The following is a 55,787-nucleotide window of genomic DNA, read 5'->3' as shown; positions in this document are numbered from 1 at the left end:
GTTTTGCGCCGCCGAAACCAGCGCTACCTTCGGGTTCTTGCTTAGTTTGGGTAGATCGACCGTTGGAATTCCCGCGGCAACGTCAATATCACCTGTCAAAAGCGCAGCAATACGCGCAGCGTTGTTGGTAATCGGCAAGATCGTCACCTTCTCCCAAGCGGATGGCCCGCCCCAATAATCGTCGTTACGCGCCAGAACGACTTCCCGGCTCGGCACGTAATCGACAAACTTGAAGGGCCCGGTCCCGATAGCGGCAATGCCTTTGTTGAAATCATCGGTTGTCTTGCCTTGCGCAGCCTTCTTCGACTGGATGAAGACAAACGACAAATTCCGAGGAAGAGCGGGATCCGGTTCAGTGGTCTTAATTTGGATGGTTAGGTCGTCAACCGCAATTACGCGCTCGATTGATCTCACATAGGGATCAAAGGAAGACGGGCTATTTGGTACGTTTGGTGCCCGCTCAATCGAGAACTGGATATCCGCCGTAGTCAGCGATGTTCCGTCGTGAAATTTCACGCCTGGCCTGAGCTTGAACTCCCAAAGGTCATCCTCAATCAAGCGCCACGACTGTGCCAGCCCTGGTATGAGTTCATCCTTTTCGTTCTTATTTACCAACGCATCGAATATGTGCGCCGAAACCATCAGATTATTGCTGTTGTTGTGATAGAGCGGATCAATGGAGCTGATCGCCCCCCCCATCCCTATCCGAAGCTCCGCTGCCTGCAGGCCTGCGGAGATAGTCGATCCTAGGCCCGCGATCACGATCACGGCCGCTAGCGATTTCAAGAAGGCTGTTCTCAACATTCCTACCCCCACTGCTCAACTTAGTTCGTGAATTCTGTGCCCTGAATACGGTATACAATACAGACTCCTCGAACGCATGCAAGGGCTAACCGGAGCCACTGCTGGCCTGGTACTAGGCTTCGTTGTGCCCTACGGATAAAGGCACTTTTGCGTTGTGTAGGATAGGAGGACCGATTTGGTGTAGGGAGCTTAGGAGGCAATCGCTACTCCGCTCGCTGGTGGTCGCCATCCAGCAAAGCCAGGAAAGGTAGAATACTATAGGATGCCTACGATGGCCCTCGAATGGGGAACGATGGGCAAACGCACCGCCTTGGCAGAGTACTCTTGAGCCCCGAAGGCGAGCTCCTCGACGATGGCGGCCCTTCTCACCTTTGCTGAGGCGCCTTGGGGATGGCCATGCAGTTAATACGCGGCCGTTCACTCAGTCCCTGGGCACATAGACGAGGCCACGCATCAAACGCCGTGCAGTTCTAAAGACTGTCACCGACTCGACGTGCCAAGCATCCGTATGAGTTACGACCGCCTCTACCGAGCAGAGGCCTGCCGGATGGCCGATATTAATTGGGCACGCCGCTTCATCCTTCCCTAAAAGTGAATTGACGACCGTGCCCCTGATCTTCGCGGCAACAGCAACGCACATTGCAGTGGTGACTGGGATTGCTTTATGCGGCATGCCCATAACTACACTCTGGACAAATATGTCGGCTTGGCGGCCCTCCATTAAGCCCGACCTCCCTGGCGTCACCAGGGCAATCGATGGTTCTGACGAATCCTGCCGAACCATCTGAGAAGCCTCGCCGGCAGCATTCATATGTCGCACCGCGGCATTCCTTATTGCATCGAGGCAGGCCATCTCTATCGCGTTTTCCGCTCCCCCCTGCAGCCTCACCGCGTCGGCGAAGCCCAGCTCACTTTCTTCTACGAAAACAACCGCAGCGCCAGCATCGACAATTGTCACCTCTGTCGGGCCCAGCCCTTCGACCTCCAAGACATCAATTGGAGAGCCAGTCGGAAAGAGCTGCCCAGATAGCCCGCCGGCGGGATCGACGAACTGTAGTCGGATCGGCGCACCAGCCCCCGATACTCCATCGATAACGAGATCGCCTGTTACAACGGCTTCGCCTGCTTCGACCTGTAGGCTTGCGCTAACAACTTTTCCCGAATTGAGGTTCAGCATCGTCAACTTCAATATGCCATCATTGGCAAGCACCAATCCCTCATCGACGGCGAAGGCCGCCACTGCGGCGGTTAGATTTCCGCAATTTCCGACATAGTAGATGGCGGCCTCAGTCACCGAAACTTGGCCAAAGGAGTATTCGATATCAATGTCGGGTAGACTCGATCGAGCTACGATTACGACTTTCGACAAAGACGAGATTCCACCGCCCATTCCATCGAGCTGTCGACTATACGGATCCGGGCTACCCATAGCGCTTAGAATCATGCCATCACGCTCGGCTGGGTCTGCCGGCAGATCCGCGCGATGCATAATTAGTCCTTTGCTCGTACCTCCGCGCATGAATACCGCTTTGAAGGCATGTTGCTTCATTGTCGAAAGCCTTTACATAGCCGTGGGGAACGACCTGACACAAGGCGCCTGTTCGCAGACCACGCCGAGGCTTCTGGCCTTCTCTAAAGATGTACTCAATTAAGAAATCATCCATCCGTACCGATGCGCCGTGTCGAGAGCGCGAACAGCGCTGCTGCAACTATCACACCAAGGACTCCACAGGCCAACCAGAGGTCTGTCTGCCCAAATGCGCTCATTGTCCATAAACCGATGATCGGCGCTACAACCCGGCACACGGAAGTTATCGAGAAGTGGATTCCAATAACTTCGGCTGCACGTTCACGACCGCCACAGGCATACATTACCTCTGTAAACGTTGGGAGGAATAATATTCTCCCTGCAGTGATCACAAGTATCGTAACAAAGGCAAAGGAGATCGAGTGCCCCAATGGCAACATCGCATAACCTGCTCCCAGAACAATCGAACCGAGGGCAGCTGTTAGTTTATGGTCAATGCTCTTTAACCGGTCCGTTATAAGTATGAGAAAGCAGGTAAGGAAGGCGCTGCCGGCTGCAAGCACGCTTCCAATCTCTGCGCTATCCAGGCCGTAGTGCGAAGTCAAAAAGAGTGGATAGGTTGATAGCTGTTGGAATGCGATCATGTAGTGAGCGAGAGCGAGACAAATGAGAAGAAGAAATTTCGGATTCCTCGACAGCGACGGCACTTCAATTTTCCGCTCGGCGCGCGACTCCAGCGCCCGCGCTCTGTCGCTTCCAAGTGAGGTACAGGATCTCAAACAGAGCACAGCAGCAAAGCAGGTAAATCCGTCTATCCAGAAAATTAGCGAGAAATCGAAAAGTGCTATGCTCCCCCCAATAGCCGCACTCACCGCCAAGCCAACGTTCAACGCCACCTGATACAACGCATACCGGCGCGCCCGCTCGGACGATTCAGTTGTATCCATCATCAAAGCGACCAATGCTGGCCGGAAGGCACTCTCGAAGCAGGCTGCAACAAGAAGCATGCTCGTGAACATCACAATGTCGCTCAGAAAATAGAGAGCGGTGAAGCTCACACCGCCGCCGAACAAGCTTCCGGCCATGACGCGATATTGCGAGAAGCGGCGACAAAGTCGACCGCCTACAAAGGCGCCGATAACTGCGCCCATTCCATAGACGCCGACAATTAAACTGATCCATCCAGTCGTTAGCTGCAGATTGATTGAAAGGTATAGAACCAAGAAAATAGAGACCATTCGGCCCGTTGCATTCAGCAACACAATTCCAGCCAGCGCCCAAACAGTCCGCGGAAGTCCCCTGAAACTGCTGAGGTAACCGGTCGCCATGGACTGCAGCCACCTCGGGCTGCGACTTGCTGCGCTATGCAGCACTTTGCGGGAATTCAATACCAATGACATGGGAACGAGACCGGCGCCTTCCACAAAAACAGAACACTGTGGTAGTTGAGCGCGGCCAATCTCTTAATACAAACTGTATTAACGATTGTATTCAGCGGTAGTTAGAGAAAAATTCTGGCGCAAATATTATACACGTGCCTGCAGTTGGGGTGACTAGCTACAAAGACGCAGATCTCGTCGACGGCAATTTTGTGGCAATCGCTGCATTGCCCAACGTCGCACGACAGTTATGGCAGTCCCCCCGAGTATCACCGCACCTGCAACACATCCCGCCCGCTGGCCCCACTCCAACTCTTCGCCTGCGCCGCAAGTTGCTCCACTGAGGCTTGACCATTGAATGCAAGAACGGCGAAGAAGGCTCATGGTGTCTACCTCTTGCACTCCTTTCCCACTGATTGGCACCTCGCTTCGCATTCCCTAACGCGCTACCGCACTTATGCGACTCAGCGCGGCTCCCCGAATCCCTATCAAGTTCCTGCGCTGAAGCCAGCTCTGCCTCCGGCATTGAGATAGTGATCCAAGTGCACTCTATGCCGGTGAAAACGGCGCGCACAGCTCTTCGTCACCCGAATTGAGCTCGCCGGCCTCTTTGGAGTCTCGCTTCCGTCCGGCTCCGCATCGCAAATAGGCAGCGGAACACAAGCTCAAATCCAACGCGCGGGCCGCATGCTTCCAGAAGGAGTTGCCTCCCTCACTCGAACGCTGCCATTCGTTCATCGCCGGCTTTCCGTCGGACGTGCACCAAGATAGAGCCGCATCGCGCGCCGCAGGAACGGATCGCCCGTTTCATAGCCACAGCTTAAACACCGCCCCCTATCTGACTTGATAGTACCGCTGGCACCTCTAAATCGGCACTCTAGCACTGCCAAAAGCAACCACAGACAATGAACTGCGGGAGCAGACAATGCAGCAACCTTCGCTAGCTGGACACTCCGAAGCAGCCAGGCAACCCGGCAGAGAGGACTCTCTCGCCCCAGCTCCCTGCAATCGGGATCGCCGCCACCGCGGCTTCCTGATGATCGCGGGAAGGCTGCAAGGAACGCGCCCGCCCGAAGACCTTCAGTCTCTAATGATGCAGCACCTAGACAAAGGCATCTGGAGTGACGATCACTTCGCCTGCAAGTTCGCCGAGGGCACATACCTATCAGTAGCCGTCTCACCTATGCCCACACTCGCCATTTTCATTGAGCGCGCGGTACATCTACCTGAGACGCTTTCAGCGGATCCTCCTGAAAAGCAAGTTCCATTGGATCGCTACGTCTCCTCTCTCGACGCAGTTTACGCGGCAGTCCAGGATTGGCTTCAACAGCATATGTTTTACTTCGTTCCAAGGATGATCCGCACCGCGGCATTCAGGGCAGACGAGCTGGAGACCGGATAGCTGCACGTATTCTGCCGTCTCCTTTTCGAATAACGCAAAGCCCTGTCCCATTTCATACACAGATACCAACGAGGTCGGCCATGGACGACGCTGTGCGTGAGATCACAGAACAAGACATAGTCCCCAGAAAGACCATTCCTCTCTCAGAGGAGTGCCCTGATGCTCCCGCGGTTCCCGCGCCCATTCTAGGCGCTCTCTACGACCGCCTCGAGTCTTGCGTGCGCAGCTACAGTCGCTCATTTCCCACTGAGTTTTCCTCTGCGCAGAACACACGCTTGGTCGACTCAAACGGAACGGTCTTTCTGGATTTCTTTGCAGGCGCCGGCTCTTTGAACTACGGCCACAACCACCCTGCCCTGAAAAAGGCCCTCATCGACTATATTAAGAAAGACGGCGTCACCCAAGGTCTCGACATGGCCACCGGTGCCAAGTCTGCTTTTCTGGAGGCGTTCGATACCACGATCCTCCAACCTCGCGGTCTACAGTACAAGATTCAATTCACTGGGCCTACTGGGGCGAACTGCGTAGAGGCGGCCCTAAAGCTCGCTCGGAAGGTCACAGGGCGCGCCGGCATCATTTCCTTCACAAACGGCTTTCACGGGATGTCCCTAGGCGCGCTTTCTGTCACGGCAAATCCCTACTATCGAAACAGCCCCGGCTCGCTCCCCGGCCCGGTTACCTTCATGCCGTATGACGGCTTCCTGGGCCCCTCTACCGACACCATCGACTACATTCGCCGCTATCTTAGCGAGCCCGGTAGTGGCCTCGCCAAACCTGCGGCATTTATTGTTGAAACAGTTCAAGGCGAAGGTGGCGTTAACGTCGCGTCTCTCGACTGGCTGCGCCGTCTTAGCGCCCTCGCTCACGAGCAAGATATCCTCTTGATCATTGATGACATACAAATGGGCTGCGGAAGAACCTCGCCCTTCTTTAGTTTTGAGCCTGCCGAGATCAAGCCCGATATTGTCGTGCTTTCAAAATCGCTCAGCGGGTATGGACTGCCGCTTTCTGCCTTATTGATACGACCCGCTCTCGACATCTGGGCGCCGGGCGAGCACAACGGAACCTTTCGCGGGAACAATCTCGCCTTCGTGACAGCTACAGCTGCGATCAAGACCTTCTGGTCCTCGCGCGACCTGCAAGAGCATGCCAGCCACCTTGGTCGCACTCTAAACGCTGGTCTGTGCGAACTGATCGAAGTAGTGCGCCAATGCGGGCGCGGACGTGCGGCCTGGGCCAGGGGCCGCGGCCTCATTCAAGCAATCGATTTCGGCGATCCCCTCATGGCACGTCGAGTGGTCCAATTTGCCTTCGAGCGCGGCTTGCTCGTTGAGACCGCCGGCGTGGAGGGAAGCACCGTGAAGCTTCTACCACCACTCACAAGCACATCAGAAGACATCTCTGCGGGCCTTCGTATCCTGAGGAGCTCGGTGGAGGCTGTTCTTTCAACCTAGATCATGCACGCCAAGCCGGTTCGCGGCGCCACTCGGCGTCCGGGTTGCATGCCAGGAGCCATCCTATGATCGTTCGCTCATTCAAAGAAGCAAGAGAAACAAGCCGCCGCATCACAGCGGACAATTGGGAGAGCATTCGCCTCGCACTGGGCGACGACGAACTTGGTTTCTCTTTTCACATCACGACGATGTACGCCAAGACGACCACTTCGATGCACTACAAAAACCATATTGAATTGGTCTACTGCATCTCTGGTGAAGGTGAGCTCTTCGACGTTGTTGCCGGCCGGTCTTACCCTATCGCGCCTGGCACACTGTACATCCTCGACAAAAACGACCCCCATCGTGTGACAGCAGAGTCAGACCTCGTTATTGCTTGCGTGTTCCGGCCCGCACTACAGGGCCGCGAGGTGCACGATGCCGATGGCGCCTACCCTCTTTTATCAGCTGCCGAAGCGGCACACAGCGTGAGCAGATGAAAGCTTATCGGCTAGTTCCTTTAGTAGCCGTCCTTTGCACCTGTCGCTCCGGGCTGTCGCGTTCTTGAAAATGAAAGGTTGATGCAATGTCGCTCTTTGAAAGAATACCAAGCAGCGAGAAACAATGGCGGTTCTCCGGCATCGACTCTTCCAAACCGGCGGATCTGCGTTTCGCATTTCTAAATCTGCGCGACCATCCGCGCGGCCAGTTGATGCTGCTGGAACTGATTCGATACGGCTTTGTGCCGGAATTGGTCATCGAGGAAGACTCTCCTTTGGCCGAAGAGGGCCGCTTCGAGCAGCTCCAGGAGCTGCTCCAAACCGACCAGTTTGAATCAATGGAGCCAACCGCTTCACTTTGCGCTCGCCTGGGCATCACACACCTGTATACGACGAATCATAATAATGACGAATCAATAACCCGGCTGCGCGATGGACGATTTCCCCTCGTCATTCTTGGCGACACGCGGGTCCTCCGGCCGGCGGTTATTTCCACCGCGCTCGTCGGCATCATCAACGTGCACCCTGGTGTCTTACCCGACGTGCGTGGCAACACACCCTACGTCTGGTCGATCGTTCATGACCTCCCACAGGGCGCCACAGCTCACCTCGTTAACACTGAAGTTGATAGAGGCCCAATTCTAAACGGCCGCCGTCTAGAGCTACAACCGGGCATTAGTTACCCCCAACTCCTGCAAGAACTCAATCACCTCTGCGCAGACGTTTTGGTCGAGACGCTACAGGCCATTGTTGAGAAGCGTGCGGAACTAACTGCGCAACCCGACGATGACCGCCTCACCTTCCGCAAGGCGCCGCGCGCAATCAAGGAGGTTGCCGTGGACATGCTGCGCCCTCGACGGTTCCAGCAGACGGCCAGTCCGTCGCCGTCGCACAATGCGCCCCTTTAAGACAGGTCACAATATCCGGCGGGAGAAGCAAATGCCGAGCCACATCACGTTTGACCGTGTTGACGCTGTCATCGGAGCGGAGGTCTATGGCCTTGGCCTCGATCAGGTGCCCAATGAGAAATCGATCGCCGTCCTTGAGCAGGCCCTTGAGAAGTACGGCGTTCTAATATTTCGCAAGCAGGAGGTCACTCCGCGGCAACTCGTGGAGTTCAGCCGCCCCTTTGCCCCCCTCGCCTTAGCACCGCGAGAAGAAGACCGGCACAAGGACCACCCAGAAATTTTCGTGATCGGGAATCCGGAAGGTAAGCAGGTTGTTTTTGCGCCGGACGTCACCAATTCGGAAATAGATGACATGGAGTTGGAATGGCACACCGACCACTCCCAGTATAGCATTCCGGCCCGCGCGACCATTCTCCTAGGCGAGGAGGTACCCGCCAAAGGCGGTGATACCGCGTTTGCATGCACCTACACCGCCTATGACGCTCTCTCAGCCGCAGAGAAACGTCAATATGAAAACGTGACGCTGCTCCATTCCGTGCGTGGGCTCAATGACTATTTGCGACGACTTAACAAACTTGAAACGCTCAACAGCCATGAACTCGACCTGGAGAAGGAGCCACCTCAGAAGTGGCCCCTGGTCCGCAGACATCCTCTATCGGGTCGCCGGGCACTCTATTTCGGTTCTCATATGAGTATTGGCGTAGATGGTTTGCCTGAAGCGGAGGGCAGAGCACTGATCAAAAAGGTGACCGCGCATGCGACACGGCCTGAGTTTCAATACCGTCATCGCTGGCAAAAAGGCGACGTTCTCTTTTGGGATAATCGACGCCTAATTCACGCCGCGACCCCGTATGACACAACAATACACAGGAGGGTGATTTACCGGACGACGCTTGAGGAAGTAGCGCCAGTTGTTATGTGATACCTGTTTCCAGCTCATTTGAGGACCTCAGTATGTCGATACTCTTCATATCCGACGTCGATTCCTTCGATAACTGGGACGCGGTCTTTCGATCAAAGGATCCACGTGCACAGTTGGTGGAATGCGAAGACGTCGATGATCCGGCCTCGATTGAGTACGCTCTGGCGTGGAATCCGCCTGATGGGCTCCTTGCCCGCCTTCCCAGACTAAAAGCGATTTTCTCGCTGGGGGCTGGTGTGGACCACATCCTCAGGGACCATACTCTTCCCAAGGGGGTGCCTATTGTGAGGGCCGTCGACACGAATCTTGCCATGCGGATGGCAGAGTACGTCGTCCTTCATTGCTTAATCTTATCGCGTCAGCAGCGACGTCTGGATGCACAGCAGGTCAAGCGACTCTGGGTCTCGGAGTTACCTGTCTTTTCCAGCGATGTGCGCGTTGGGATAATGGGACTAGGTCACCTGGGACGGTATGTCGCGGAGCGTTTGCGAGACATCGGTTTTCAGGTTGCCGGCTGGAGCACAGGACACAAGGAAATTCCTGAGGTAGCTAGCTTTGCCGGAGAAGGCGAGCTCGCGTCTTTTCTTCAGCGCACCGATATTTTGGTCTCGCTACTGCCACACACTCCGAAGACACATGGGTTCATCGGCACAAGCATTCTGCGGCAGCTCTCACGTGATGGGGTCTTAGGAGGGCCCGCTTTTATTAGCGTTGGCCGCGGCACAGTCCACGTAGAAGACGATATTGTCGAGGCTCTAGACGACGGGTTCCTGAGTGCAGCGGTATTGGATGTCTTCGAGCGCGAACCCCTGCCGGAAGGCAGCCCGCTGTGGCGGCATCCGAGAGTTACGGTAACTCCTCATTGTGCTGCTGTGACCGATCCGCGATCCATTGTCTCCTCCGTGCTCGCAAATATTGCGAGGCTAGAGAGAGGTGATAGCTTGGAGAATGTCGTCAATGTCGAGCGCGGGTACTGACGATGCTACGCGAGAGTGGCGCCAGGCCCCATTTCCTGAGCGCGGCGCGCGTGGGACCTTGATGCATGTTCGCCTCGCTCATTGTTGATCGCCCCAAGCTCAAAGCGGCAGGACCGGTCGGCCGTGTCGGGCTCTTGGCTCTATCATCAGATCTCAATATCGAAGCGGAGTTTCATCGCATGCTTCCGCGGGGGGTTTCTCTGATCACCACGCGTATAGAAAACGTCGAGGAGATCACCCAAGAGTCCTTGCTCGACATAGAAGCTGCTCTCGTTCCCGCTGCTAGATCGCTAGCTCCCAACACTGAGTTGGATGTGCTGGTCTACGGCTGCACTTCCGGCTCTGTTGCTCTTGGGGAAAAACGGGTCGAAGAGTTGCTGGGCAAGGCAAGACCGACTGCTCGCTGCGTCACACCCTCGGGGGCCGTCGAAGCAGGATTGCGCTCCCTTGGCGCGAGGCGGATCTCACTCCTGGCTCCTTATAGCGAAGAACTGACGACAATGATTGCCGCTGATTTCGAAAAAAGGGGCTACGCAGTTGCGAACGCTAGTTGTTTTGGCTTCACTGCGGACTCCCAGATGACGGCAATAGCTAAGGAGTCTTGGATCGAGGCGGCACGAAGTTGCTACGATCATTCCGCAGACGCCCTCTTCATTTCCTGCACTTCCGTACGCGCCTCGGCTGTGATTGATGACATTGAGGCCGAAATCCAAGCTCCCGTCATCTGCAGCAATCAGGCGGTGGCATGGCAGATTGGAAATCATCTGGGCGTGCTGTCTGACCTATCGATCAGCGGCCGACTGTCCGCTACCAAGCTTGCTACTCCAGATAATGTTTGATAATAGAGTTCTACCTTAAGTATTTCCCCTGACATATCCCGGAGATGCACCGCCCTTCGCCGCGGTCACCCTAATCAGCCGAGATTCATATGATGAGACGGAGCCTTTCCACCACGATCTCTCAGAACCCATGGTGGGTAGTTTGGGTTCCGTGGGTTTTTGTTGTCCTCTGGTCCGGCGGTTTCGCTTTCGCAAAAATTGGGCTTTTGTACGCCGCTCCCCTCACATTTCTCGCGCTGAGGTATGTCGTACTGGTAGCTTTGCTGGGAGCAATCTACATCGTTCTGCGCCCCCCTCTTCCTTCTTCCGCTCGTCAGTGGTGGGATCAGATTGTGGTAGGCTTCTGCATCCAGGCGGTCTATTTCGTCCTGACGTACTTTGCTTTCATCCTAGGCGTTTCGGCCGGCGCATTCGGTGTCATCATTTCGTTCCAGCCCATTCTCGTCGCTCTCAGCGTTGGGCGATTTGCGGACGAGAACGTGTCCGCGGGGAGATGGCTGGGCATCGTTTGCGGGCTAGCTGGTGCTGTGATCGTGATCGTCGCGACTTCCGATTTCGACAGCACCTCGTTGCTGGGTGTCTTGGCATCTATCGGCGCCTTAGCTGGGATGACGACTGGCACACTTTACGAAAAGCGATTTGGATCCGCCCAGCACCCTGTGTCCGCCAACCTAATTCAATATGCCGTCGCTCTTATAGTCTGTGCCCCCTTTGCTCTTCTACTTGAGGACATTCGGATCGAGTGGAATACCGAGTTCATAGTGGCGTTGGGGTATCTGGTGATTGCCAACTCACTTATCTCCCTGACCCTGCTGTTGGCAATGATTCGGCAGGGAGAGGTGTCAAGAGTGTCGTCTCTGTTCTTTCTGGTTCCACCCACGGCCGCTCTCTTTGCCTGGGCCCTGATCGGTGAAACGATGCCACCGGCTGCTTGGTTGGGGATGGTGGCCGCTGTCTTTGGCGTCGCACTTGCCGGCGGCATGCAGTGGCGGGGGAAGGCAAGCGCCGACTCGAAGGCCGCCCGCTAGGAGCCATTTCTCGGCAGCAAACGATCAAGCCCCTTCTTCGTTGCGGTCGCTACCTTAGCTCTTGTTCTTCGCCCTCGATCAATCTTGGTGGATCTAGCAAACCAAGTTCTATGGCCTTGATCGCTGCGACGGTACGGCTGCCTGTCGATAGCTTCCTCATTGCATTCTTAATGTGGTAGGTCGCTGTCACGCTACTTATGCCAAGGATTGTCCCAATGTCCCATGAGGATTTGCCCTCTGCGACCAAGCGCAGACATTCAAGCTGGCGCTCCGTCAGGTCAGGAAGCGCATCTGTAGCGGCCTCGATCATGTCCAAATCGGCCGCGCGCCTATAGTATTGAATGGCGACCGCTTGAAACCAACCCAAGGCCTCTTTGGCCGGACCGTGGTCTTCCGAAGCAAAGCAGATTGCAGCAAGACGTCTGTTCGGTCCATGGATAGGTACAGTAACCCCGCGCTGCCCCTTCTCTCGAGCCGCTCTCGCGCATAGATGACTTGCCCCGTTGCCGGGATGGTGAGATCGCGTCAGCTCCTCCCAACGAAACGGATACTGATAGACCGCGACATATCGAAGAACTGGGTCTTCTTCATGCTCACGTCTAGCTGTGTAGCTTGTCAGCCAGTGTGCCGGAAAGTTCGTCTCTACGAATGGCCAGGGCAGCTTGCTGTGGCGCACTAGGGGGTGGTCACCACGCAGAGCCAAATATGCGACACGGCCAAAGCCGACGCTTCTTCCCGCGCGCACAAGCAGGTCAAAAAGTTCCCCCGGCGAAGTCGCGCCTTCTGATTGCTCGAGAAAATCCGAAAAGTCCATGCTTCCCTGATCCGCCCGCATGAACATCTGCATCCAGGCAGCACACCTCGCAAACGATGTAACTTCCTAGATGAGGCATGAAAGATGCGTATATTCAAAGGTATATTTCAGACTTCCCTTGGTCGGTGCTCCCAGGCAAATGGGGACACTGAGAACGTCGTCCCTTTAAATCAATCTGACGCAATCAAGATCGTTATGCCCCTTAGGGGCTTGTTGGTCACCTCACCAGATTGCGCCGGCATGAGAGTTCAACGCCCGCTTCTCTGTGTAATCTTCCCGCCGGCAAGAGATTACCTATGCCAGCGTTGGCTCCGCACGATCGCCACGTTGCAATCGGAATGCTCGAGTGCCCTAGCAGTCCTGAGAGGGATCAGACCTGGCGGTGTAAAGTAGCCGATGATCCGAAGGAGCGCCCGGCTGCGCTTGTCATGAGAATTGGGGTAGTGGGCAAGGCGCTGCTGGCTTGGTGGGAGCCAGTCAGAAAAGCCTATTCGCTTGGCGGGCCACAGTTGCAAGCACCTTTCAGCTTCGCCGCAAAGCGGATCTAGGTGCAGAGATCTAGACGATTCGAAATACATCACCACTGCCGGCGTCGCGATAGAGATCCACGCGGGTGCCATCCCAGTGGTAGTCGAGATGGCGGCCCTGGATCGGATTGGCCGCAAGGTCGGGATAGAACAGACCGACGCATTCGCCGCCCTTGCTGCGCACACTGGGATAGACGAGCCCGTTTGATTCTACGGCGCGCAGCCGCGTTCCAAAGGCCTGGCCGGCTTGATAGTCCTTGGGGTGGAGCAGTGCGGCATATCTTTTTTCGTTCCGGCGCAGGTCGTGCAGACGGCCTTCTACCTGGAGGCCGATTTCCCTGAACTGCGAGGTCCAGCCGGGTGCTTCCTGGGTGCGCGCCATGAAGCGCCCGTGATGGTGGACGGTCTCCAGGAGCGCGACCTTGAAGCGGTTGGCGGCATAGAGGACGCCGAAGGAGCCATCGCTGAAGCGGCTTGGCCGATCGGCGCTGGCATGGGTGAAGGGTGCCATGAGGTAGCTGGCCCCTGCCCCGCCGACCCAGCGCTTGGGGGGCACCAGGTCGAGGTTGCCGATGGTTTCCATGAGGCGGGGGTTGGTCTTTTGCTCGGCGGAGAGGAGGAGAGGCCAGTCCTCGGGATCGGCGATATCTTCAAAGAGATCAATGGGCGGATAGAGGCTGCGGATGATGCGCACGGCCTTTCGCCACCTGACCCGGTTGACCGGCACCTCAGCCGGGTCGGTCACCAGGCGCCCCGCTCGGCATCCAGGTAGCGGCGCACGCGCATCAGATCGGTGAGCTCGCCGCCCAGCATGACCTCCAGTGCCGAGCGGTTGCCGAAGGCTTCGTTGGGTGCCTTGATCCAGGCGTAGGCGCGCTGGGGCTCGCGGAAGATGATCCTGAGCGCTTTGTGGATCCCCATGAGGTTGGAGAGGCGCGCCTTGCCGTCACGGCTGATGCGCCCCGGCCCTTCGGCCTTCCAGCGCCTGTAGGTCCTCACCGTGAGGTCGAGCAGGGTTGCAGCCGCTTCGTCGGTGATATCCCAATGACGGAAGAGATTGACCGCGGCGCGGAACATCGCCGCCCCTTCTTCATCGCTAAGGGGCGTCGCTGAGAAGCCGCGCGGGGCGGTATCGACGGGCAAGAACTGAGGCATCACGATTATCCTATATGGCATTATATAGGCAATTTATTACTAAATGGCAACTCTTCTTGCCTCTTGTGACAGCGGGCGCTTATGGCCGATTCGGCCTTTTCTGGCGGCCATTTCAAGGTGCCGGAGCGCCGCTGAAGGCCCCCGGGAGAGGGCCCCAGGAGCCCGATTTCCCTGCCTCTTGCATGCGCAGGCAGGCCAGCCGCACTGTTTTCGCTTTCGCGCTTTGCGCAGCTTCTCGCATTCTGGCCTGATGTCCCCGCCCTGCCCTTCGGCGGGTTCACCCGGCCCTGGCCGAGTGGCGACTTCCATGCATAGGGATCTTCTTATGACAGAAGAAAGAAGTTGCGCGGGCCGGGAGGTTCCGCGCCACGGGGGATTGCGTGTTGTGCGGCGAAAGGGGTCCAGGAAGCTTTATCTTTGCGGCACGGTGCGTATTGGTGCCAAGTCGCAGCGCATTCGTGAGAGCACGGGATTGGATGCCGACCCGCCGGACGCGGCGGCGGCTAAGAGCTTGTGAATTAAGCGTGATTCTGAGATTCTGGAGCGCTTTGTCTACAAGCGCCTGCCTGATCCCTCCTTTGAAGACGTGGCCGAGGAGTTTTTGCGGGTGCGGATCCGGACGGTAGCAGCGTGCGCATGGTGCGCGAGACTATTGCGGCCTTCAGGCAGGTGCCGATCACCGGTCTCGAACTCCGCAAAACCTGCTCGCCCCGCTCCCGCTTCAGGCAGTCGTCGGATCCAAGCCTTGCTTGCGGGCGCACTATTCCGACGCTTCGGGTAGGTCGGTCAAGGCACAAAATTTACCCTGGATTGTAATCCGTTGCCAGGTTACCACTACCAAAAGCGAACTCAGCAGGAGCATTTGGCCCATGACACTCCAACTGGTCGTCCGATTTCTGTGCACCAGCGCCGTGCTCGGGATCCTCTTCTTTTTCGTGCCGGCCTCTTCGACCGCGGTAGCCCAATCTTCCGACGACTCCGTCGCCAGTGCCGAGGAGGATGTTGTTGAGACCTTCAAAAGCGATGCCGAACGAGTCGGGGAGAAGACCTCCGAACTCGGCGACAGCATCGGTGATGGCGCAGTCGGGGTCGCTGAGAACCTTTCGAAGGAGGCTGAGAACGCCTATCAGTGGTCCAAGAAGAAGACTGAGGCTGCCTATGAATGGTCTAAGAAGAAGCTCGATGAGCTTACCAACTAATCAGCCGCCGCTGCGCAGTATCTTAAGCCCAATTCTTGGCCTGTCTTTGTTGCTGATCGTCTCTGCCTGTGCACGGACACAGCCGGTCCTAAATATCACAGAGGAAGCGGTGGTGACAGCTTCAGGCGAAGCCCCCAGCTTGGCGGAGGTTGAGAACGCAATCGTTACCGCGTGCCACGACAAGAGCTGGTTGGTCGACCCCACGGATGAAGGGCATATCGTCGCCACCGCCCACGTGCGCCATCATACCGCCATCGTCGACATCGTTTACTCCACCGAGCGCTACTCCATTACCTATAAGGACAGCGACGTGCTGCTTTATGACGGAGAGAAGATCCACCGGAACTACAACAAGTGGGTTCAGCTCCTGTCCGAACGTATTAATCTCGAGCTGAACAAGCTCTAGTCCTTCTTCGTCAACCTCAGCGCCGCCAAGTTGACACCGTGACTGGCATATGGGTTGACCTTGCCCAACTAGGGAAGGAGGGTGGCTTACCATGCGTAATTGGATCCTGATGGCGCTCCTTGCCGCTTCCCTTTCAGCCTGCGAGCGCATGATCCCCGGTCTCAGCTTCGCCGGCACGCCCTACGCCTCAGGTCAGCAACAAGCCACACACCCGTGATCTGAAGGCTGCAGCCGCTCTGCGACACCGCAAGAATCCGCCTCCTTTCAAAGGCCCGCCATCGGCGTGATCTGCAGCTCTTCGCGATCCCGGGTCTGCTCATCCAGGCAGTGGAGCTCCCATCGCCATCCCTTGGCATACGAAGCCGGGTGCCAAAGCGCCGCGGCGAATCGGTGATCCTCACGGAATGCACCGAGCAGAAGGGTCCAATCGGCTTGCTCGCCTTCGGGCGGCGGGGCAAGCCAGGTCAGACTACCGCGCTCCACGCTCATGACGGCCTTGCCGATCGACTGCCAGATTGTACCCCCGATGGCTTTAGCGACGCTTTCCTTCAAGCTCCAGAGCGAAAGAGCGGCCTCCGCCGCCTCCCCGTCGTCCTGACCGTCAAACTGCTCGTGCTCGGCCGGCGGGAAAACGCTTCGCGCGATCTTCAGTACCTGCACCGCCCGATGCAGTTCCTCGATATCGACACCGACCCCCCTGGCGCGCGCCACCGCGACCAAGAAGTCGCTTCCGGAGTGGCTGAGAGAGAAATCAAAGAAGTACTCCTCAGGCCAGGTCAGCGAAAGTTTTCCGCTGCTCTGCTCTGAGAACCTGAGCTGGCCCGGATCGCAATCCAGATGATAGGCAAGCGCCCTGCGGAGCAGCACGCGCCCAAGAACAAACTGTCGGGCCCGATCAGCGCTCTTGATCGCCTTCAGCCGCGCCCTTTCGGCTTGCGACAGCAGCAAGGCCCCGGTCTCACAAAGACGCTCGGACCTCTCCCGGTTGCGCGGCAGGCACCAGAAGTGCAGCACCCCCTCGGTCAGCCTCCCCTCCCCCGTCACCGTCATGGCGGAGCCGCCCGGTCACGCCCAGCGGCGCAGAATCAACGATGTGTTGACACCACCGAACGCAAAATTGTTGGACATGACGTATTCCGGATCCAGATACCGGCCTGCTCCGCTCACATAGTCGAGCTCCGCGCAGCGCTCGTCCACCTTCTGCAGGTTGAGTGTTGGGGCGAACCAACTTTGCTTAAGCATCTCGATCGTCATCCAGGCCTCCAGGCTCCCACAGGCACCCAAGGTATGACCGATGTAGCTCTTCAAAGAGCTGATCGGAACTGCCGAGCCGAGGGCCTCCAGAGTAGCACGGCTTTCGGCAATGTCGCCGACGTCAGTCGCCGTGCCATGGGCATTGACGTAGCCAATAACCTCGGCTGGCAAGCCCGAATCCTCCACCGCAGAGCGGATCGCTGCGGTCATTGTATCTTGAGAAGGCTGGGTAACGTGCTGCCCATCGGTATTGGTGCCGAAGCCAACCACTTCGGCGTGAATGGTCGCCCCTCTTGCTCGGGCATGCTCAAGATCCTCCAGCACCATGGCCCCCCCGCCTTCTCCAACAACCAGACCATCTCGCGCTTCGTCAAACGGTCGTGGCGTCCGATCGGGCTCATCATTGCGCGTGCTCGTGGCAAAGAGCGTGTCAAAAACCGTTGCCTGCGACGGACACAGTTCATCCGCCCCACCGGCCACCATCACCGTCTGCCGGCCCTCACGGATTGCCTCATAGGCCAACCCGATCGCCAGACTGCCTGACGTACAAGCCGTCGAGGTCGGAATCAGTCTGCCGCGAATGCCGAAGAATACCGAGACATTGACAGCGGTCATGTGTGGCATGATCTGAATGTACGAATTGGCCTTGACCGAGTCCGTGCTCTTGTTGATGAGGATCCTGGCGAGATCGCTAAGAGCTGGCGGCGAACCGGAAGAGGAACCGAAAGCCACGCCGGTGCGTCCACTGGTCAACACCGGATCTTCGAGCAACCCGGCGTCCTCCAGAGCAATCTCGCTGGCGCGGGTCGCCAGCAGGCCTACCCGTCCCATACTGCGCGTGCGTTTGCGGTCATAGTGCGCCGGCAGGTCAAAGGCCGGCACTGCCGCCCCCAGACGCGTGTTCAACCCTTCGATATCGTCCCACTCGGACATGTACCTGACACCATTCCGCCCCGACTTGAGCTGCCCTTCTACCTCGCTCCAGGTGACGCCAATGGGGCTTAGTCCCCCCATACCCGTGATAACAACGCGTCGCATCACGCCATCCCACCGTTGACCGATATCACCTGCCGGGTGATATAACTGGCTTCCTCGGAGAACAGGAAACCGACCAGGCTGGCCACTTCCTCGGGTTGCCCGAATCGGCGTGCCGGAATCATCTTTATTACTTCGTCCCGTTCTATCTTCTCGGTCATCTCGGTTTCGATCACACCGGGCGCCACGCAGTTTACCGTAATGCGCCGCTTGGCCAGCTCGATGGCAAGCGCCTTGGCAGCCGCAATAAGGCCCCCCTTGGCAGCGCTATAATTCACCTGACCGCGGTTTCCCATGATCCCCGAAATCGATGACATCACAACAATGCGCCCCCCCCTTCGCGCCTGCACCATTGGCAAAACGACGGGATGGACGACATTGTAGAAACCGTCGAGATTGGTCCGCAAGACGAGATCCCAGTCCTCCCCGGGCATAGCCGGAAAAGCGTTGTCCCGATGAATACCGGCATTGCAGACCACACCATAGTAGGCGCCATGGCTGGCCAGGTCCTGCTCGATCGCAGCGGTCGCCGCTGAACGCTCGGTTACGTCAAATTGCAGAAGGCGGCTTTTGCCCCCAGCGTCGCTAAGCTCAGCGGCAAGGTCTTCCACGGCCTGGCGTCCCCGATTGAAGTGGAGCACCACCTCAAAGCCATCACCGGCAAGCTTGCGACTGATCGCTCTGCCCAGTCCACCGCTGGCGCCGGTCACCAATACAGACCTGGTCATGGCGCCTCACCCGCCAGGAAAGCCTCTACATCTTGAGGGAGGTAGGCGTTGATGCGCGCTGAAGCCAGTTGCTTCTCGTCAGAGACCGAGCAGTCGAAGACCGCCATCTGGCCGTCGTCCCACTCCCGGGCTGCCCTGATCGTCAGAAAACTACCCAAGACAAAGCTGGCCTTGCTTGCTTCGAAACGTCGGGTACCCAGTAGAAATCCCAGCTTGACGGCCTCTCCAGCACGGCGCGCCTGCAATCCCGAGTAAAGTGCAACAGTCTGAGCCATGTACTCAAGTCCAATCCAGGCCGGAATGCCCTTGATGTCAGGGTCGTAGAAAAGGCAGTCCTCGGCGATCCTCACACCCGCCTCGACCCAATCCTCGCCTTCAGCGACAAAGCTATCCAAAAGCAGCATTGTCCGGCTGTGCGGCACCAATTCCTCGACCGACCAGGGAACTTTCATCACTATCGCCTTCCAATTGCCAAGGTGACGTTGTTACCGCCAAATGCCAGAGCGTTGCAGAGAAATACCCGCCTAGCCGAGGGCGCGAGTCGATCCCCGGCATTAACAAGGCACTCGGACAGCAAGCCCTCCGCTGCCGCGCCATCCCAGATGTGGGGCGGTAAACGTCCTTCTTCGTTCATGCTGCTCGCGGCAAGCCAGCAATGGGCGGCCCCCATCGCGCCGGCAGCCCCTAAAGTATGTCCAACCCTTCCCTTCGAAGAGCTGCAAGGTATGGCCTTGCCGAAGATTTCTAGCACCGCCCGGCTCTCCATGGCGTCATTTTGCTCGGTGCCGGTGCCATGCAGTTCTATAAAATCCACATCCTCAGCTGCGAGGCCCGCATCCTTCAGCGCAGCTTTCATGGCCATTACGACTCCTCCGGCTTCGGGATCCGGCGCCGTCATGCTATAGGCATCGCAGGACGCCCCGGCGCCGAGTAGGGCGATTTCCGCTTCATCACGCTGCATGAGAAATACAGCCGCCCCCTCGCCGATCATCGTACCGTCCCGATGACGACTGAAGGGGTTGCAGAGACCGCGCGAGAGTGCTGAGAGTGCACGAAACCCGTTAAGGGTCAGCCGGCAAAGACTATCAACGCCGCCAACCAGGACGGCATCAGCCAGCCCGGCCCGCAGCAAGCGGCGGCCATCAGCGAGTGCCTGGGAACTGGAGCTGCAGGCTGTCGATACGGTGAACGCCGGGCCTGTGAGATCGAGGTAACGCGCGGCGATCTCGCCCGGACTGCCGAGCTCCTGGCGACGCATATCGAAACCTTCCGGCAGAACGCCGCTCTTCGCCGCCTGGAAATAGGCCGCCTCACCCTCGCTGATTCCCGAGGTACTGGTTCCCATGACAACGGCAATGCGCTGCCGGCCGAAACGCGACAAAGCTGCTTCGAGGGAGTCGCGAATTTCCTCGAGCGCGAGGATCAGCAAACCCGCATTTCGGCTGTCGTAGCCAGCGAGACGGGCGGGCAGCGCCGGCAGATCTCCACTGACCGCGCCGACGTAAGCGGGCGCTCCATCGGCGAGAAGATCCTCGCGCCTGGCAATACCATGGCGCTCCGGCTTCATGAGTCCCTCCAGCACCGCTTGCTTGCCGCGTCCGAGGCAGCTGACGATACCAAGATCGGTGAGAAAGGCCGGGTGGTCTCTCACCACGCACTTCCTTCGCGTTTAAGAGTCTTAATCTGGAGGCGATAGGGCAGGTCATAGTGCTCGATCAGCAAATCGGCGCCCTCACCCTCCCCCTGCTCATGATGGACACGCACGATCAGGGTCGTTTTCTCGTCAAAAACCAACCTGTCTCCCTCGCCTTCTCCGTGCTCCAGTTTGTACCTCCGCTGCGCCAACACTCGCTTCACCTCGCCAAAAGGCCAATATGCGAGTTGAAAATCCGAAAGAATGTAGCGCGGGTCAAAGGGTAACTCGGCTTCCCCGAGAGCCCGAAAATCCAGCTCGCCCCCCTCCAAGGCGGCCTCGAACAGAGGGATACCAATATGTGACACCCCCACCATCACCAATTTGCCGGGAGAAACTTCTGTCTCTACCCTGATTGAATGGGTCTTCTCTTGGTATATGCTGGTCACCACCTGACTCAGCGACAGCGGCTCCCCAAGACCCTCGACCGGCAACGGCTCACGCAGCAGAGGCCCTACGGCTACGCCGGTTCGGTGTTGCGCGCAGCTCGCCGTCGCGAGCAACAGGAGCAATATAAGTGGTGCTCTCATGGTGCCAACCTGCACATCTCGGCCAGCGCTTGAAGGCGCCGGCGAGGCTGCTCGACATAGGGATTGTTCTTGTCCCAAGCATAGCCTGCCAGGATCGAGCAGATCATCCGTCGGATACGGGGGTTGGGTGTCTGCGCAAAGATGATGTCCTGTAGGCTCGTGTCGTACCAGGCCGACACGAAATGGCGGAAGGTCTCGACGCCGACGGAGAGAGGCTTCACAAACTCTTGCTCCCAGTTGACTTCTCCATCGTTGAGTTCGCGCGAGACCGCGGCGGCCGCCAGGGACGCCGATTTCAGGGCAATGGTGACACCTGAGGAAAAAACAGGATCGATGAATCCCCCAGCGTTTCCAAGCAGCGCGTATCGCGGACCGCAGAGACGGGACACACGCGTGGCATAGCCGCAAATGCGGCGCACTGGGAACTCAAAGGCAGCAGGCTTCATGAGATCACCCAGAAATCCGGTTTCACCGACCACAGCTTGCAGGACTTCCAGCGGCTCTCCGGGGTAGGTGGAAAAATAGTTCGGCGGCCCCACGACTCCTAGCGACGATGTGCCGTCTGAAAACGGAATGAGCCAGAACCATACTGAATGGTGGCGCGGATGCACGGTGATCAGGATCTTTTCCCGATCCATGGTCCCGAGCGACATGCCATCGACGACATGCGTGAAAAGCGATTCACGCTGGACACCCTCCTGCGGCAGGTTAAGCCCGAGCAATCCGGCAAACGACTTACCAGATCCGCTTGCATCCAGACAGAATCGACAGCGCAGTTCTCTTTCACCGCCCGCCTCGTCGCGGTACGTGAGCCGAACACCCCGGTCATCCAGTCCAACGCCGGATATCTCGCAGCGAAAACGTACCTCTGCACCGGCCCTTTCCGCTTCTTGCGCAAGAACTGCATCGAACTGGGCGCGCTGGACTTGAAAGGTGGTTGAACAGCCCTCGGCGATCTTGTCGGAGAAATCAAAGGACGAATGCAGTCCCGCCTTTTCGAAAGCAGCGCCGTTTTTCAACTGGAATCCCGCCGCTTCCACCGCAGCGGTCATTCCAGCCTCTTCCAGAAAGGACATGCACTGAGGCAGGAGGCTCTCTCCTATGGAAAAGCGCGGGAAGGCCTCACGCTCAAGCACGACAACCTGCAGGCCCTTTCGGGCGAGGATTGCGGCTGCCACAGCGCCGGCCGGCCCTGCCCCAACGACGCCAACATCGCAGGACCGCCCCAGGCTCACGTCACCGCTCCATCAAGATGCGCTTTGCGCTGCGGTGCAATGAGCAGCGCGCCGATTGGCGCCAACAGAAATGCCGCCGCGATCCCGATCAGCAAGGTCAACCCAAAGGAATGTACAGCCATCGTCGCAGAAACCGAAAGGAGGCCGAAGGCCAGCAAGGTCGTGAGAGCCGACAGGGCGACCGCCAACAAGGTTGAGGCCTTTACCGCACCCGCCTCTCTGAAGAAAATGGCATAGTCAACACCGATCCCAAGGATCAGCAATAGCGCCATCACGTTGAACAAGCTGATCGGTTCGGAGAGATAGCCAAGTGCGCCGAAAGCGACGAGGCCGGCCGTCAGCGGCACCGCCATCACGGAGCATGCTCCTTTGAGACCGTATCGCAGCGCTAGCACCACCGCCACCACGATATAGGACGCCAAAGTCAACCAGAGCGCCTGATCTCGATAGGTGCTGAAGATGCCGCTGAGTTCACCAACTCGGTCAATGAGATGGACTGCAGGCAACTTCTCGGCAATCTCGCGAAGAACAGCACTTTCCGTTCGGCCGGTGAGCATCACGGCAGAAAAGACACCACCCCTACCGTCGAGCCAGAGCTCGCGCAAAGATGCCGATACCGGGCTAGCCAGCCAATCAGCGAGCATGAGAGGCGGCTGAGCCGCGGTCGCCGCAAAGGCGTCTTCATAAGACGTGCGCAGGCTCTCAGGCAGCCCCAGTTGGTCTTCGAGGAGATCGAAGGGAGAGCTCTCCCCGGAAAGCAAGCCGCGTATCAACGCTCGGTTTACCTGCTGGCGCGCTGGCGAGGGCACGAAGCGCGAAAGGGCGGTATAGCCAGTTACCTCGCCGTTCTCCAGAAGCGGCGAAAGGGCCGTGGTCAAGGCTTCTTCATTTTCGAGCAGGTCTGCCGCATCGGCGCCGGCGACGAGAAAGAACTGGCGCGCAGGCGCTTGTCCCAGGAGCGCGCGAACACGCTGCTCCTCGGCCTGAACCACTCGATCGTGCGCCTGCAACAAGCGAAAATCATTGAGCGGCGTCAGGTTGAAGGCGCCTGCGGCCAGTATGAGCACCACAATGCCGCACCCGGCGAATGCCGTAGCTCCCGCGCTCCTGCTCCACAGCCGGGCACAAGTCGACGCCCAGGAGAGGGCGCGGCTCGGCCGCGCCGCCGCTTCCTGACGCAACAATGGAAACAGCAGGACGACGCTCAGCCAGGCCGCCACCAGGCCAAATGAAGAGAACACCGCCATCTCACGCAATCCCGGAAAGGACCCGAGCAAGATCCCGGAGAACCCGATGATGCTGGTGAGCAATCCCAGCGTGATTCCGGGAAAGATCTCCCCCAGTACCGACCCCGCGTCAGAGTTCTCCTTATCCAGAGCCGCACAGAAATAGTGAAAGGCGTAGTCCACCGAAATGCCCACCAGACTGGCACCGAAGACCAGCGTTAGAAGGTGGACCTCGCCGAAAATCGCAAAGCAGGATACAAAGCCCGCAAGACAGCCCGAGGCAATGGCGAGGCCTGCCATCAGAAAAGGCCTCAGCGAGCGAAAAACCGCCAGGAAAAGCAGAAGGATGCCCAGAAGCGAGCCACTTCCGACGATGGAAATCTCCCTGCGGGCCGCTTCAGTGCCAGCGGCAGCATAGGGAAACACGCCCGCGACCATGAGCGATGCCTTCGGGTTCTGCTGTGCCACGTGGGCTCGCGCCTCTCGGAGGCGCGCGCCCAGCGCTTCCTGGTTGGCGACGGAAAAGGGAGAAGCAGCGAGCACGCCCACGATAAGAACATGGAAACCGTCCTCATCCTGCACCGTTAGAAATCCCTCTTTCAGCCGGATCTTGGACGGCTGTGCGGCACGCAGCGACGACAGGAAGTCCGGTAGCAGAAGCAATGGGTCCGCCTCGATCAAGGACGATCCCGGGCTGCCCAGCGGGCTGAGATAGCGCAGCAGAAGATGCCGTTCAAAGGCCTTCTCGTCACCGGAGAGCAGCAGCCGGCGCGCGTCCTCGCTCAAGAGCTGAAAGCGATGAGGAAAATAGAACCTACCTAGCCCCTCGAACCGCGCTAGGTCTGACCGCAGCTCCAAGCGGTCGAATAGTCCCCCCTCGGCGAGCGCTTCATAGGTCGATTGCGCCGCCTTCCGGGCAGCAGACTCCTCGACAGCTGAGACGACCAATAGGAGCCTGCGCTCCTGAGCCGAAATAACTTTGTCTGCTGCGGCTTGCACGGCCGGTGCCTGCGCCGCGCGCGGCAACAACGACAGGAGATCGGCATCAATGACCGGACCGCTGGCGATTCGGAGCAAGAGCCATAACGCCCCCCCCACAACGATGATCAACCAAACGACGGCCATTGCCCTAGTGTGCAAAGTAGCTTCTCTCCGCTTCATCAGGGCCGGCCGGATCGGCATCCAGGTTGCTGAAGGTGAAGCTCATGGAGTCGCCCCGGACCTCCTTAAGCAGAACCTCTCTGACGTAGCTGTCCCCCGCCACCTCAAGGCTGGCGATCACCTGCGCCAGTGTTTCCACAGCCGGCAGCAGCCGCACACGCCACCCGGTTTCGGCCGGGAGTGTCTCGGCCGAAAAATTTTCACGCAGGCTCGAGAGATTTCCGCCCAGCGCCGCCAAGAACATTTCGGTCATAAGCCGGAACGCCGGGACTGCGGTCATGCCAACCCGGCGGGGACCGTTTCCCCCCTCCCATTCCAGGATCTCGTCGGCCCGGATCAGATAGGTGACCTCATAGGGCTCAGTCACCCGCCAAAGGACCCCCTCGTCTCTCAGCAACAGCATTGTGCCGCTTGACTGCAGGGGGCGCTTGAGGATTTCAAGATGACGCTCCTGGTGGAAGTCTGCGCGCAACACCGCCCGCCTATCCAACTGGCCCTGAATAGTCTCGAACGGCTGGTCGTCGGGTGCGGCTGCCCGGCAAGAGCCGGAAATCATGAAGAGCACTACCAAGACGGCTTTCACCAACTGCCCCATCATGACCTCACGCCAAGTTTTTCCAGAAGTACTGATGGAGAGGCCAGCAAGAGCTCCCCCGTTTCCAGTTCGACGGCAACCTGCACCGTGGATCCCTTGGTAAGCCTAGTGCCGTTGAGGGCATCGGTGATGAGATAGTCGATCTTCAGCCGCAGCTCATATTCCACGATACGTGCCCGCACAACGATGATCTGACCGAACCTTGCAGGCTTCACGTAGCGGGTCTTCAACTCGATAATCGGCCAGGCATAGCCAGAAGCTCTCATTTGCTGATAGTTGTAGGAAATCTGATCCAGCAAGGCGCAGCGTGCGATCTCGAAGTACTTGGCATAATGCCCATGCCAGGCAATCTCCATCATATCGACGTCATGGAAAGGCACCGTAAGCTGCACCTCAATCTCCGGGAGTCCCCTAGCAGTGCTAACCATGAGTCTCACCCCTGCCGCTTGCCGCACCTGGCCAGCCAGCCCGGGCAGGAGGTGGAAGGCGCAGTTTCGACTGCGCCAGCGCTTCCATTCGCCTCGCCGGCACCCCGCCTACCCGGACCTTAGATAAGCTTCTCAACTCTCACCTCGCCGTTCTCCGGTAGCCGACACGCCCTGATCCTGTCCCCAGAAGTCAAAGAAATTGAACCACTGAAGCGGATGCATCAGACAATAGTGCTCCAGCCGATGCGCGAAGCGGGCAACGAGATCCTCGAGCACCCGCTCCCGCTCCTTGCGTGGGAGTTTAATGCCATCGCTGAATGGCTCGAAGACGACTCGGAATCGGCCTTCCTCCTTAAAGCAAAACAGCAACTGAACCGGACACCTCATAAGGGCCGCCAAGATGTAAGGTCCCTGCGGAAAGGGCGCTCTTCTTCCCAGGAAAGCTGCATAACTGAAGCGGCCGGACAGGCTGACCGGCGTACGGTCGCCGACGATGACGACGAACTCGCCCTGCTCTACCCGTTCAAGCAGCATCATCGCTGTTTCAGGCCCCACCTCCGTCGTCTCGATGAGGGATACCGCCGACTGACCGCTCTGCCGATGCAAAAGGCGATTGAAGTTGGCCGCATGCTTGGTGTGGACCAGCACATTGATCTTCACGTCCGTATTGCGGGCTCCGAGCGCGCGGCAAACCTCGGCATTCCCGAAATGGGAGGTGATCAGAACGCCACCGCTGCCAGACTTCTGAAGCGCCTCAAAGGCCTCAAGGTTCTCGAAATCGACAGCATCAAGGCCAATGCGCCCAGTCCAGGCAAGCAGCTTATCGAGAATGGCCTCGCCGAAGGCCATGAAGTGGGCGAAGGATTGGCGCCATCGCGGTTTATCGGTTCCCGGCACCGCGCCTCCTTGCGCATAGATCGCTTCGAGATAGTCCAGCGATGCCTGCCGGGCCTTACTGCTCGCCAGGAAGAAATACGTCATGACCGGATAGAGGAGCAGCGAGAAGCCTCGACGACCGAGCAATTCATAGCTCAAGAGCATGGTCTTGAGCCCGAGGTAAACCCCCCTCTCTTCCAGTTGGGACCAATGCCCCCTGCCATGACCTGCTCTTTCGCTCATGGCTTATCGCTCACCCGCTTTACCCGATCTGCCGTAAATCCGGGAAGGAATTTACGTGAGAGCAAGACCGGTAGCCGCCAGAGCATCCCAGCAACAAGTTTGATGTGCATTCGAGTGATCAGGAGATTGTCCTCGAAGAGGCGGAAATGGGAAAGACCGCCTTCGGGATAGCGGACCCGAGTTGGCAGCGAGATGATCCGGATCCCGTTCCACGACAGCCTAACGAGAACCTCGGGATCAAAGTCCATGCGATCGCCGAGACGAGATCCGTCAAGCAAGTTCGCAACACTTTGCAGAGGATAGACGCGAAAGCCGCACATGGAATCCCTGATCGTAAATGAAAGGGTTTCCACCCACACCCAGACGTGAGTGAGATAGCGGGCGATGAGCCGCCCTCGCGGAACGCTCTCATCATAGAGCGGCTGCCCCGTGATTACGGCGTCAGGGCAGGATCTGGCCCTGGCAAGGAACTTCGGAACGTCGTTGACATCATGCTGACCATCGGCGTCTATCTGAAGAGCATGACTGAAGTCCCGCCTGGAGGCCTCCTTCAGGCCGTCTTTCACTGCCGCCCCCTTGCCGCCATTGGCAGGGCGTTCGAAGAGCGAGACGGTGGCATGCTCTTGGGCAAGCCCCTTCAGTATCTCGCTATCGGCGGGCCCACTTCCGTCATTGACGATGATCACAGGCTTACCAAACTCGGCAAGCCGCTCGACCAAAGCGCGCGCCTGCGTGGCGTGATTGTAGACCGGTACGACAATGCAGGCGCGAAAGCTCATTGCGGGTCTCCAAAGCGAACGCGCCCGCTGGAATGCACCACGTCACCTGAAAGATAGGCAAAGCCAAGCCTAGACCGCGCGGCATCGAACTCCAGCTGCAATCTGACTTCTACCCCAGCCGGCAAGACACGAAAGAACTTGAGCGCTTCGATACGATAAATATCCCCGGTAATCGAGAAGCCTTGACGCGCCTGCTGGATAGCCCAATCGAGCTGAACCACGCCCGGCAGGATAGCTGCCTCGTCGAAGTGGCCGTCGAAGAACGCAAGTTCCTCGTTCAACCGCATCCTTACTTCCAGGCGATCCTCTTGCTCCACTCGATTAAGAATCTCCGCTTCAACCCGCCGACCCGCGGCCGGCTGGAACAGCTCCAGCAAGGCGCCCAGTGGCACTTTGCCCTGAGCACTTTCTGGCAGGCGGCGCACGAACCGCCAGCGCCGAGGCAGAGCCAGCGCCTCCAGATGAGGTTTCAGGGCATTGAGCAGCTGTTCTCTCAAGGCTTGCTTCCCGCCGGTCTCCAGGGTTTTCCACCCGGCAGTAGAAGGCACCACCACGGCGCCGAGCTGCATGCGAATGCCCCGGCCCTCGATGGCCACCACCCGCAGATCCTCGACTTCCACGCAGGTTCTGAGACGCTCCTCGATTTCGACGAGGGAAACGCGCCGGTCCTCTAGCTTCACGATGCGGTCATTGCGGCCCTCGAGATAGAAGTAGCCGTTGTCCAAGATCCGGCCGCGGTCTCCTGTTGTGAAGACCTTCCCTGAGGACAGAAACGGCGATTGGACCGAGATGGTCGTTTCATCCGCAGCAAGACCCACCCTAACACCGGGCAGCGGCTGCCAGGGTGGCGGGGCCACTGCGTCTTCTACAACGCGACGCGCGATACCGCCGGTCTCCGTACTTCCGTAGATCTCAGTAACCTGGCAGGGGAGCGCCGCATTGTAGACTGCGGCGATCTCGGGCGGCAGAGGCCCACCTGAGGAGAGCACCCCGCAAAGGTTTCGCCCGATTTGCGACAGATCCAACATCGGCAAAGCGCGCCGCAGAAAGGCCGGACTGGATACCAGCAGGGGAGAACGGCGTTGTTGGCAGAGCAGCGCAAGTTCCTCGGGGAAGGCCAGGCTTTGCGCTTCGATGATGTGGCCGGCCGACAGGGGCCAGAGCACCCGGAACAACAGGCCGTAGATATGGTAGGGAGGCACCGTGCCAGCAATGGCCTCAGCCCCCAAACCGCCAAAAACTTCGTCCTGAACCGCGACCTCCGCTTCAAGACATCTCAGCGGCTTGGCAACAGCTTCCGGACGGCCGGTTGAGCCCGAAGTATGAAGTAGGATTGTGCAGGAATCTGGATTGACGGGACGAAAGGACCTTGCTTCTGTTTCGCCGTAGTCATCGTGGATCGCAAGGCTCCGCTCGGCGCGCATTTCGATCCGCTCGCCCAAAAGCACGCCCCCAGCGGTCCCAACCAGCTCGGCCAGATGCCCTGGCTGGAGCGTGGAGGGCAGCAACACACGTTTGCCCGCGTGCAGCACCGCCAAGAGCGCCGTCGCAAGCTCATAAGCGTCGTCCGTCGCGATCAGCCAGCTCTCAGCATCCGACCGCTCCAGCCTGTCGGCCAGCCCGGCCACCGAGGACGAAAAGGCGGCCCAGCAGTGAAGGCCCCGCCGGCCGTGTGCTACCGGGTGATCTGCCGGGCGGCCCTCATGCAACAAGCGGGAAATGGCAATGAAGCTCACTTCAGTCATATCAGCCTGCACCGTGTCGCCGCCGCCACCAGGCTCGGAAGACGTACTCGCCGGAGAACAGAGCGGCCATGAGCAGGTAGGCTATACCACCGTTATAGAGCGTCCAGAAGGCCATGCTTGCCGCAACGCTGCTGTAGAGCGCGATACTGCCGTTGATGATGAAGAAGATACACCACACTTTGGTGACCTGTCGCGTGTAGCGCACCCCCTCATCGGGTAAGTTTGGTTCCGTCAAGCGCGCAAAGCGCTCGATCATGCTCGGTGGCCTCAGCAAGCTCGCAACGAAGATTAAAAACATCAGAAGATTCATACAGACGGGATAGTACAGCAAAAATCCGACAGAATTACTGACGAAAGAAAGGACACCGATGAGCAGTGCCACGGCGAGCGCCGCCAGCACTTGGGGGCCGGCTCTCCCCGATGCTTTTCCTGGAATCAGCAGGAGCCGCGTAAGGGCCAGGACCATCAGCACCAAGGCGAGCACCCTTGGCTCGAAGTGGTTTATTCCCAGGTAGACAAGCACCGGATAGAAGAGGAGAAGAGCTGCAAAGAGAAATCCCCAGCGCACCGTACGGACCCCGCAGACTAGGTCCGCAGGAGGTCGTGGACCGCATCAACGACATCTCCCACGGTCCTCACCTTCTTGAAGGCCTCCGGGTCCAACTTCCGACCGGTCAATTCCTTCAGCTCGACCATCAGGTCGACCGCATCGATACTATCAATGTCGAGATCCTGATAGAGATTTGCCTCAAGTGTTATGGCCTGACGATCTAGCTCAAAATGCTCGACGAGAATGCGCTGCAGCTCGGCCAGTATGCCTTCGCGTGAGTTGATCACAGTGTCTTTCACACCTGCCGCCTCTCTTCAACAAACTTCGCCAGAGAAGCGACCGAGAAAAAATGCTGTTTCATATCATCGTTCTCAATGTCGATTTTCAATTCGTAGCGCTTCTTCAACGCCAACCCGAGTTCAAGCGCATCGATGGAGTCGAGACCGAGCCCTTCTCCAAATAAGGCCTCGGAAGGATCAATATCCCCAGGCGTGACGTCCTCAAGTTCGAGTACGTCGATAATCATCACTGTGATTTCGTCTTCTAACATTCCCAATATACCCGACTACCCATAGGAAAGTGCTGCGTGCAGGAGCCGGTTGACCCTGCGATTGGCTTTGCTCAAGCGTTCTCCTTCGACCAGGCCCGGCGGGACCTCAACACGGTTATTGACCTCGATGCGGAAGTGCACCTTGGTTTCAGGAATCTGGTACCACTTCTCAGCTTTCGTTAGGGTCGTCGGATGGCAGGCAATACGTATCGGCAAGAACGCCTGTTCGCTACGCACAATAATCGATGCCGCGCCACGTTTGAGCTTCATCGGCTTCCCGGGAACACTGCGGGTACCTTCCGGAAATACGACCAGCTTCTTGCCCGCCTCCAGACACTGAACACACTTGGTCAGGAGCGAGTCCGGATCATCGTTGGGGACGTACCCCGTGGCCCACATGATCCCCGCCATAAAGGGGTTCGACCAGGCTGCCTTTTTCACAACACAGAGCGCTTCGGGCAGCATGCTTACTATAAACACGATATCAATCAACGAGGGGTGATTGGCGACGATCAGACTGGCATCCGGCCGGTCCAATTTCTCCCGTCCCGAGATCTCATAACTGAGCACACCCAGACCATTCATCATCCAGATGAAGAAGCGGAATGCGAGGTGAACGCAATATTGACAGCGACGTTCAGCCAGCTCCCGCCGGGCAGAGGCGAGGTGGACTGTCGGAAAGAGTACGAGACCTAGAGTAAGGCCGCCCAGCCCGAAAACGGCAAAGCTGAACCCGGTTCCAGCCAGTCGCCAGTAGTAGTTAGCTCCCCGCGGCATGCCAACTCCAGGTCCACAGCAGGCGGCCATCATCAAGCTCGTCACGAGTCTCGACTTCGGTCAACAGCTTGACCAGGCGCAAAGCGGGGTTGGGCGGCTGATCTGCAGCGGCCGGTCGGCTGCCGGAAGCCTGCCATGTCAAGCGGAGAACCGGGTCCTGTTTGCAGAGCTGGGGACGTTGCAGCAGGATCGCGAGTGCAGCACTCACCCGAACCGCGTCGGTCTCTCTGGCATAAAAGGTGGGCAGCGGCTCGTCGAAGTACACGAGCAGAGCGGATGCTTCTGGCGATTCCGCCAGTAAACCGCTGGCTTCGAGAAAGCCGGCCTCCAGCGTTGACGCACCACCTGCGAGCGCCGTCGAGTGAGTTTGATCCCCTCTGGCAATTGAGAACAGACTGGAGACGGTATTGTGCACTGATAGGCTAAAGGTGTTCGGCGAAACCGGCTCCCCCTCGCTCATGGCACGCAAGATCTCAAACGCCCGGGCAAACTCTCCATATCTCGAACAGAAGATGCAAAACGGTGCCTGGCCCTGCGGCAGGCATCTTGCAGCGACGTGGAAAGCCATGCGATTGAGTGGGCTCAACCTTCGGCGGAGCAGCGGCTTGACGAAAGAGACATCAGGATCCACCGGACCTGAGATTGGCAGAAGCCCCTTTGCCCAAGCCAACCAGCTTTCCTGATCCGTCACACCCGGTGCCCAAGCCGCCCAACGACTTATGGCGAGCTCGGTACTGCTCACTGCGCCCACATCCCAGGACGATCCCTCCCTGTAAGGCGGCCATCTCCAGCTTACAGGAGGCCACGATCTCGCCTGCGGGCCACCTGATCGGCAGCCACCCTGAAACTGATCAACCCCCGCTTCTCAGTGTTCTAACTGCAATCTATAGCTGCTATTTTCCCGCGCGTGAAGGGCGATGTCCTGGGGGTGTCTGGCAACATTCCCAACGCCTCGATTCTAGCTACTGGCCGAAGACCAGCGAATGCAATATAGGTCGATATTCCTACGTCAAGGGCGCTCCGCACGCAAGCGCAGGCACCACGCGCCAGCACGCGCTCCGTGGACTCCGATGATACAAAATGGCCGATACAAGCTGGCCTGTGCGACGCCTACGCCGGGGGCACGGCGCTACCGCAGTTCTGCCGTGGGACCAACCTATGCTCTAGAGGACGGCGCCAGGGCCACGATGAGAGGTGACAGACCATGCGACTCCTGGTGACCGGTGGGTGTGGCTTCATCGGATCGCGCCTCGTCCGGATTCTGGTATCGGCAGGACACGAGGTCGTTGTACTCGATGATCTGTCCACCGGTAGCGCTCTACGGCTACCTGCAGGAGTCAGTCTGATTCCAGCCTCAGTGAGCATGCCCAACCTGTCGATCGCTTCTGCTGGCGCGCTGGACGGAATATTCCACTTGGCCGCCATCTCTTCAGTCGAGGCGGCGGAGGCCAACCCAGATGACACGCATCGAGTAAATGTTGCCGGCACGCGCAATATTCTCGCATTAGCCGGTGCCCGTCATCCACGCCCCCTACCAGTCGTATTTGCCTCTTCCGCGGCGGTTTACGGCAACGGCCAATGCCATCTGATTTCGGAGGACCATCGCAAGCGACCGCTGGGAACCTACGGCGCGACGAAACTGGCAGCAGAGCAGGAAGCAAAAAGAGCCTTCGATGAAATCAATGTGCCATCCATCGGCATCCGCTTGTTCAATGTTTACGGACCCTGGCCACCGCAGGGAACGCCACCCCCCGGTGTAATTGCCTCCTTTTGCCGACAACTTGCAGCCGGCCAACAGCTCGTCATGCATGGGAGCGGCAAGCAATGTAGAGACTATCTTTACCTTGACGATGCGGCCGCACTTTTGATCTGCGCTATGGAGACACTCTTACGGGACCCAACGCATGCGATCGTGAATGGTTCCACCGGCAAGGCAACAAGCCTTCTTGAGCTTGCCGAGTTGCTTTCCGCGCTCTTCCCACGTCCGATTGAGTGGCAATGGGAGGCACGACGACGCGCTGATATCCTAAACTCAGTTGGTGATCCGGCGATGGCCGAAATGCTGTTGTGCTGTAGTCCAAAAGTCCCATTGTCGGAAGGCCTCGCGCGCACGCTTGGTGGTATCCTGCCTTCAGATTTACCTCTTCGGGTTCCCAATCATTAAAGTCCCTCACGGACAAGCCGCCGCGACTCATTTAGTCGAAGGCCGCCTGAATCTCCGCCGCATTAAAGAGGGCCTCAAGTTTGGCCTTTACCGCTTCTTCCACCGCAACTCTCGCATCTGCCGGGACTCCCGCCGGCCCCAGATTGTCATGACCTTTAACAACCTGACTGGCGATCACACTGCCATCACTCGAGAGCACCTCGAGCATCAGATTGTAGTCGAGACCGGTATTGAAATAGGTATCCGACTTCCACTCGCGAACATAGAGAACTGAACAACGATCAGCCTGCGACGCAAGGATAAGACTGCGCGCGCCAGCCTCGTTCGTCTGCGCCTTGACTTGCACAGCCTTCGCATCAATGCCATCCCGCTTCAGAGCAGCAACGATGGAGTTGGTAAGGTCTTCAGCCAATGGACGGCCACTATTCGTCGTTACATCGAAGGGATTTCCAAATCCTCCGCGAAACAGGCCGGTAAACTTTGGCTCCTTATCGCCGTCCACAACATAGGGGCGCAAATCAACCACCGAGACCGCCACTGACTTTTCTGAGTCCAGCTCAAACTCAGCATTACCCAGATCGTAGCGATGGCTGTTGCCCACAGCACAAGCACTCAGCAGGAAAGCCAAACAAACCACTGCAGCTAAACCGCGCATCCTCTTTCCCCCGTCATTCTGTAATCTATGGTTGCTGTGGCAAATATATCGAGCGCAATAATGCTGGCCAAGGACTTCCCTGGAAAAGCTCGCTCCGCCGCCGAGGCGCGCCTTCCTCACTTTGATCCATTCCATCATGGATTTTCCGCAACTCGATTATCACGTTCACCTCTTACTCAATTGCAGCAGGAAACCAGACAACACACCGAGCGCCTGACCCACGGCCGGATTCGATTCCGTTGATCAGCGTCGGTATCCTCGCATGCGCCCGGTGTTGTCGTGCGGAGCAGGACCCATGAAAATGTCCTCGCTATTCCTTGGAGAACTATCGTCTCCGCTTGCTTTCCAGTATTCTGCTTCCCAACCTACAATAGTGCGACCAACGCGAACTCAGGTGAGGCTACCGTGGCTCCAAAAGGCGCCCAATCGATTGCAATCCCAAATGAGGCCGACCTGACACGGGCTATCGAGCTTCTGGGTGGCCCACAAGTCATCGACAGCAGCATTCTTGAGGACCCTCTTGCGCTTTACGAACAGGTCGCGCGGGGGTTTCCGGCGACAGCGTTGGAACATTTCATCAATAACTGCCCTGTCATAGCTGGAGATCCAGCGCTGAGTCAGATTCTCGGACCACCGGTAGCCGTTGGCTGTCCCTCCAGCAATCGTCAAAACGAACTCCTCAGCAGCTATTCAAGTGATCAATTGTGGCGCCTTGCAGTTGTCGTAGCCCGGGTAGAACGAGCCTACGGAGGAATGGAAGGCGCCCAGAATTGGCTCACGAAGCCGAACATATGGCTCGGATGGCGACGCCCGATTGATCTCATGGATTCGTCGGCAGGTGCAGAAATGGTGACCGATCACCTAAAAATCTGGCTCAGTTAGAGCGTCTGAACACAAAGGATAGCTATAGCCTGTCCGATGGCATCCTGATTTTGATAGCTGCGCTACGAAATGCATCGGCCGAGTCGGAGACCCAATCCCGATAGGAGTTCTCCCGATCATCTTGGCATAGATAGGAACTATGCTGCTCTGATTAAGGCGCCACTTCTTTGCTTTCGAGCTTTGCGCGGCTTCTCGCTTTCTGGCCTGATATCCCCGCCCTGCCCCTCGGCGGGCCCACCCGGCCCTGGCCGGGCGGCGACTTCCATCCATGGGGATCTTCTTATGACAGAAGAAAGAGGTTGCGCGGGCCGGGAGGTTCCGCGCCAAGGGGGATTGCGTGTTGTGCAGCGAAAGGGATCCACGAAGCTCTATCTTTGCGGCACGGTGCGTATTGGTGCCAAGTCGCAGCGCATTCGTGAGAGCACGGGATTGGATGCCGACCAGCCGGGCGCGGCGGCGGCGGCAGAGACCCTGCGCATCAAGCGCGAGTCGGAGCTTTTGCAGCGTTTTGTCTACAAGCGACTGCCGGATGCCTCCTTTGAAGACGTGGCCGGGGAGTTCTTGCGGGTGCGCGATCCGGACCGTGGCAGCGTGCGGATGGTTCGCGAGTTCATCGCGGCCTTTGGCCGGGTGCCGATCGCCGATCTCGACCGTCATGAGCTGGAGGCCTATTTCACCAGGCGCTGCAAGAACGTCCAGCCGGCAACCCGCAAGCGCCTGGAGGGGCTCCTTGGCGCCCTTTTGGCCTATGCGGCCAAGGCGGGTTATCTCTATGCCGTGCCCTACTGGCCGCGGGTCCGGGTGCGCCAGAACACCCTCAACGCCGCCATGAAGCGTTTCTACCCGGGCGAGGTGGAGCTCTTGATCGACTGCGCGGCCGAGCATCTGAAACCGCTCCTGGCGGTGCTCTATGCCACCGGCGCCCGGGTCGGCCAGGTGGTGCACCTGCAGCGGGCGCATTTCACTTTCTGCGGCGACTATGGGCGGGTCTTCTTCCCCAAGACCAAGAACGGTCACTGCTATCTGCGCCCATTGCACCCTTACGCGGTGGAAAAACTAAGGCAGTGGCTCAGCCAACACCGGCGGGGGGATCGTTATCCGGAGATGTTCCTGAACGCCCACGGCCGCCCCTACCCGGCCTTGGATGGCTGCGGCGGCCACATCCGCCATGCTTTCGCAGCGGCCAGGCGGCGTTGTGTCAGGGCGATGCGGGCGCTGGGCTATCACGAGCGGGCGCTGGTGATGGCGCAGGCCACGCCACACTGGCTGAGGCACAATTTTGCCAACACGCTGCGCCAGGATCTGGGGCTGGATGCCAAGGCGATTGCCTTGGCGGGGATGTGGCGCAACCCGGCGGTGGTTGAGCGCTACTACATCGCCGATGTGCCGGTGGATCTGGACCAGGTGGTCACCAGCCTGCCGCTGGGCACCCGGCTGGGGGCGATCCCTTCCGGCCAGGCCAAGGCCGTGCAGGCTGGCTGGACGGCCCTGGGCGCGCGACTGACACAGGGTGCTGATGGGCGCCTTGAGGTCTGCCCGGCCCAGCAGGCTGGGCTTGATTGGCGCTAGAAGGCACCTTCTGGCACAGAGCTGACACAGGCGCTTCCCTGCTCCGGCAAAAGCCGGTTATCTTCCAATGACTTAGAGAAGAAGCGATACGCCCTTAGCAGGACTGTGCAACAAAAAAATTGCGTTGATCGCAATTTTTTATCGCCGCAGGCCGTCAGGGCAAAGCTGGTTTCCGGTTTTCGCTAAATCAGACGCCGCTACATGGAGATGCGCAGGTTCGAGACCTGCACCGCGATGTCCTTGAAGGCCTGCTTCAGCTCGGTGCCGCTGGACGGCAGGTAGGCGTAGTCCGGTTGGCTGGCGCAGTAGTTCACGAAATTCGCGGCTGAACTGCCGGACGAAATTGCGAAGCCCACCGTATAGACGATGACGCCCTCCGCCTTCATGTTGTCGCAGAGGTCTTCGCCCTGATCGAAGCTGTTACCGTGCGTCGCATTTTGGTTGATTTTGAAGTTGCCATTGCCGGGGCCGGCGTTCTTCGCGATGATACCGTTGCTGTAAAAGGTGTTGAACTGACCGTCGGTCATGACGATCACCACCTTCAGCACTTCCTGGCCCAGGTGGATCTCGCCATAGTCCCTCGGCTGGCTTTCGGCTGGCCAGAGATAGCCGAAGTTCGGTGAAACCATGTACCAGCCCCAGGCGACACCGATGTGTCCGGCGGTATAGCCGTCCGCCGACAAGGCGTCGACGGCGGCCTTCAAAGCGGTCTTGTTGCTCGACAACGGCACGATAGGCGCATCGACGCAGCCGTAGAGAGCCGTCGCCCCGTCATCGTAATGCCTGCCCAGCGGCGCCAGGTTCGGCGGTGCGTCGGTCGCAATGTTTGGGCCCGGCCGTTCGGTGACGCAGGTCGAGGCAATAAACGTGTCCGTACCCGAGGAGGCTCGATCAAATTCAAACTCGGTACATCCCGGGGAGGTGCAGGTGCCGCTGGTGAGCGTGCCGCGTATCTGGTCGGCGTAGCTGCCGACGTTGACCGCCACGGAATAGGGCACGATCGCCACCTTCGAATAGAAGGGGTCCTGCAGGTCCTGGACGACGATATCGATCAGTTCCTTCGCGGCGACCTTGAGATCGGCGATCTTCGAGCCACCCATCGAGCCGGTGACGTCGAGCACCAGGGCAACCTCCACGTCGCGCGACGACAGCGTCGCCTCCGCGGTTGCGGCGACGTCGGTCGAGTCCGTCCCCAGTACGCTCATGAAGAAGGTCGGGATGGTCGCCCGCGCCGTCACCGTGATGGTCCGGCTCTCATCGTTCGGGACGATCTGCAGGGGCTGTAGAACCGAGCCCATGTAGCCTTCTTGGAAGTTGGCGTCGAAGAAGTTCTGGATGTCGGTATTGCGGTTGGGGCTGGCAAAGGCGCGGGCGCCCGCCAGGGCGGCGGCATCCACCGCCGCGGCCAGCTGCGATTTCACGTTGTAAGCGATCGAGGTATCAACGGCGATTCCCACGCCGCCGAAGATTGCGATAGCGCAGAATCCGACGATCACGGTCACATGGCCGCGGGCGTCGGCCAACAGCCGCGCCCCGTCTTGCCGGGCCCGTTTCAGCGGCCGTCGCCCCGCTTCTCCAAGGTAGCCGATGGCCGCACGGGCAAGTCTTGCTAGTGTACGCATCGCCAGTTTCTCCATCCCAAATCTGGGCCGTTGCATCAACTTCCCGGGCCTTCCACGACAGAGCTGCGCCGGGGGCGCAACACGGCTGTCTCCTCGATCGTGGTCGGGCCCATCACGAAGTCGAAGAAAATGGGGGTGTAGTCGTAGGTCACGCGAACCACGACGACACCGTCTCCGGGATCGCCGAGGCCGGCGGCCAGGGCCAGGGCGTTGGGGACGCTGCCGCCGTTCTTGCTCTTGGTCCAATCCAAGGTCGGACTGCCCGTGTCCGGATCGAAGTTGACCGCCGCGATCCCGACGCTGTGGCTGGCGGCCGGGAAAGGTTCGAAAATCATTTCGGAGGCGGTCAGGATGTCGTCCAGCTGGGCATTGGACACTTTGGTTCGCTGAGTCAGCAGGTCCGCCGCCGTCTGCGCCGAAGCCACGACCTTGCGATCCAGGCGCAGAACGTTGGTCGCCTCGACCACGCCGATGAACAGCAGCAGCATGACCGGCAGCAGGAACCCGAACTCCAGCAATGCCGTGCCGTCGTCATCGCGCAGGAATCTTTGGAAGGCGCGCATCAACCACCGCCTCCGCCGCCGATGTTGACATTGTAAGGTTCGTTCTGAAAGGCGACCGTCGAGATCAGCAAGTGGCCGCCCAGTCCGGCGGGCATCACCTTGTCGATCAGGGGGGTCATGAACTGCCAGCGGTACATGGCGCGCACCACGGTGACGGCACTGCTGCCGCCCGGGGAGAAGCCCGTGTTCACGATCTCGCCGTCCTCGTCCAGCTCGATCGGCATCGAGACTGCCGAGAAACTCGAAAAGGTCTGCACGTTGAAAGCCACCTTGGTGCAGTCGATGACGCCGAAGAGGGAATCACAGAGCTCAGCCTGGAAAGCGGCCAGCGGGTCGGCCGTGGCCTGGATATTGCCGGTGCGGATCTGACGCGCGGCCTCCTTGGTCGCGCCCTCGATGACGGCGCTGGTGAAGAACATCACCGAGACCTCGAGCGTGCCGACCAGCAGCAGCAGGAAGGGCGGCGCCACGAACGCGAACTCGAGCAGCGCATTGCCGCGCTCGTCGCGCAGCAGCGGGCCGAAGGTCGGGCGCAGGCAGGCCCAGACTGACGACGTGCAGGCGCGCAAACTGCACGCGACACGTGTCAGGCAGGTCAGACCTACCTGTACAACCATTGCAAGCTCAAACATCGCATTCCTCTCATCGGAGGCCCGCCCGCGCGGTCGGCACAGTCGGATCCTGATCCCCCGTTATGGGGGGATTCGACGCTCTTCGGTTTAACAAACACTTAAGTGCGATGGGTCTAGCGGCCCAGTTAATCGCGAGCGGACGGCCAAACGGTTCAGTTGCAATTGGCGGGATTTAAGACAAAAACTGAATCTGTTATTTATCAATGACTTAACAAGCCTTTCTCGGTTACCACCTAGGCGTGATAAACGCTATCTTTGCGGTAATTCCGAAGCGATTGTTTCACGCGCGATCACTGCAACCGGGCAACCATGGGGCTTGTTTCCGCGCGCCGGGCGCGCATATGAATAATTAGCAGTAAGTTGTCGTAAAACTTGAGAGGCAAGACGGCTCGACCATGCGCACGGCGAAGTTCCAGATCGGCGAGATCGTCCGCCACCGCTTCTTTCCGTTTCGCGGCGTGATCTTCGACGTCGACCCGACGTTTTCCAACACCGAGGAATGGTGGGAAGCGATCCCGGAAGCGATCCGCCCCGACAAGGACCAGCCGTTCTATCACCTGCTGGCCGAGAACGAGGAAACCGCCTACGTCGCTTATGTCTCCGAGCAGAACCTGGTGGTCGACGAGAGCGGAGTGGCGGTGGGGCATCCGCAGATCGAAGAGTTTTTCGAGGGCATCGAAGACGGCCGCTACGTGCCCAAGCAGCTGCAGGCGAACTAGGGCCGCCTACTCCAGCTTGCGGCAGAGCTCGCTCTGGCTGCGCAGCCAGCCGCAGATCCGCGCCACCCCTCGGTCGCGCACGTCATAGACCGTCCGACGACCACAGCCGAAGCGCTGACGCAGGACCTGCACCCTGAGCCCGCAGGCCAGTTCGAAGAGGATGGAAACGTCGCGCCGCGCATTGGCGCCGCCGGCCAGCGGCAGCCACAGCAGCACCGTATCCATGCGGTCGATGGCCTCGGCCCGGGCCGGCGTCGGCCGCAAAACCGGCGCTGTCTGCCGCCCCGCGCTGCCGACCGCGCCGGCGAACTCCTCGGCGGTGTTCCGCACGTAGTCGGGCCAGTGGGCGCGCGCCGCCGCGGTCAACCAGCCCTGCTCGCGGTTGGGCAGGCGCCGCAAGGTGTCTGCGGCCTCCAACAGCAGTTCCCAGACTGCGTCACGCAAACTCGGTTCCGCATGTCCGGCCTCACGCGCCAGGCGCAAACCTTCCGTCACGGCCGCCTCGAGACGCAGCTTCTCTTGCCCGTACGCGCTCGTCCCCGCATCACCCATCCAGCCGTCCTCCACCGCTGAACAGATGCAGGACCGGACGCCGCCGGCGCGGCTTCGCGCGCTGCGGCGGCCCGGCCGAAAGGTCCACGCGCCCGACACCGGCATCAGGAGCCAGGGGACAGCCCCAGGACCTCAGCGCACGCAGCAGGTCCCGCTCTCCCCAGATGGCCCGCGCCCGGTGGCCGGCCGCACGCAGTTGGCGCGCCATCTCCGCCTCGCGCTCCCCGATCTCCTCGGCGGGCACGCTTTTGGGGCCGCCGTCCCACCAGCGGTCGGCCGGCGCCCGCACGAAAAGAAAATGGCAGCGCCCACGCGGAGAGATCACCAGGATATCGGCAGCGGGACAGCGCGACGCGGCGGAAAGACGCGTCCGCGGTGCGGCCGGCTTTCCCTGGGCGCCCCCCGGCGCCAGGGGCTGGCTTATCCAACCTTGAGGCAGGGCCTCGGCCAGAAGGTCCAGGGCCTGCTGTTTCACAGCGGCGGTGGTGGTGCGCCGCTGGTGTGAGACTGGCGTTCTAGGCCGCATTGCTCTCCTCTCTGATCCATTCCTTGGGCCTCGGCCCGGCGTGTTAGAAATTGCGCCTTGCGGCTCAACCTTCAAATACATAAATTGCATATTTCGCAATAGACATCAAATGGCAAATTTCGCAATCTTAGACTCATGGAAAAGCGCTGGTTCCAAGATCGTCTGCGCCAGCTTGGCAAGACCCAACGCGGTCTGGCCACGCACATGGGGCTCGACCCCTCGCGCATCACCGAGATCCTCAACCAAAGCCGTAGCATCAAAATCGAGGAAGCGGTGGAGATGGCGGAGTACCTGGAAACGTCGCTGGAAGACGTAGTCTCCAAGCTTGGCGCCTTCGTCAATCGCGACGCCAAGGCGTCCAGCCTGGTGGTTGGCTACGTCGGCGCCGGTGAGACCGTCTACTCGGTCGACGATCACGAAAAGGGTTCCGGTCTTTACAAGATCGATGCCCCGCAGGGGGAAGGCGGTGGCGTCTGCGTTGTGGTGCGGGGCAATTCCATGTCTCCGCGCTTCCGCGACGGCGAACACTTGGGGTATTCCCGCGACGACGGGCTGGACCTGGCGAAGTGCTACGGGCGTGAATGCGTGGTGCAGACCAAGGACGGCCGCCAGCTCGTGAAGATCGTCGAACCCGGCAACGCAGTAGGCGAGGTGACCCTGGTCTCCGTCAACTCGGCAACTCCCATTGAGCAGAACGTGCCTGTCGAATGGGTCGCGCCGGTGACCTGGGTAAAGCTGCGGCCCCGCGGGTAGCGGCGCCTTCGCTGATTGCGGATTTCATAAATCCGCTGGTCCTCTCGCGATTTGACGGCGCCAGCGGCGCTAACTCATCGGTCGAATATTTTCTAGTGATGGCGTTTTCTGATTGCAGATAATTGCGAATATCGTAAAATACACCTAAGATCTGAGCTGATGACGTGCGGAGAGAACTGACATGCCGACATCGGAACAACCAGCGGAGCGTCCCTCCTCTCACGGGGCTCAATGTCGGGAAGCACCACGGCAGAATGCCGCTGCGCGCGACGCCATTTTCGAGACTCGCTTCCTGCTCTCGGTGTTTGCCGAACTGACCGGCAGAGACCGGCCCCAAGACCTGCTCACAAAGGAAGAGATCGAATGAAAACACCCGCGCGGCGCCTGCGTCCGTTTGCGTGCGAAGCGAATGAAATGTAATGAATACCTTGCCTTCGATAGGCTCGGCAGTTACTTCAATTAGGGCAGCAAACGAGATCACCTCACTGCCGCTGCCTTGAAGACGAGAGCTAGGCACAAGCACCATTGAAGTCCAACGCGGTTTCTCAGTCCAAACCACTTCCCGCCGCCCGCTCGCTTTTATCGGGCGCCGACCGCGAAGAAGCTTCAGGAAATGGCGAACACGGCAACATGCAAGGGGAAGCGCCCGAACTGCCCGCTTCTTCGCGAACGCATGCCCTCTTCCTCGATGTGGACGGGACGCTGCTTTCCATCGCCGATCATCCCGACGCCGTTCATGTCCCCGCGCAACTGCTCTCTCTCCTGGAGCGGCTCAAGGACAGGCTGAACGGCGCTGTCGCCCTCATCAGCGGACGCACGATCAGCGACCTCGACGGCTTGTTCGCGCCGCTGAAGCTGCCCAGCGCCGGCGTCCACGGCCTGGAGCGGCGCAACGCCGACGGCGTGATCCACCGGGTTGCCGGCGCTGAGATGCTGGACCCGCTGCGCGGGCCGCTAACGAAGTTCGTCGAAGCGCGCGAAGGCCTTCTCCTCGAAGACAAGCAGCAGTCCCTCGCCTTGCACTACCGCAACGCGCCCGCCCTTGAGTCGGAGCTGAAAGCTTTTATCGGCAAACTGGTCGAGGCCAGCCCCTCTCCCCTCGAACTGAAGCGCGGCAAGATGGTGGTCGAGGTAAAGCCGGGAGGCGCCAACAAGGGGACCGCGATCGAAGCGTTCTTGGAGGAACCGCCTTTCGCCGGACGCGTCCCGGTCTTCATCGGCGACGATGTAACCGACGAGGACGGCTTTCAAAGCGTCAACCGGATGGGCGGCCTTTCAATCCGTGTCGGCTTTGATGAGAACAGTGCCGCAGCCTACAGCCTGCCGGACGAGGATGCGGTTGTCGCCTGGCTGCGGCCCTGGGTCGCGACCGGACTGGAGGGAGAAACGCCTTGAGTTCACTAGACTTGGCCATCATCGGCAACTGCACCTTCGGCGCGCTCATCGACTCCAAGGCCAGGATCGTCTGGTCCTGCATGCCGCGGCTCGACAGCGACCCGGTCTTCTCCGGCCTGCTCAATGGCGAGAACTCCGGTGGCCGTGGGATCTACGACATCGAGCTCCTGGGTTTCACCCGCTCCGAGCAGTACTACCGTCGCAATTCCGCCGTGGTCGTGACGCGGCTCTACGATTCAGGCGACGGCGTCGTCGAAGTGACGGACTTCGCGCCGCGCTTCAAACACCACGGCCGCATTTTTCGACCGCCGACCATCGTGCGCCACCTCCGCGCCCTTTCCGGCAGTCCGCGCATCTGCATCAAGGTCCGGCCGACCTACGACTACGGCAAGGGCGACCCCGAGAAAACCCGGGGCAGCAACCACTTGCGCTATGTCATGCCAAACCTGACGCTGCGCCTGACGACCGACGCCCCCATTACTTACATAAACGATGAAGTTCCCTTCATTCTCGAGCGGCCCATCACATTGATCCTCGGACCGGATGAGAGCCTGACCGCGCCGATCGACAAGACCAGCCAGGAGTTCTTCCGCAACACCGACGAGTACTGGCGGGAGTGGACGCGCTATCTGGCCCTGCCTTTCGAGTGGCAGGAAGCGGTCATCCGCGCCTCCATCACCTTGAAACTCTGCAGCTTCGAGGAAACCGGCGCCATCATCGCCGCGATGACCACTTCGATCCCGGAATCACCGAATTCCGGCCGCAATTGGGACTACCGCTACTGCTGGCTGCGCGATACCTACTTCGTGGTTCACGCCCTCAACCGCCTCGGCGCGACCAAGACCATGGAAGGCTACCTCAGCTACATTTCCAACATCGTCTCCTCCAACGTCGGCGCCAACGCCGATGACGGGCATCTGCAGCCGGTCTTCGGCATTTCGCAGGAGGTGCGCCTCGACGAGGCTGTCTGCGAGTCGCTCTCCGGCTATCGCGGTATGGGACCGGTGCGCATCGGCAACGGAGCCTACACACAGATCCAGAACGACGGCTACGGCAGCGTCATCCTCGCCACCACTCACAGCTTCTTCGACTGCCGCTTGGACCATCCGGGCGACGTCAGCTTCTTCGAAAAGCTGGAGAGCCTGGGCCACAAGGCGCTGCACCTCTGGGACAAGCCCGATGCCGGATTGTGGGAACTGCGGACCCGCCAGCAGGTCCACACCTACTCGGCGGTCATGTGCTGGGCCGCCTGCGACCGCTTGGCCCGGATCGCGGCGCGCCTGGAAATGACCGAACGCCACGACTTCTGGGCCAAGGGTGCAAAGACCATCCGCGACGGCATCCTGGAGCGCGCCTGGAACAGCCGCCTCAACTCCCTGGTCTCGACCTTCGACGGCGAGGATATGGACGCCAGCCTTCTCTGCCTGCAGGAGATCGGCTTTCTGCCGGCGGACGATCCGCGCTTTCTCGGCACCCTGGCGCAGGTCGAAAAGCAGCTGAAGCATGATCGCTTCCTGCATCGCTATGTGGCGGCCGACGACTTCGGAGCGCCGGAGGTCGCCTTCAACGTCTGCACCTTCTGGTACATCGATGCCCTGGCGGCGGTCGGTCGTACCGATGAGGCACGCGAGCTCTTCGAGACCATGCTGGCCGCCCGCAACCCCCTGGGCCTGTTGTCGGAAGACATGGCGACCGACACACAGGAACTCTGGGGCAACTTTCCACAGACCTATTCCATGGTTGGCCTGATAAACTCCGCCATGCGCCTGTCAAAAACCTGGGAGGAAGCTTATTGAGCCGTCTGGTCGTCGTCTCAAATCGCGTCGCCGCGGTCAAGCAGTCCCGGCCGGGCGCAGAAGGCGGTCTGGCGGTTGCGGTCCGCGCCGCGCTGCGCGCGCGCGGCGGCATCTGGTTCGGTTGGAGCGGCAAGGTCCTGGAGAGGGACTACGGCCAGCCCACCTTGACCCAGGCCGGCAAGATCACCTACGCGACGATCGACATGACCCAGCGCGACTACGACGAATACTACGTCGGTTTCGCCAATTCGACGCTCTGGCCCCTCTTCCACTATCGCCTCGACCTCGCGGAGTTTGCCCAACGCACCTGGGCCGGCTATCAGCGCGTCAACACGCTCTTCGCGCACCGGCTACAGCCGATGCTGGAAGACACGGATGTTGTCTGGGTCCATGACTACCATTTTCTGCTGCTGGCGGAGATTCTGCGCAGCGCCGGCTGCAAACAGAAAATGGGCTTCTTCCTGCACATTCCCTGGCCCTCCCTTGAGGTCCTGCTGGCTCTGCCCCAGCACCGCGAGATCGTCAAGGCGCTCTGCGCCTATGACCTGCTCGGCTTCCAGACCGTCGACCACCTGCACTGCTTCCAGGACTACATCCGGCGCGAGGCCGGCGGAGAAATTGGCGATGACGGTACCATCAAGGTTTTCGGCCGAGCGCTGAAGGCTCAGGCCTTTCCCATCGGCATCGATACCGAGATGTTCGCCCAGATGGCGGTGGAGAGCGAAGACAGCAAACAGGTCCACCGCCTCCTCGAAAGCCTCGGCAAGCGCGATCTGATGATCGGTGTCGACCGTCTCGACTACTCCAAGGGACTGATCAAGCGCGTCGAAGCCTTCGAGCACCTGCTGGCTGCCTATCCGGACAACCGCGGCAAGGTGGTCTTCCTGCAGATCAATCCGCCGTCGCGTTCCGACGTGGCCGACTACATCGACATGAAGCGCGAACTCGAAGCCACCGCCGGTCATGTGAACGGGACCTTCGCCGAATACGACTGGATGCCGATACGTTACCTGAACAAGAGCTTCAGCCGCCGCGTGCTTTCCGGCTTCTTCCGGGTCAGCCGCGTCGGCCTGGTGACGCCGCTGCGCGACGGTATGAACCTGGTCGCCAAGGAGTTCGTGGCCGCGCAGAGCGAGAAGGATCCCGGTGTCTTGGTGCTGTCCCGCTTCGCCGGCGCGGCGCGGGAACTGGACGGCGCCCTCATCGTCAACCCCTACGACGTGGAGGGCGTGGCCGAGCGCATGCAGGAGGCCCTCACCATGCCGCTGGGCGCCCGGCAGGAGCGCTGGCGTTCCATGTACAAATCCATCGCCGAGAACGACGTCACCGCCTGGCGGGAGAACTTTCTCCAGACGCTGCAGAAGTCGGGCCGCACCCGATGAATCCCGGCGTTGGCCAGGCAACGGCCCTCTTGGCCGATATCGGCGCCACCAACGCGCGTTTTGCTCTCTTGAGGGAAGGCAAACTCGGCGAGGTCCTCACCTTCCCCGTCGCCGATCACGCTACCTCCTACGGCGCCGTCGCCGCCGCGCTGGAACGCCTGGGCAGCGCGCAGGTGCCGCAGACGGCGGTCCTCGCCTTCGCCGGCCCGGTCGACGAGGCCCGCGCGGTCATGACCAATGCCGGCTGGGACACGACGGAAGGCGAACTCCGCCGGCGCTTCGGCTTCAGCCAGGTGCGACTGCTCAACGACTATGCGGCCCTGGCGCTCAGCCTGGCCCGCCTCGGCGACGGCGACCGGCTGGCGATCGGGGGCCTCGAGGCTGCTCCCGACAGTGGGCCACCCGCCCCGCTGGCGGTCCTCGGTCCCGGCTCCGGACTGGGCGTCGCCGCGCTGCTCCCGGCCGAGCCCGCCCCACGTCCCCTGATCAGCGAGGGCGGCCACGTCACCATGGCCGCGACCGATCGCCTGGAAGCCGACCTCTTCGCCCTGCTCAGGGAAGACTTCGGCCACGTCTCCGCCGAGCGCGTGCTCTCCGGCCCCGGCCTCTCCAACATCCACAGCGCCCTGACGCGCCTGCAGGGCGACGTGGCGGAGGTCTTGGACCCGGCGACGGTAACCCACCGCGGCTTAGAGGGCGGCGATCCGCTCTGCCGTCAGGCGCTGGACCTCTTCTGCCTGCTGCTCGGCACCTTCGCCGGCAACCTCGCGCTCAGCTATGGCGCGCGCGGCGGCGTCTACCTGGCCGGCGGCATCCTGCCGCGCTTTCCGGATTTCCTGGCCGCCTCCGGCTTTCGCGCACGTTTCGAGGACAAGGGCCGCTTCCGCGGTTATCTGCAGGACATCCCCACCTGGCTGATCACCCGGCCGAACGCGGCCTTTCTCGGCCTCGCCGCCACGGCTGAGCAACCCTTCTGAACCCGCGGGGCCAGCGAGGCGCAAGAAGCGGATAGCCTTGGCCGGCCGCTCCGCTATGCTGGCGCCGCCGCGCTCAGTCTGGATTCCTTGCCATGCAGGCACCGCAAATGAAGGGGAGCGACTGGCTCCAGATGGTCCTCCTGGCCCTCGTCTGGGGCCTGGCCTTCTTCCTCACCGAGATCTGTCTGCGCGACCTGGGCCCCGCGACCCTGGCCTGCGGGCGGGTCGGCACGGCCGCGCTCGGGCTGATTGCCCTGGCCCTGCTCACGGGGCAGCGGCTTCCCCGGGGTCTGGCCGACTGGGGGCCGCTGGTGGTCATGGGGCTGGTCAACAATGCCCTGCCCTTCTCCCTCATCATGTGGGGCCAGACCCAGATCGACAGCGGCCTGGCCTCCATCCTCAATGCCACCACCCCGCTCTTCACCTTCGTGCTGGCGCACTTCCTCACCGCCGACGAGCGCATGAGTCGCCGCGCGCTGAGCGGCATCGCCATCGGCTTCTGCGGCGCCCTGGTGCTGATCGGCCCGGGGGCCCTGGATGGCCTGGACGGGCACTCCTGGGGCCAATTCGCGGTCCTCGGCGCCGCCGTCTGCTATGCCTGCGCAGGCATCTACGGACGCCGGCTGCGCCACCTGACGCCGGTCGGCGCGGCGGCGGGCATGACCTCGGCGGCGGCGCTAATCCTGCTGCCTTTCGCGGCGGTTCTGGAGCAGCCCTGGACCTTCAGCCCGGACGCCGCCACCTGGACGGCGCTCCTGACCCTGGGCCTGGTCAGTACCGCCCTCGCCTACATTCTCTATTTCCGGATCCTCGCCAGCGCCGGTGCGACCAACCTGCTGCTGGTCACCTTCCTCATCCCGGTGGCCGCGCTGCTTCTCGGCACCCTGGTCCTGGGAGAGCGGATCAGCTTGAGCGCCCTTCTCGGAATGCTGTTGATCTTCGCCGGGCTTGCGGTCATCGACGGGCGCCTGCAGCAGCGCTTCCTGCGGGGGAGGATCGCACGCAAGGCGACGCCCTCCGCAGCGCCCCTCAACCCCTCAGACTATAATCCTTAACCCCTGCGCCTTTTTACACAGAACTTTCTGTTAGCCTTTACGTCCCCTTAACCCATTAGCCTAAAAAATGCTCTCAGAGGGCTAATCAAAACAAGCAGGGGAATCTCATGAGCCTTTCGCGATCGTCTGTCGAAACTCTCATTGATCTGGTCGAAATCAAGCTGAGCTGCGTCGAGGTCTACGACCGTGACGACTCCCGCGAGTTGACCAACCTGAAACGCTGTAAAGAAGAGCTAATGGATCTTGTCGGCATGGGTCAGAAGGCACCGGCCGAGCTCATCGCCATGCCGAAGGGCCGCCGCCGCGGACGACGTCCCTCCGCCTGACACAGCCATGGTCAGGGAATGAGGTTCCAGCCTGGTCAGCTGGGGACGGCCATTCCCTTCTCCACCGCCGGACGCGCGCCGATGGCGTCGTACCAGCGTTTGACGGCGGGGAAATCCTCCAGGGCGATCCCGTGCCATTCGTGGCGGGCCGCCCAGGGATAGGTGGCGATATCGGCGATGGAGTAGTCGGCTCCAGCCAGGTATTCGGCCTCCTTCAGGCGCTTGTCCAGCACACCGTAAAGACGCCTGGTCTCGTTCGTGTAGCGCTCGATCGCATAGGGCACCTCCTCCTTGGCGAAACGCCGGAAATGGTGCGCCTGCCCCAGCATCGGCCCGAAGCCGCCCATCTGCCACATCAGCCACTGCAGCGCCATATAGCGCGCCCGCGCGTCGCCCGGCATGAACATGCCGGTCTTTTCCGAGAGATAGATGAGAATGGCCCCGCTCTCGAACAGCGCGATCGGCTCGCCGTCCGGACCTTCCGGGTCAACAATCGCCGGTATCCTGTTGTTTGGGCTGATTTCCAGGAACGCCGGCGCGTGCTGCTCGCCTTGGCCGATATTGATCGGGTGGACATTGTAGTCCAACCCCATCTCCTCCAAGGCGATCGAGGCCTTGCGTCCGTTCGGCGTGCTCCAGGTGTACAGTTCAATGGTCACGGACCCACTCTCCCCCTCATCTTGACCTACCCACAAAACGGGGCCCCGCACGGGACCGGGCCCTTATCGCCGCCAAGGCGAATTCCCGGCAGCGGTAATATCGGTTCGCGACGCCGTCAGGACCAGCCCTTTCCTGTCCTTCGCCCCCGGACGCTGCCGCGCCTTGCCTTGGTTCCGGCCTGGAGCACCTGGTTAGTGCCGGGCGTACTGCGTGGCGCCGAAAAGGATCTCCTTGGCCTTGGCGTCGAAGCCTTCCGTGCGCCGGTCGGCCAGCACCTCCACGCCGCGCTCGACGGCCGGACGCTCGGCGATCTCCTCGAACCAGCGCTGGAAGTTGGGGTAGTCGGCGCGCTCGACGCCCTGGCGTTCGGGGAAGCGGGTCCACGGCCAGGCCGCGATATCGGCGATCGAGTATTCCTCGCCGGCCAGGAAGCGCGCCTCGCTGAGCCGCTTGTCCAGAACGCCGTACAGACGGTTGGACTCGTTGGTGTAGCGCTTGACCGCGTAGTCGATCTGCTCAGGCGCGTACTGGCGGAAATGGTGCGCCTGGCCCAGCATCGGGCCCAGGCCGCCCATCTGCCACATCAGCCATTGCAACGCCGTGTAGCGCCCGCGGGCGTCGGCAGGCAGCAGCTTGCCGGTCTTTTCAGCCAGATAGATGAGGATGGCGCCGCTTTCGAAAACGGAGATCGGCTTGCCGTCCGGCCCTTCCGGATCGACAATGGCCGGCATCTTGTTGTTGGGGCTGATCTTCAGGAATTCGGGGTCGAACTGATCGCCTGCTGTGATGTTGATCGCATGCACGTTGTAAGGAAGCGCCAGCTCCTCCAACATGATGTGCACCTTGTGGCCATTTGGCGTTGCCCAGGAATACAGTTCGATGGTCATCCGGATCTCCCTCGCCCCAATCAATGGCGGTTTCTCGCCGCCGCACCATGCACAAATGCGGGCAAGGGGAACAGATTGCAAGGGGACCAAGGACCACTTGCAGATCAAGCTCTCGTGACCTATCTAGCATCTACCTACCTAGAGGTAGATAACGGGAGGAAGCAGAATGAGCGACAGCCTCAACGCTGATTTCAGACGCCCCGCCGCCATGGACACGGCGAAGATGGAATGGCAGGCGAGTCCCAGTCCCACGGTGTGGCGCAAGCGCCTGGACCTGGTCGACGGCGAGTTCAGCCGCGTCACCTCGGTCGTGCGCTATGACGCGGACTCCGCCTTCCATGAGCACGGGCATCCGCAGGGCGAGGAGATCCTGGTTCTCGACGGCGTCTTCTCCGACGAGCACGGTGACTACCCCGTCGGCACCTTTCTTCTGAATCCCCCGGGCTTCCGCCACGCGCCTTTCTCCAAGGACGGCTGCATCATCTTCGTGAAGCTTTGCCAGTTTCCCGGTGACGACCGCGAACACGTGGTCGTCGATACCACGCAGGCCGAATGGCGGGGCGCGGGCCCCGGCGTCGAGGTCCTTCCGCTCTATCACGACGACCACTATCCGGAAGACATCACCATGCTACGCCTCGCCGGGGGCACAAACCTGCCCGCCGACTACATCGACGCATCGGCCGCGGCAAAGGGCTTGGAGATCTTTGTCGTCTCCGGGGAACTGAAGGAAGGCGATGATCGATACGGTGCCGGCGCCTGGCTGCGCGAACCCAGCGGGACCGACCGCGGCTTCGTCGCCGCGGCGGACACCACGCTCTACCTGAAGCGCAACCACCTGTCAGCCTAACCTGTGGCGCAGCGTTACCTAAAAATTGAGGCAAAAGTCGATTACACTTCAAATAAAACTATATAAATATAGAAACGATACTTTTTGTCGTCGGTAAAGGTTTCGTTTATCATTTCACTATTGATAAACCTTATTTGGCCGATACGACGATGTCTCTCGCAAGCGCCGCTCCCAAGCCCAAAGAGCGCAGTAAACCGGCCGCCAAGCCCCGCGGGCGCGGCGAGCTGATTTACGCCCGCTGGGGCACTTGCCGGCCCCAGCTGGCCGCCGGACTGGGCAAGGCCATGGCACGCGGCGAGCTGACGGCGGAGGAAAAGGCGGTCGCGGTAGAGGTCCTCAAGACTCTCATCCGAGACACCGAGTTAGAGGTGCGCCGCACCCTGGCCGAGCACATCAAGTCCAGCCCCCTCCTGCCCAGCGACATCGCCCTGCGGCTGGCGCAGGACGTCGAGGCGGTCGCCATTCCGATTCTTCAGAGCTCGCCGGTTCTGACCGACGACGACCTCCTCTCGATCATTTCCGACGGCAACCCGGTAAAGCAGCGCGCCATCGCCGGGCGCGAGGCGCTCAGCGAGGCGGTCTCCGGCGCCCTGATCGGTACCGGCCAAAAGACCGTCATCGAGATTCTGCTGGCCAACGACGGTGCCCAGATTTCCAATGAGTCCTACCGCAGCCTGCTCGACGCCTTCGGCGCCGACACCACCGTGCAGGAGCTGCTGGTCGAGCGCCCGGTGCTGCCCTTCGCGGTGAAGGAGCGACTGGTTCACCTGGTGTCCAAGGCGCTTCAGGCCAGAATCATCCAGAAGCATGCCCTGCCGCCTGCCCTGGTCGAGCAGCTCGGCCAGCACGGGCGTGAGCGGGCCCTGTTGCAGAACCTCGCGGCCCTGAAGGGCGGCCGGGAAATCGAAGCGGCGGTCGCCCGTCTTGCTCGCACCAAGGGCCTGACGCCGACCCTGCTGCTACGCGTGCTCTCCGCCGGCCTGCTGGAGTTCTTCAGCGCCGGCATGGCGGCCCTTGCCCGCGTCCCCAGCGCCAACGCGCAGAATGCCCTGCGCAAGGCCGGCACGCCGGCACTCAACAGCCTCTATGCGCGCGCCCAGCTGCCGGCGCAGCTACAGCCGGCTTTTCAGATCATGCTGGAGGAAGTGCTGGAGCGCCGGCGCGCCGGCCACAACGGGACGCAGCCCGAGATGGAGCAGCGCATCATCTCCAACCTGGTGCAGAGCTACCGCCGGATCAGCCCCGACAGCCTCGAGAGCGTGATCTACCAGCTCGGCCGCCTCAAGGCCGACGATCCCGACGCCCTGCGCGCCTAGAGCAGCTTGCGTCCAAGCGGACGCGGACAAGTTGCTCTAACCCTCTAGGAGTGAGCAATTTATCCTCGATCAGGTGAGTCCACCTGATCGAGGATTGATCTCGCAGCGCCGAACCGGCAAGGCGTCAGCCCAGCTTCTTGCGCAGCACTTCGTTGACCATGCCGGGGTTGGCCTTGCCCTGGGTCATCTTCATCACCTGGCCGACGAACCAGCCGAGGATCTTCTCGTTGCCGCCCTTGAACTGTTCGACCTGCTTCGGATTGTTGGCAATGATCTCCTCGACCATTCCCTCGATCTCCGAAGAATCGCTGATCTGCTTCAGGCCCTTGGCCTCGACGATGGCCCCGGCGTCCTGACCGCTGTCCCACATCTCCTCGAAGACTTCCTTGGCGATGCGCCCGGAGATCGTCCCGTCGGCGATAAGATCCAGCAGGCCGCCCAGCTTCTTGGCGTCGACCGGCGCGCTTTCCAGGTCCGCGCCGCTCTTATTGAGGGCCCCGAAGTAGTCGCCGATCACCCAGTTGGCCGCCAGCTTCGGGTCGCGCCCTTCGGCCACCGTCTCATAGAAGGCGGCGGTGTCACGGTCGGCGACCAGCACCCCGGCGTCGTAGATCGGCAGGCCGAAGTCCTTCACGAAGCGCGCCTTCTTTTCGTCCGGCAGTTCCGGGAGGCTGACCTTGATAGTCTCTACCCAGGCGGGGTCCAGCTCCAGCGGCAGCAGGTCGGGATCGGGGAAGTAGCGGTAGTCGTGCGCTTCTTCCTTTGAGCGCATGGAGCGCGACTTGCCGGTCATGCCGTCGAAGAGGCGCGTCTCCTGCACGATCTCGCCGCCGGCTTCCAGAACCTCGATCTGCCGTCTGGCCTCCTGCTCGATGGCCTGTTGCACGAAGCGGATGGAGTTGACGTTCTTGGTCTCCGTGCGCGTCCCCATCGGCTCGCCCGGGCGGCGCATCGAGAGGTTCACGTCGGCGCGCATCGAACCTTCGTCCATGTTGCCGTCGCAGGTGCCGAGGTAGCGCAGGATGGTGCGCAGCTTGCGCAGGTAGGCGCCCGCCTCCTCCGCCGAGCGCATGTCCGGCTTGGAGACGATCTCCATCAGCGCCACGCCCGAGCGGTTCAGGTCGATGTAGGACTGCGTCGGATGCTGGTCGTGGATCGACTTGCCGGCGTCCTGCTCCAGGTGCAGGCGCTCGATGCCGACCTCGCGGGTCTCGCCGTCCTCCAGATCCAGGATGATGGTGCCTTCGCCGACGATGGGCTCCAGGTACTGGGAAATCTGATAGCCCTGCGGCAGATCGGCGTAGAAGTAGTTCTTACGCTCGAAGACCGAGGTCAGGTTGATCTGCGCCTTGAGGCCCAGTCCGGTGCGCACCGCCTGCTCGACCACGTACTTGTTCAGCACCGGCAGCATGCCCGGCATGGCCGCGTCGACCAGGGAGACCTGGCTGTTGGGCTCCGCTCCGAAGGCCGTGGAGGCCCCCGAGAACAGCTTTGATTTGGAGATCACCTGGGCATGGACCTCCAGCCCGATGACCATCTCCCACTCGCCCGTCTTGCCTTTGATCGTCGTTGCCATCTTCTCTTCTCCGCAACCGGCTCTTCAAAGAGCCCGCTCGTAAATAATCCGTCCCGTATCCACAAAGCCCCGCGCCTTGTACCAGGGCGCCAGATCGTCTTTGGCCTGTGCGTGCGGCGTCAGTACGATCTCCAGGTCGCTGCAGCCCCGCGCCTTCGCCCAGGCGACCGCCGCTTCGACCAACGCCGAAGCGACGCCGCGACAGCGCCAGGCCGGATCGACGAAGAGGTCCTCCAGCTCCGCATAGAGCCCGACCTCCAGGCCGAAGGCGCTGCTCATCGCCGCCGCGCCCACCGCCACGCCGTCGATCCGCGCCACCAGGGCGTCGGTATCGTCGCGTGACAGAATCCGGCGCAGGTTCGTCGCGACACCATCGACTGCCGCGCCAAAGCCTTCCTCGCGGTAAAATCGCTGGAACAGCACCAGCAGGTCGTCGAAGTCCGCCGGCTCGGCCAGCCGGACCTCAAGACCCGCGATGGCTGCGCCCGCCGCCATTGCCCTATGCCGCCAGGAAGGCCGGCGTCGCGTCGAAACCCGCCGCCTCTTCCAGCACGCCGCCGACCTTGAACACCGTCTCCTCGTCGAAGGCCTTGCCCAGCAGCTGCAGGCCCAGCGGCAGACCGTCCTGGGACAGGCCCGCCGGGACCGAGATGCCCGGCAGCCCGGCCAGCGAGGCCGGCACGGTGAAGACGTCGTTCAGGTACATGGCGATTGGGTCGTCCATCTTGTCGCCCATGCCGAAGGCCGCCGAGGGCGCCGTCGGCGTCAGGATCGCGTCGACCTTTTCGTAAGCCTGAGCGAAATCCCGCGCGATGAGGCTGCGCACCTTGCGCGCCTTGTTGTAGTAGGCGTCATAGTAGCCGGCCGACAACACATAGGTGCCGATCAGGATGCGGCGCTGCACCTCCATCCCGAAGCCCTTGCCGCGCGTCGCCTCGTACATCTCGTCCAGGCTGCCGTCGGCGCCTTCGCGCAGGCCATAGCGCACGCCGTCGTAGCGCGCCAGGTTTGAGGAGGCCTCCGCCGGCGCGATGATGTAATAGGTCGGCAGCGCGTAGTGCGTATGCGGCAGCGAGATCTCCATGACCTCGGCCCCGGCCTCTTCCAGCCACTTGATGCCCTGCAGCCACAGCTGGTCGATCTCCGCCGGCATGCCGTCGATCCGGTATTCCTTGGGAATGCCGATCTTCATGCCCTTGATGTCGCCGCTCAGCGCGGCTTCGTAATTCGGCACCGGCACGTTGACCGAGGTCGAGTCCTTGGCGTCGTAGCCGGCCATGGCCTCCAGCATGATCGCCGTGTCACGCACCGTGCGCCCCATCGGCCCCGCCTGGTCGAGCGAGGACGCGAAGGCGACGATGCCCCAGCGCGAGCAGCGCCCGTAGGTCGGCTTCATGCCGACGATGCCGCAGAAGGCCGCCGGCTGGCGGATCGAGCCGCCGGTATCCGTGCCCGTGGCGCCCAGGGCGCAGCGCGCCGCAACCGCGGCGGCCGAACCGCCGGAGGAGCCGCCGGGCACCAGCGGGCGGTTGTCGCCGGACTTGCGCCAGGGGTTCTCCACCCCGCCGTAGTGGCTGGTCATGTTGGAGGAGCCCATGGCGAACTCGTCCAGGTTGGTCTTGCCCAGCAGCACCGCGCCCGCGTTCCACATGTTCCGGCTCACCGTCGACTCATAGGTCGGGTGGAAGCCGTCCAGGATGTGGGAGG

The 55,787-nt window shown here is 60.4% G+C and carries 59 protein-coding genes (2 of these 59 only partly in view); 24 read left to right on the top strand and 35 right to left on the bottom strand.

Features of this window, described 5'->3' with window-relative positions; genetic code table 11:
• From H7X47_RS22145 to H7X47_RS22135, 3 genes are all read right to left on the bottom strand, one after another.
• Positions 1-804, bottom strand: partial view of an ABC transporter substrate-binding protein gene (locus H7X47_RS22145; protein ID WP_193370937.1) — the 5' portion only. Its footprint begins 774 nt before the window's first position; 804 of the gene's 1,578 nt are visible here — the first part of the coding sequence; the start codon lies at positions 802-804; the stop codon falls past the left edge of the window.
• Between the two features lie 421 nt (positions 805-1,225).
• Positions 1,226-2,353, bottom strand: a complete 1,128-nt coding sequence (locus tag H7X47_RS22140) for a PrpF domain-containing protein (protein ID WP_193370936.1) — start codon at positions 2,351-2,353, stop codon at positions 1,226-1,228.
• Between the two features lie 107 nt (positions 2,354-2,460).
• Positions 2,461-3,660, bottom strand: coding sequence for an MFS transporter (locus tag H7X47_RS22135; protein WP_193370935.1), 1,200 nt, complete (start codon positions 3,658-3,660; stop codon positions 2,461-2,463).
• Between the two features lie 1,533 nt (positions 3,661-5,193).
• Between H7X47_RS22135 and ectB the strand changes: the two genes are divergently transcribed.
• The 7 genes from ectB to H7X47_RS22100 all read left to right on the top strand — a co-directional run bounded on the left by ectB (position 5,194) and on the right by H7X47_RS22100 (position 11,720).
• The gene (ectB, locus tag H7X47_RS22130) at positions 5,194-6,567 is read left to right on the top strand and encodes a diaminobutyrate--2-oxoglutarate transaminase (RefSeq protein ID WP_193370934.1); all 1,374 of its coding nucleotides are present in this window, start codon (positions 5,194-5,196) and stop codon (positions 6,565-6,567) included.
• Between the two features lie 65 nt (positions 6,568-6,632).
• A complete protein-coding gene (locus tag H7X47_RS22125; protein WP_193370933.1) occupies positions 6,633-7,046 on the top strand; it encodes an ectoine synthase in 414 nt (137 codons plus the stop codon).
• Between the two features lie 86 nt (positions 7,047-7,132).
• Positions 7,133-7,954 carry a formyltransferase family protein gene (locus H7X47_RS22120; protein WP_193370932.1) on the top strand — a complete coding sequence of 274 codons (822 nt, stop codon included), beginning with the start codon at positions 7,133-7,135 and terminating at the stop codon, positions 7,952-7,954.
• A gap of 31 nt (positions 7,955-7,985) precedes the next feature.
• Positions 7,986-8,876 (top strand): TauD/TfdA dioxygenase family protein, encoded by an 891-nt coding sequence (locus H7X47_RS22115; protein WP_193370931.1) that lies wholly within the window; start codon positions 7,986-7,988, stop codon positions 8,874-8,876.
• 32 nt (positions 8,877-8,908) lie between these two features.
• Positions 8,909-9,853, top strand: coding sequence for a 2-hydroxyacid dehydrogenase (locus H7X47_RS22110; RefSeq protein ID WP_193370930.1), 945 nt, complete (start codon positions 8,909-8,911; stop codon positions 9,851-9,853).
• Between the two features lie 65 nt (positions 9,854-9,918).
• Positions 9,919-10,692, top strand: coding sequence for a maleate cis-trans isomerase family protein (locus H7X47_RS22105; RefSeq protein ID WP_193370929.1), 774 nt, complete (start codon positions 9,919-9,921; stop codon positions 10,690-10,692).
• A gap of 89 nt (positions 10,693-10,781) precedes the next feature.
• Positions 10,782-11,720, top strand: coding sequence for a DMT family transporter (locus H7X47_RS22100; protein ID WP_319633662.1), 939 nt, complete (start codon positions 10,782-10,784; stop codon positions 11,718-11,720).
• A 49-nt stretch (positions 11,721-11,769) separates the two neighbouring features.
• Here the strand turns inward: H7X47_RS22100 and H7X47_RS22095 are convergent, their stop codons facing one another.
• The 3 genes from H7X47_RS22095 to H7X47_RS22085 all read right to left on the bottom strand — a co-directional run bounded on the left by H7X47_RS22095 (position 11,770) and on the right by H7X47_RS22085 (position 14,216).
• Positions 11,770-12,567, bottom strand: a complete 798-nt coding sequence (locus tag H7X47_RS22095; RefSeq protein WP_193370928.1) for a helix-turn-helix transcriptional regulator — start codon at positions 12,565-12,567, stop codon at positions 11,770-11,772.
• A gap of 525 nt (positions 12,568-13,092) precedes the next feature.
• Positions 13,093-13,806: an RES family NAD+ phosphorylase gene (locus H7X47_RS22090; RefSeq protein ID WP_193370927.1), complete on the bottom strand. Its 714-nt coding sequence runs from the start codon at positions 13,804-13,806 to the stop codon at positions 13,093-13,095.
• The gene (locus tag H7X47_RS22085) at positions 13,803-14,216 is read right to left on the bottom strand and encodes an MbcA/ParS/Xre antitoxin family protein (RefSeq protein ID WP_193370926.1); all 414 of its coding nucleotides are present in this window, start codon (positions 14,214-14,216) and stop codon (positions 13,803-13,805) included. The genes H7X47_RS22090 and H7X47_RS22085 overlap by 4 nt, the downstream gene beginning before the upstream one ends.
• Before the next feature lie 869 nt (positions 14,217-15,085).
• On the opposite strand from H7X47_RS22085, the gene H7X47_RS22080 reads away from it, so the two are divergent.
• The 3 genes from H7X47_RS22080 (at position 15,086) to H7X47_RS26190 (ending at position 16,038) form a co-directional block, all read left to right on the top strand.
• Positions 15,086-15,415, top strand: a complete 330-nt coding sequence (locus tag H7X47_RS22080; protein ID WP_193370925.1) for a hypothetical protein — start codon at positions 15,086-15,088, stop codon at positions 15,413-15,415.
• Complete coding sequence (locus tag H7X47_RS22075; protein ID WP_193370924.1) at positions 15,399-15,821, top strand: hypothetical protein; 423 nt, start codon at positions 15,399-15,401, stop codon at positions 15,819-15,821. The genes H7X47_RS22080 and H7X47_RS22075 overlap by 17 nt, the downstream gene beginning before the upstream one ends.
• A 91-nt stretch (positions 15,822-15,912) precedes the next feature.
• Positions 15,913-16,038: a hypothetical protein gene (locus tag H7X47_RS26190; protein WP_264373108.1), complete on the top strand. Its 126-nt coding sequence runs from the start codon at positions 15,913-15,915 to the stop codon at positions 16,036-16,038.
• Positions 16,039-16,085: 47 nt separating this feature from the next.
• Here H7X47_RS26190 and H7X47_RS22070 read toward each other — a convergent pair whose 3' ends face one another.
• From H7X47_RS22070 to H7X47_RS21990, 18 genes are all read right to left on the bottom strand, one after another.
• Positions 16,086-16,871, bottom strand: coding sequence for a 4'-phosphopantetheinyl transferase family protein (locus H7X47_RS22070; RefSeq protein WP_193370923.1), 786 nt, complete (start codon positions 16,869-16,871; stop codon positions 16,086-16,088).
• Between the two features lie 15 nt (positions 16,872-16,886).
• Complete coding sequence (locus tag H7X47_RS22065) at positions 16,887-18,113, bottom strand: beta-ketoacyl-ACP synthase (RefSeq protein WP_227010689.1); 1,227 nt, start codon at positions 18,111-18,113, stop codon at positions 16,887-16,889.
• Positions 18,113-18,838 carry a 3-oxoacyl-ACP reductase FabG gene (fabG, locus tag H7X47_RS22060; RefSeq protein WP_193370921.1) on the bottom strand — a complete coding sequence of 242 codons (726 nt, stop codon included), beginning with the start codon at positions 18,836-18,838 and terminating at the stop codon, positions 18,113-18,115. Before fabG ends, H7X47_RS22065 begins: the two co-directional genes overlap by 1 nt.
• Positions 18,835-19,290, bottom strand: a complete 456-nt coding sequence (locus tag H7X47_RS22055; protein WP_193370920.1) for a hotdog family protein — start codon at positions 19,288-19,290, stop codon at positions 18,835-18,837. Before H7X47_RS22055 ends, fabG begins: the two co-directional genes overlap by 4 nt.
• A gap of 2 nt (positions 19,291-19,292) precedes the next feature.
• Positions 19,293-20,489 (bottom strand): beta-ketoacyl-ACP synthase, encoded by a 1,197-nt coding sequence (locus tag H7X47_RS22050; RefSeq protein WP_193370919.1) that lies wholly within the window; start codon positions 20,487-20,489, stop codon positions 19,293-19,295.
• Positions 20,486-21,061 (bottom strand): DUF3261 domain-containing protein, encoded by a 576-nt coding sequence (locus tag H7X47_RS22045; protein WP_193370918.1) that lies wholly within the window; start codon positions 21,059-21,061, stop codon positions 20,486-20,488. The genes H7X47_RS22050 and H7X47_RS22045 overlap by 4 nt, the downstream gene beginning before the upstream one ends.
• Positions 21,058-22,296, bottom strand: coding sequence for an NAD(P)/FAD-dependent oxidoreductase (locus tag H7X47_RS22040; RefSeq protein ID WP_193370917.1), 1,239 nt, complete (start codon positions 22,294-22,296; stop codon positions 21,058-21,060). Before H7X47_RS22040 ends, H7X47_RS22045 begins: the two co-directional genes overlap by 4 nt.
• Positions 22,293-24,647: an MMPL family transporter gene (locus H7X47_RS22035; protein WP_193370916.1), complete on the bottom strand. Its 2,355-nt coding sequence runs from the start codon at positions 24,645-24,647 to the stop codon at positions 22,293-22,295. Before H7X47_RS22035 ends, H7X47_RS22040 begins: the two co-directional genes overlap by 4 nt.
• A 4-nt stretch (positions 24,648-24,651) precedes the next feature.
• Positions 24,652-25,281, bottom strand: coding sequence for a LolA family protein (locus H7X47_RS22030; RefSeq protein WP_193370915.1), 630 nt, complete (start codon positions 25,279-25,281; stop codon positions 24,652-24,654).
• A complete protein-coding gene (locus tag H7X47_RS22025; protein WP_319633661.1) occupies positions 25,278-25,670 on the bottom strand; it encodes an acyl-CoA thioesterase in 393 nt (130 codons plus the stop codon). Before H7X47_RS22025 ends, H7X47_RS22030 begins: the two co-directional genes overlap by 4 nt.
• Positions 25,671-25,838: 168 nt before the next feature.
• Positions 25,839-26,825, bottom strand: coding sequence for a lysophospholipid acyltransferase family protein (locus tag H7X47_RS25940; RefSeq protein WP_227010688.1), 987 nt, complete (start codon positions 26,823-26,825; stop codon positions 25,839-25,841).
• The gene (locus H7X47_RS25935; RefSeq protein ID WP_227010687.1) at positions 26,822-27,604 is read right to left on the bottom strand and encodes a glycosyltransferase family 2 protein; all 783 of its coding nucleotides are present in this window, start codon (positions 27,602-27,604) and stop codon (positions 26,822-26,824) included. Before H7X47_RS25935 ends, H7X47_RS25940 begins: the two co-directional genes overlap by 4 nt.
• A complete protein-coding gene (locus tag H7X47_RS22015) occupies positions 27,601-29,349 on the bottom strand; it encodes an ApeI family dehydratase (RefSeq protein ID WP_193370913.1) in 1,749 nt (582 codons plus the stop codon). The genes H7X47_RS25935 and H7X47_RS22015 overlap by 4 nt, the downstream gene beginning before the upstream one ends.
• A 1-nt stretch (position 29,350) precedes the next feature.
• Positions 29,351-29,917 (bottom strand): COG4648 family protein, encoded by a 567-nt coding sequence (locus H7X47_RS22010; protein ID WP_193370912.1) that lies wholly within the window; start codon positions 29,915-29,917, stop codon positions 29,351-29,353.
• A gap of 17 nt (positions 29,918-29,934) precedes the next feature.
• On the bottom strand, positions 29,935-30,198 hold the full coding sequence (locus H7X47_RS22005; RefSeq protein ID WP_319633660.1) for an acyl carrier protein: 264 nt from the start codon (positions 30,196-30,198) through the stop codon (positions 29,935-29,937).
• Complete coding sequence (locus tag H7X47_RS22000) at positions 30,195-30,449, bottom strand: phosphopantetheine-binding protein (protein WP_193370911.1); 255 nt, start codon at positions 30,447-30,449, stop codon at positions 30,195-30,197. Before H7X47_RS22000 ends, H7X47_RS22005 begins: the two co-directional genes overlap by 4 nt.
• Before the next feature lie 15 nt (positions 30,450-30,464).
• Positions 30,465-31,271 carry a lysophospholipid acyltransferase family protein gene (locus tag H7X47_RS21995; protein ID WP_193370910.1) on the bottom strand — a complete coding sequence of 269 codons (807 nt, stop codon included), beginning with the start codon at positions 31,269-31,271 and terminating at the stop codon, positions 30,465-30,467.
• A complete protein-coding gene (locus tag H7X47_RS21990; RefSeq protein WP_193370909.1) occupies positions 31,210-31,968 on the bottom strand; it encodes a beta-ketoacyl synthase chain length factor in 759 nt (252 codons plus the stop codon). Before H7X47_RS21990 ends, H7X47_RS21995 begins: the two co-directional genes overlap by 62 nt.
• 462 nt (positions 31,969-32,430) lie before the next feature.
• Between H7X47_RS21990 and H7X47_RS21985 the strand changes: the two genes are divergently transcribed.
• Positions 32,431-33,390, top strand: coding sequence for an NAD-dependent epimerase/dehydratase family protein (locus H7X47_RS21985; protein ID WP_193370908.1), 960 nt, complete (start codon positions 32,431-32,433; stop codon positions 33,388-33,390).
• Positions 33,391-33,421: 31 nt separating this feature from the next.
• Here the strand turns inward: H7X47_RS21985 and H7X47_RS21980 are convergent, their stop codons facing one another.
• On the bottom strand, positions 33,422-34,183 hold the full coding sequence (locus H7X47_RS21980; RefSeq protein ID WP_193370907.1) for a hypothetical protein: 762 nt from the start codon (positions 34,181-34,183) through the stop codon (positions 33,422-33,424).
• A 267-nt stretch (positions 34,184-34,450) separates the two neighbouring features.
• On the opposite strand from H7X47_RS21980, the gene H7X47_RS21975 reads away from it, so the two are divergent.
• Entirely contained in the window at positions 34,451-34,927 is a 477-nt protein-coding gene (locus tag H7X47_RS21975) for an antitoxin Xre/MbcA/ParS toxin-binding domain-containing protein (RefSeq protein WP_193370906.1), read from the top strand.
• A 282-nt stretch (positions 34,928-35,209) separates the two neighbouring features.
• Positions 35,210-36,496, top strand: a complete 1,287-nt coding sequence (locus H7X47_RS21970) for a tyrosine-type recombinase/integrase (RefSeq protein WP_193370905.1) — start codon at positions 35,210-35,212, stop codon at positions 36,494-36,496.
• Between the two features lie 197 nt (positions 36,497-36,693).
• Here the strand turns inward: H7X47_RS21970 and H7X47_RS21965 are convergent, their stop codons facing one another.
• The 3 genes from H7X47_RS21965 to H7X47_RS21955 are packed head-to-tail and all read right to left on the bottom strand — an operon-like array spanning position 36,694 to position 39,313.
• Complete coding sequence (locus tag H7X47_RS21965; RefSeq protein ID WP_193370904.1) at positions 36,694-38,118, bottom strand: pilus assembly protein TadG-related protein; 1,425 nt, start codon at positions 38,116-38,118, stop codon at positions 36,694-36,696.
• Between the two features lie 35 nt (positions 38,119-38,153).
• Entirely contained in the window at positions 38,154-38,681 is a 528-nt protein-coding gene (locus H7X47_RS21960) for a TadE/TadG family type IV pilus assembly protein (protein WP_193370903.1), read from the bottom strand.
• Entirely contained in the window at positions 38,681-39,313 is a 633-nt protein-coding gene (locus H7X47_RS21955; RefSeq protein WP_193370902.1) for a TadE/TadG family type IV pilus assembly protein, read from the bottom strand. Before H7X47_RS21955 ends, H7X47_RS21960 begins: the two co-directional genes overlap by 1 nt.
• Positions 39,314-39,708: 395 nt before the next feature.
• Here H7X47_RS21955 and hspQ point away from each other — a divergent pair, with 395 nt between their 5' ends.
• Entirely contained in the window at positions 39,709-40,032 is a 324-nt protein-coding gene (gene hspQ / locus H7X47_RS21950; RefSeq protein WP_193370901.1) for a heat shock protein HspQ, read from the top strand.
• A 6-nt stretch (positions 40,033-40,038) separates the two neighbouring features.
• Here the strand turns inward: hspQ and H7X47_RS21945 are convergent, their stop codons facing one another.
• A complete protein-coding gene (locus tag H7X47_RS21945; protein WP_193370900.1) occupies positions 40,039-40,476 on the bottom strand; it encodes a DUF6362 family protein in 438 nt (145 codons plus the stop codon).
• A gap of 100 nt (positions 40,477-40,576) precedes the next feature.
• Positions 40,577-40,909 (bottom strand): hypothetical protein, encoded by a 333-nt coding sequence (locus H7X47_RS21940; RefSeq protein WP_193370899.1) that lies wholly within the window; start codon positions 40,907-40,909, stop codon positions 40,577-40,579.
• Positions 40,910-41,245: 336 nt separating this feature from the next.
• On the opposite strand from H7X47_RS21940, the gene H7X47_RS21935 reads away from it, so the two are divergent.
• The 8 genes from H7X47_RS21935 to H7X47_RS21900 all read left to right on the top strand — a co-directional run bounded on the left by H7X47_RS21935 (position 41,246) and on the right by H7X47_RS21900 (position 48,794).
• Positions 41,246-41,863 carry a helix-turn-helix domain-containing protein gene (locus H7X47_RS21935; RefSeq protein WP_193370898.1) on the top strand — a complete coding sequence of 206 codons (618 nt, stop codon included), beginning with the start codon at positions 41,246-41,248 and terminating at the stop codon, positions 41,861-41,863.
• 181 nt (positions 41,864-42,044) lie between these two features.
• Positions 42,045-42,230 carry a hypothetical protein gene (locus tag H7X47_RS21930; RefSeq protein ID WP_193370897.1) on the top strand — a complete coding sequence of 62 codons (186 nt, stop codon included), beginning with the start codon at positions 42,045-42,047 and terminating at the stop codon, positions 42,228-42,230.
• 158 nt (positions 42,231-42,388) lie between these two features.
• Positions 42,389-43,258 carry a trehalose-phosphatase gene (otsB, locus tag H7X47_RS21925; RefSeq protein WP_227010686.1) on the top strand — a complete coding sequence of 290 codons (870 nt, stop codon included), beginning with the start codon at positions 42,389-42,391 and terminating at the stop codon, positions 43,256-43,258.
• Positions 43,255-45,054, top strand: coding sequence for a glycoside hydrolase family 15 protein (locus H7X47_RS21920; RefSeq protein WP_193370896.1), 1,800 nt, complete (start codon positions 43,255-43,257; stop codon positions 45,052-45,054). The genes otsB and H7X47_RS21920 overlap by 4 nt, the downstream gene beginning before the upstream one ends.
• Positions 45,051-46,436, top strand: a complete 1,386-nt coding sequence (gene otsA / locus H7X47_RS21915; RefSeq protein ID WP_193370895.1) for an alpha,alpha-trehalose-phosphate synthase (UDP-forming) — start codon at positions 45,051-45,053, stop codon at positions 46,434-46,436. The genes H7X47_RS21920 and otsA overlap by 4 nt, the downstream gene beginning before the upstream one ends.
• A complete protein-coding gene (glk, locus tag H7X47_RS21910) occupies positions 46,433-47,413 on the top strand; it encodes a glucokinase (protein WP_193370894.1) in 981 nt (326 codons plus the stop codon). Before otsA ends, glk begins: the two co-directional genes overlap by 4 nt.
• A 92-nt stretch (positions 47,414-47,505) precedes the next feature.
• Positions 47,506-48,468, top strand: a complete 963-nt coding sequence (locus H7X47_RS21905; RefSeq protein WP_227010685.1) for a DMT family transporter — start codon at positions 47,506-47,508, stop codon at positions 48,466-48,468.
• A 107-nt stretch (positions 48,469-48,575) separates the two neighbouring features.
• Positions 48,576-48,794, top strand: coding sequence for a hypothetical protein (locus H7X47_RS21900; RefSeq protein ID WP_193370893.1), 219 nt, complete (start codon positions 48,576-48,578; stop codon positions 48,792-48,794).
• Between the two features lie 35 nt (positions 48,795-48,829).
• Here H7X47_RS21900 and H7X47_RS21895 read toward each other — a convergent pair whose 3' ends face one another.
• Entirely contained in the window at positions 48,830-49,453 is a 624-nt protein-coding gene (locus tag H7X47_RS21895) for a glutathione binding-like protein (protein WP_319633659.1), read from the bottom strand.
• A gap of 192 nt (positions 49,454-49,645) precedes the next feature.
• Positions 49,646-50,341: a glutathione binding-like protein gene (locus tag H7X47_RS21890; protein ID WP_193370892.1), complete on the bottom strand. Its 696-nt coding sequence runs from the start codon at positions 50,339-50,341 to the stop codon at positions 49,646-49,648.
• A gap of 166 nt (positions 50,342-50,507) precedes the next feature.
• Between H7X47_RS21890 and H7X47_RS21885 the strand changes: the two genes are divergently transcribed.
• Positions 50,508-51,188: a cupin domain-containing protein gene (locus H7X47_RS21885; protein ID WP_193370891.1), complete on the top strand. Its 681-nt coding sequence runs from the start codon at positions 50,508-50,510 to the stop codon at positions 51,186-51,188.
• A gap of 149 nt (positions 51,189-51,337) precedes the next feature.
• A complete protein-coding gene (locus tag H7X47_RS21880; RefSeq protein WP_193370890.1) occupies positions 51,338-52,504 on the top strand; it encodes a DUF2336 domain-containing protein in 1,167 nt (388 codons plus the stop codon).
• Positions 52,505-52,628: 124 nt separating this feature from the next.
• Here H7X47_RS21880 and gatB read toward each other — a convergent pair whose 3' ends face one another.
• The 3 genes in view from gatB to gatA are tightly spaced (at most 24 nt apart) and all read right to left on the bottom strand, a layout consistent with a single transcriptional unit that may run on beyond the window.
• On the bottom strand, positions 52,629-54,080 hold the full coding sequence (gatB, locus tag H7X47_RS21875) for an Asp-tRNA(Asn)/Glu-tRNA(Gln) amidotransferase subunit GatB (protein ID WP_193370889.1): 1,452 nt from the start codon (positions 54,078-54,080) through the stop codon (positions 52,629-52,631).
• Positions 54,081-54,104: 24 nt separating this feature from the next.
• Positions 54,105-54,575: a GNAT family N-acetyltransferase gene (locus tag H7X47_RS21870; RefSeq protein ID WP_193370888.1), complete on the bottom strand. Its 471-nt coding sequence runs from the start codon at positions 54,573-54,575 to the stop codon at positions 54,105-54,107.
• A gap of 4 nt (positions 54,576-54,579) precedes the next feature.
• Positions 54,580-55,787, bottom strand: the 3' portion of a protein-coding gene (gene gatA, locus H7X47_RS21865) for an Asp-tRNA(Asn)/Glu-tRNA(Gln) amidotransferase subunit GatA (RefSeq protein WP_193370954.1). The gene runs 271 nt beyond the window's last position; only the last 1,208 of its 1,479 coding nucleotides appear in the window; the start codon falls outside the window, past its right edge; its stop codon occupies positions 54,580-54,582.

The sequence above is a fragment of the Pelagibius marinus genome, from assembly GCF_014925385.1.
GTDB classification, from domain to species: domain Bacteria; phylum Pseudomonadota; class Alphaproteobacteria; order Kiloniellales; family Kiloniellaceae; genus Pelagibius; species Pelagibius marinus.
Note: the sequence above shows the minus strand (reverse complement) of the source record. Positions and strands in the feature narration are given on the sequence as shown.

Excerpts from the sequence above, each read along its gene's own strand:
- H7X47_RS21900 (WP_193370893.1), top strand. The coding sequence starts at position 48,576 with ATGAGCCTTTCGCGATCGTCTGTCGAAACTCTCATTGATCTGGTCGAA.
- H7X47_RS22035 (WP_193370916.1), bottom strand. The coding sequence starts at position 24,647 with ATGGCCGTCGTTTGGTTGATCATCGTTGTGGGGGGGGCGTTATGGCTC.
- H7X47_RS22140 (WP_193370936.1), bottom strand. The coding sequence starts at position 2,353 with ATGAAGCAACATGCCTTCAAAGCGGTATTCATGCGCGGAGGTACGAGC.
- H7X47_RS21890 (WP_193370892.1), bottom strand. The coding sequence starts at position 50,341 with ATGACCATCGAACTGTATTCCTGGGCAACGCCAAATGGCCACAAGGTG.
- H7X47_RS21905 (WP_227010685.1), top strand. The coding sequence starts at position 47,506 with ATGCAGGCACCGCAAATGAAGGGGAGCGACTGGCTCCAGATGGTCCTC.
- gatB (WP_193370889.1), bottom strand. The coding sequence starts at position 54,080 with ATGGCAACGACGATCAAAGGCAAGACGGGCGAGTGGGAGATGGTCATC.
- H7X47_RS22100 (WP_319633662.1), top strand. The coding sequence starts at position 10,782 with ATGATGAGACGGAGCCTTTCCACCACGATCTCTCAGAACCCATGGTGG.
- H7X47_RS22080 (WP_193370925.1), top strand. The coding sequence starts at position 15,086 with ATGACACTCCAACTGGTCGTCCGATTTCTGTGCACCAGCGCCGTGCTC.
- H7X47_RS22120 (WP_193370932.1), top strand. The coding sequence starts at position 7,133 with ATGTCGCTCTTTGAAAGAATACCAAGCAGCGAGAAACAATGGCGGTTC.
- H7X47_RS22095 (WP_193370928.1), bottom strand. The coding sequence starts at position 12,567 with ATGCAGATGTTCATGCGGGCGGATCAGGGAAGCATGGACTTTTCGGAT.
- H7X47_RS21880 (WP_193370890.1), top strand. The coding sequence starts at position 51,338 with ATGTCTCTCGCAAGCGCCGCTCCCAAGCCCAAAGAGCGCAGTAAACCG.
- hspQ (WP_193370901.1), top strand. The coding sequence starts at position 39,709 with ATGCGCACGGCGAAGTTCCAGATCGGCGAGATCGTCCGCCACCGCTTC.
- H7X47_RS25935 (WP_227010687.1), bottom strand. The coding sequence starts at position 27,604 with ATGAGCTTTCGCGCCTGCATTGTCGTACCGGTCTACAATCACGCCACG.
- ectB (WP_193370934.1), top strand. The coding sequence starts at position 5,194 with ATGGACGACGCTGTGCGTGAGATCACAGAACAAGACATAGTCCCCAGA.
- H7X47_RS21970 (WP_193370905.1), top strand. The coding sequence starts at position 35,210 with ATGACAGAAGAAAGAGGTTGCGCGGGCCGGGAGGTTCCGCGCCAAGGG.
- H7X47_RS22075 (WP_193370924.1), top strand. The coding sequence starts at position 15,399 with ATGAGCTTACCAACTAATCAGCCGCCGCTGCGCAGTATCTTAAGCCCA.
- H7X47_RS22065 (WP_227010689.1), bottom strand. The coding sequence starts at position 18,113 with ATGCGACGCGTTGTTATCACGGGTATGGGGGGACTAAGCCCCATTGGC.
- H7X47_RS22105 (WP_193370929.1), top strand. The coding sequence starts at position 9,919 with ATGTTCGCCTCGCTCATTGTTGATCGCCCCAAGCTCAAAGCGGCAGGA.
- H7X47_RS21930 (WP_193370897.1), top strand. The coding sequence starts at position 42,045 with ATGCCGACATCGGAACAACCAGCGGAGCGTCCCTCCTCTCACGGGGCT.
- H7X47_RS22030 (WP_193370915.1), bottom strand. The coding sequence starts at position 25,281 with ATGATGGGGCAGTTGGTGAAAGCCGTCTTGGTAGTGCTCTTCATGATT.
- H7X47_RS21885 (WP_193370891.1), top strand. The coding sequence starts at position 50,508 with ATGAGCGACAGCCTCAACGCTGATTTCAGACGCCCCGCCGCCATGGAC.
- H7X47_RS25940 (WP_227010688.1), bottom strand. The coding sequence starts at position 26,825 with ATGAGCGAAAGAGCAGGTCATGGCAGGGGGCATTGGTCCCAACTGGAA.
- H7X47_RS21935 (WP_193370898.1), top strand. The coding sequence starts at position 41,246 with ATGGAAAAGCGCTGGTTCCAAGATCGTCTGCGCCAGCTTGGCAAGACC.
- H7X47_RS21870 (WP_193370888.1), bottom strand. The coding sequence starts at position 54,575 with ATGGCGGCGGGCGCAGCCATCGCGGGTCTTGAGGTCCGGCTGGCCGAG.
- H7X47_RS22045 (WP_193370918.1), bottom strand. The coding sequence starts at position 21,061 with ATGAGAGCACCACTTATATTGCTCCTGTTGCTCGCGACGGCGAGCTGC.
- H7X47_RS22135 (WP_193370935.1), bottom strand. The coding sequence starts at position 3,660 with ATGGCGACCGGTTACCTCAGCAGTTTCAGGGGACTTCCGCGGACTGTT.
- H7X47_RS22125 (WP_193370933.1), top strand. The coding sequence starts at position 6,633 with ATGATCGTTCGCTCATTCAAAGAAGCAAGAGAAACAAGCCGCCGCATC.
- H7X47_RS22055 (WP_193370920.1), bottom strand. The coding sequence starts at position 19,290 with ATGAAAGTTCCCTGGTCGGTCGAGGAATTGGTGCCGCACAGCCGGACA.
- H7X47_RS21980 (WP_193370907.1), bottom strand. The coding sequence starts at position 34,183 with ATGATGGAATGGATCAAAGTGAGGAAGGCGCGCCTCGGCGGCGGAGCG.
- H7X47_RS21955 (WP_193370902.1), bottom strand. The coding sequence starts at position 39,313 with ATGTTTGAGCTTGCAATGGTTGTACAGGTAGGTCTGACCTGCCTGACA.
- H7X47_RS22115 (WP_193370931.1), top strand. The coding sequence starts at position 7,986 with ATGCCGAGCCACATCACGTTTGACCGTGTTGACGCTGTCATCGGAGCG.
- H7X47_RS22070 (WP_193370923.1), bottom strand. The coding sequence starts at position 16,871 with ATGACGGTGACGGGGGAGGGGAGGCTGACCGAGGGGGTGCTGCACTTC.
- H7X47_RS22085 (WP_193370926.1), bottom strand. The coding sequence starts at position 14,216 with ATGCCTCAGTTCTTGCCCGTCGATACCGCCCCGCGCGGCTTCTCAGCG.
- H7X47_RS26190 (WP_264373108.1), top strand. The coding sequence starts at position 15,913 with ATGCGTAATTGGATCCTGATGGCGCTCCTTGCCGCTTCCCTTTCAGCC.
- fabG (WP_193370921.1), bottom strand. The coding sequence starts at position 18,838 with ATGACCAGGTCTGTATTGGTGACCGGCGCCAGCGGTGGACTGGGCAGA.
- H7X47_RS21965 (WP_193370904.1), bottom strand. The coding sequence starts at position 38,118 with ATGCGTACACTAGCAAGACTTGCCCGTGCGGCCATCGGCTACCTTGGA.
- H7X47_RS22110 (WP_193370930.1), top strand. The coding sequence starts at position 8,909 with ATGTCGATACTCTTCATATCCGACGTCGATTCCTTCGATAACTGGGAC.
- H7X47_RS22000 (WP_193370911.1), bottom strand. The coding sequence starts at position 30,449 with ATGTTAGAAGACGAAATCACAGTGATGATTATCGACGTACTCGAACTT.
- H7X47_RS21960 (WP_193370903.1), bottom strand. The coding sequence starts at position 38,681 with ATGCGCGCCTTCCAAAGATTCCTGCGCGATGACGACGGCACGGCATTG.
- H7X47_RS22015 (WP_193370913.1), bottom strand. The coding sequence starts at position 29,349 with ATGACTGAAGTGAGCTTCATTGCCATTTCCCGCTTGTTGCATGAGGGC.
- glk (WP_193370894.1), top strand. The coding sequence starts at position 46,433 with ATGAATCCCGGCGTTGGCCAGGCAACGGCCCTCTTGGCCGATATCGGC.
- H7X47_RS21985 (WP_193370908.1), top strand. The coding sequence starts at position 32,431 with ATGCGACTCCTGGTGACCGGTGGGTGTGGCTTCATCGGATCGCGCCTC.